Genomic DNA, 57671 nt, shown 5'->3' on the forward strand with positions numbered 1-57671 from the left:
CGAGCGCTGCGTGATGTAGTACGAGCTGTCCCTCACGCGGAACTCGAGGCGCTGCTTGACGGTGCGCCCGGCACGCAGCACGAGCGTGTAGTCGTTGGGCTTCAGGCGCCCGTCCGGCAGCGCGAGCTCGGTGCGTCCCAGGCTCACCTGGAAGGGGGGCACGCGCGACGGGGTCAGCTTGGTGCTCACGAGCTTGAACGAGTGCGGGTTGCGCCACTCGCACTCGACCGACAGGGGGTCGTCACTGTCGGAGGTCACGGTCAGCTGCGGTGGGCGCAGTGCCGAGAAACGGTCCACGTCACCGGGGATCCTCAGGCCGCCGGAGAGCGTCATGGCAGGCACCAGTCGCGGGACGAGCGCCGAGAAGTTGTCGTTCACTGTCAGGGCGGGGTCCCCGGCACGCAGCACCTGGACGTCGTCGAACAGCACCCAGCCCTCCGCCACGCCATTCTCGCCCGGGCCCACCACGCGGTAGTCCGGCGACGCGGAGTCGTCCAGGATCGCGCGGATCTGCTCCACCCATTCCGGCTCATTGCGCACCATGATCCGGCACGGCCACGCGGCGGGCACGTGGTCCACGGACAGGAAGGTGTCCGAGTAGGCGTCCTTGGCGAAGACGACGACGGGGCGTGGGTTGCGCGTGAGCGTCAGCTCCCCCGCCGTGACGGTGAGCTGCCCGGAGAGCAGCGTGTCGCTGGTCATGCGGGCGCTGTACGCGGAGATGCCGAGGAAGGCGTCTCCGATGTAGGACAGGAACATCGTGCGCGGCCCGGCGGTGGTCGCGAGGTCAACCTCGCGCCCCGGGACGAGCCGCTTGGGCACCACGAAGCCCAGCTCGTACACGGGGTTGCCCACGTAGTCCGTACCGTCCGAGAGGGACAGCTCCGGGCTGCGCGTGCCGAGGTGGCGCGTGCCGCGGGTGGCCGCCGCGGCGTCGTCGTCCGGAGCAGACTCCCACGCGGCCAGCTGGGCCAGCGCCACCTGCAGGGCGGGATCGCGCGTGAGCGGGTTGGACCAGATGCTGCGCATGCTCCTGGACACGTCCGTGTCCGCGATGTCGAGCCAGAAGTCGATGTAGATGCCCAGCTCACCCGCGCTGAGGCCCTGCGCCGTGGTCAGCTCGAGGTCCTCGAAGACCTGGTGCAGCTGGCGCAGCTCCGAGGGCCCGAACAGCGTCTGGGAGAGCGCGAGACCCACCGGGCGGTGGTTGACGGCGTACGCCGAGGGCAGGCCCAGCTGGCCGTCGAAGGCCTCGAGCCAGTAGCGCAGCGCGTCCCAGTAGGTCTCGGAGTCCTTGCGCACGGACGCCTCGAGCGCCTTGACGTTGTCCTGCCCGGCCTGCAGCAGCACCGCGAGCGGGAGGTAGAAGCTGGACACGGACTTCTTGCCCGTGCGGGCCGCGAGCGCGGACATGTGCCGGCCCGCCAGTGAGAGCAGTGCGAGCAGCGCCACGATGGGCGGAGGGCCGATCTTCGTGAGGTCCTCGAGCTGGCGCCGGGACATCCGGTACCAGACCTCGGTGAGCTTGTTGAAGGCGTCGAACACGGAGCGGCGGGAGCCGTCCGTGACGAGCAGGGGCGTCACGGAGTCTGCGAGCGCACGCAGGGTCGAGGGGCCGTCCAGCCCGAACTCCGAGCCGATCTGCTCGAGCATCTTCTCGTCCAGGTCCAGCTGGACGAGGTCCCCCGCGCGCCTGGGGCCGAAGAACGCGCGCGCCACGGCGTCGTTCCAGCGCAGGTACTCGACCTCCTGGGGTCCGGATGCAATTGCGTGGTCCCCAGTGTGGAAACCGGCAGCGTCAGCCACAAATCCTCCGTCTGCGCCGTACGGCGCTCGGTCATCGTCACAGTCGTCCCAATTATAGGTTCCCGGCGGCCACGCGCTCACGGGCCGCCCGCCCGTCCCCGGAAGGGCCGATGCCGCGGGCGCGCGCCGTGCGTGCCCGCCCGGCGTCGGGCCGGACGGTACGGTAGACGCCATGGTTGGTGCTGCGCAGTTCCCGGACGCCCCTCTGCCCGGTGCGGATCCGGACTGGCGCAGCGAGCTGTCCCTCATCGTGCCCCGCTCCGGCGGGGGCAGGGTCGTCGCGGACCCGGACTCCGGTCCCGCCGCGGCGCTCGAGCTCGACCTCGTCCGCGTGCAGAACCGGGCCCCGAAGGCGTGGCAGAAATCACCCGGGGAGATCCCTCTGACTCTCTCCGCGAGGCCCGTGGTGCGGGGACGCCGCGGCTGGGTGCGCTCCGGGATCGACTGGTCGAACCTGGGCTCCAACGCCCGTTCCGGCGTGCTCGACGACGACCAGCTGGACTGGTTCGAGGAGCTGAGGACGCTCGCTGAGTCCCACCGCGGCAGCTACGCCGCGGACCGCTACCAGCTGCGCCTGGAGCGCTACACCTCACCCCTGCTGTGGCCGCTGCTCGCGCGCGCCGAGGCCCTCGGCATCCCGCTGGTCTCCCGGGGCACGGGTGCCCCCGTGGTCCTGGACCCCGCGGGCCGCTTCGAGGTCCGCGTGGACCCGGGCGAGAACGGGGAGCTGCGCCTGCACCCGCAGGTCGTGGTGGGCGAGAAGGAGATCCCCCTGCGCTGGACGCGGATCATCGGCCACCCCGGCCACGGCCTCTTCTACCCGCAGGCGACCCCCGAGGCCCTCGATGCCGCGGAGGACCTCAACCAGTTCCCGTTGCACCTCGTGGCGCTCGGCACGCGCCTGAACCAGCAGCAGCGCTCGTTCCTGGACCGCGCCGAGACGTTGACGGTGCCGCAGGAAGGAGTGGAGGAGTTCTTCGATAGCTACTTCCCGCGCCTGCACCAGAGCATGCACGTGACCGCCGGGGAGGAGTCCCTGGTGCTGCCGCAGGTCGCGGATCCCGAGTTCGTACTCACCCTCCACCACGACGACCTCACCGAGCGTGTCGAGTGGGAGTGGGAGTACCAGAAGGGCCGCGAACGGGTGCGGCTGCCGTTCAGGCCCCTGGACCCGCTGGGGGACGAGGCCGTGGCGCGGGAGTCCGGCTGGGAGTCCTCCATGGTCCAGGCGGTGCACCGCAGGATCCCGGACCTCGACTTCCGGCGTGGCTCCTACGCCGCCGAGGACGCACTCACGCTGCTGCGCACCTGGCTCCCCCAGTTGCGCAGGATCCCGGACCTGCGCATCGAAGAGACCGGCGGGCGCCCCGCCTACGAGGAGGTCAACGAGCCCACGCAGATCACGGTCTCCACGGCGCCCACCGAGCACCACGACTGGTTCGGGCTGGGAGTGACCGTCCGCGTGGGCGAGCATTACCTGCCGTTCTCCGAGATCTTCCAGGCCCTGGACCGCGGCCAGGACGTCATGCTGCTGCCGGACGGCTCCTACTTCTCCCTGGACCGTCCTGAGTTCATCCGATTGCGGGAGCTGATCGCCGAGGCCCGGACCCTGCAGGAGGACAAGGGTGGACCCCTGAGCCTTAACCGGTACCAGAGCAGCCTGTGGGAGCAGTTCGAGGAGCTGGCCACGGACACCGAGCAGGCCGAGCAGTGGCGCACCGGCGTGCGCGCCCTCGCGCACCTTGACGAGATCCCCTCTCCGCCGGTGCCCCCGCAGCTGCAGGCCACGCTGCGCCCGTACCAGTACGAGGGGTTCCGCTGGCTGAGCTTCCTGTGGGACCACGACCTCGGCGGGATCCTCGCGGACGACATGGGCCTCGGGAAGACCGTGCAGACCATCGCGGCCGTCCTGCGCGCCGTGGAGCGGGACCCGGACCTCCCGCCGTACCTGGTGGTCGCCCCCACCTCCGTGGTGGCCAACTGGTCCGCAGAGCTGCGCCGCTTCGCCCCCTCCCTGAGCACCACGGTGCTCACGAGCACCAAGGACTCGGTGACCGACGCCGCGGCGCACTCCCACGTGGTGCTCACCTCCTACGCGCTGCTGCGCCTGGACGCCGAGGCCTACCAGGACGTGGACTGGGCCGGAGTGGTCATGGACGAGGCCCAGTTCGTGAAAAATCCGCGGACCAAGGCCTACCGCGCGGTCAAGAACCTGCGAGCCCGCACCCGCCTCGCCATCACGGGCACCCCCATGGAGAACAGCCTGTCCGAGCTGTGGTCCCTCCTCTCCCTCACCGCTGCGGGCCTGTTCCCCTCGCGCAAGCAGTTCACGGAGCACTACCAGCGGCCCATCGAGCGCGCCATGGACTCAGACGCCCTGGCCAGGCTGCGGGCCCGGCTGCGCCCGTTCATGCTGCGGCGCACCAAGGCGGACGTGGACCTGCAGCTGCCCCCCAAGCTCGAGCACGTGCTGCCGGTGGGTCTGAACCCGGAGCACCGTGCCGCCTACGACCGCAGGCTGCAGCGCGAGCGCGCCAAGATCCTGGGGCTGCTGCGGGACTTCGACCGCAACAGGTTCACCATCTTCCAGTCGCTCACCACGCTGCGGATGCTCGCGCTGGACCCAGCGCTCGTGGACCCCGAGTCCACCGCGGCGTCCTCCAAGCTGGACGTGCTCTTCGAGCAGCTTCCGCAGCTCGTCCAGGAAGGCCACCGGCCACTCGTGTTCAGCCAGTTCACCAGCTTCCTGAAGATCGTCGCGGACCGTCTGGACGAGGCCGGGATCGCATACGCCTACCTGGACGGCAGCACCCGGGACCGTGCGGGCGCCCTCGAGACGTTCCGCAGCGGCCGCGCCCCCGTGTTCCTCGTGAGCCTCAAGGCCGGCGGCTTCGGCATCAACCTCACCGAGGCGGACTACTGCTACCTCCTGGACCCGTGGTGGAACCCCGCCGCGGAGAACCAGGCGGTGGACCGCACCCACCGGATCGGGCAGACCAAGAAGGTCATGGTCTACCGGATGGTCGCGGAGAACACGATCGAGGAGAAGGTCATGGAGCTGAAGACCCGCAAGGCAGACCTCTTCAGCGCCGTGCTCGACGACGAGCGCGTGTTCTCCGCAACCCTGAACGCGGACGACATCCGCTCGCTCGTCGGAGTCTGAGCCGGCAAGTTCGGGCTCCCGAAAGCACCTCCCGCGGCCCCGCGCGTAGGATCCCCAGTCATGCCACGAACCACCACGCCGTCGTCCACGCCGCCCGAGACCCACGAGCCGACTCCCACCCAGATCCGCCGCTGGCGCCACTACCTCGCGGACGAGCTCGCGGAGGCCGCCACCTACGAGCACCTGGCCCGCCACAGCTCCGGGCGCCACGCTGAGATCCTGCACAGCGTGGCGGAGGGCGAGGGCCGCCACGCGGAGCACTGGCGCCGACTGCTCGGACCCCACGCGGAGAAGACCGTGCGCCCGGCACTGCAGGCGCAGCTGCTGATGTTCCTGGCCAAGCACGTGGGCTCCGTCTTCGTGCTCGCCCTGCTGCAGCGCGCCGAGTCCCGTTCCCCGTACCGGGAGGACCCGGACGCCACCGATGCCATGGCGGCGGACGAGGCCGTGCACGAGGAGATCATCCGGGCACTCGCCACGGACGGCCGCACCCGGCTGTCCGGGAACTTCCGCGCGGCGGTGTTCGGCGCGAACGACGGCCTGGTCTCGAACCTCGCGCTCGTGATGGGCGTGGGCGCCACGGGCACGTCGAGCTCCATGGTGCTCTTCTCCGGGGTGGCCGGCCTGCTCGCCGGCGCGCTGTCCATGGGCGCGGGCGAGTTCGTGTCCGTGCGCTCCCAGCGCGAGCTCCTGGACGCCTCGCAGCCCACGCAGGTCACGCTGGAGGTGGCACCCTCCCTGGACCTCGATGCGAACGAGCTCACCCTGATCTACCGGGCCCGTGGCATGAGCGAGGAGGCCGCCGAGCACCGCGCGGCAGAGCGTCTCGGCTACCACGACTGCGACTGCGACCCCTCGCTGTCCTTCCAGGACGAGCGGGCGCGGCTCGCGCTGGCCACGGACGAGGACGCCCCGGCCGCGGGGGAGAACCAGGCCCTCGGCACGGACCTGGGTGCGGCGGCCTCCAGCTTCTGCTTCTTCGCCTCCGGCGCCATCATCCCGATCCTCCCGTACCTGTTCGGCCTGGGCGGCTGGGTGGCGATGGCCGTGGGCATGGCACTCGTGGGCCTGGCGCTGCTGGTGACCGGCGGATTCGTGGGCCTGCTCTCCGGCGCCTCTCCGCTTAAGCGGGGACTGCGGCAACTCGGGATCGGCTACGGCGCGGCAGTGGCCACCTACCTGCTGGGGCTGGCGTTCAACACGGGGACCGCCTGAGACAGTCTCGCCGCTTCGCGCGGGCCACCACCTCCCGCTTGTCCCCTCTAGTGGCCACATTTTTATCAGTTATCCAGGACATAGGCCAGTCTTCGCCTTCGCTAATCATATCCGGCCGAAAAGATCTGATCGTTTGCCCTAGTCAGAGGCCTATTGAGTCGGAAAATGGTCGCCGCGAGCCCCCTCCGCAATATCACACTGCGAGTCGGCAGAAAGTGTATGCAAAATCACAAGCTCCGAGTAATCTGAGAAATTCGGATATTCTGAGGGCGTGGTTCTACGAACCACCGCAACGGGAGACTTCGCACAGGGAAATCGCCACACCTGCACTGGGGGGTGCACTGTGGCAGATGCTGTGCGTCGGTAGCCGCTCAGCCCACGGCTTGATCCCGTTGAGGCGTTATCGCCTGCCGGTGGCCGCTGGTTCTCTGACAGAGGCGCACCTCTCCCCGCGCCGGACGGGCTCCTACCGTCCGCTCTCGCGGCCACCGGTCGACAACGCCCCCGCGGCTCCCCGAAGGGCCGGTGTCTTGGGGCCCACAAGCATCCCGAGACACGTCATCATCCCACCGACGGGCAGAGCACCGAATCGGGCAGGTCCCGGAATGGGCAGCCGCCCGGGACGCGCGAGGCCCGGGGGACGATAGGATCAGCTGCGGCCGCGCCACCGGACGAGTGGTCTGACGAGCCGCACCGTGACCCACCCTGACCCAGGAGCATCCCCTCATGTCTGCCCAGACGGCCGCGCCCGACGAGCACATCCTGACCGCCCACTGCCCCGAGGCGTACGGCCTTGTCAGCGCCGTGGCCTCCAACCTCACCGGCCAGGGATGCGACATCTTCGACGTCAAGCACTTCTCCGACCGCCACAACAACGAGTTCTTCATCCGCTGCCACACGATCAGCGAGCCCGGGACAGTGACCACGGAGTCGCTCATCGAGGGCTTCCGCCCCGTAGCGGAGAAGCACCGGATGGACTTCCGATTGGTGGATGCGCGCAAGAAGACCAGGGTCCTCGTGATGGTCTCCAAGATCTCGCACTGCCTCGTGGACCTGCTGCACCGCGCCCACGTGGGCTCCCTGCCCGTGGAGATCGTAGCGGTGGTGTCCAACCACACGGACCTGCGCCCGCTCGTGGACCTCTACGAGGTGCCGTTCCACCACGTTCCCGTCACCCGGGACACCAAGCCCCGGGCGGAGACCCAGCTGCTCGAGTTCGTGGACGCCTACGACGCCGAGCTGGTGGTCCTCGCCCGCTACATGCAGATCCTCTCGGACGAGCTCACCCAGCAGCTCACCGGGCGTTGCATCAACATCCACCACTCGTTCCTGCCCTCGTTCAAGGGTGCCAAGCCCTATCACCAGGCGTACGAGCGCGGCGTGAAGATGGTGGGGGCCACCGCCCACTACGTCACCCCGGACCTCGACGAGGGCCCCATCATCGCCCAGCGTGTGATCCCCGTGGACCACGCCCACGCCCCGGAAGACCTTGTGGCGGTGGGCTCCGAGGCGGAGACCCAGGCCCTGTCCCGCGCAGTGAAGTGGCACACCGAAGGCCGCGTGGTGGTCTCCGGCAACCGCACCATCGTGCTCGCCTGAGCCGTTCCACAGACGACCGACGCCGCTCCCCACCGAGGTGGGCGAGCGGCGTCGTCGTGTGAGGCGTCCCGGAGAACCGGGAACCGGTCACTTGCCGTCGAAGATGTCCCGCATGAGCTGCGCGGTCTCCGAGGGGGTCTTGCCGACCTTCACCCCGGCGGCCTCGAGAGCCTCCTTCTTGGCCTGGGCCGTTCCGGAGGAGCCGGAGACGATGGCTCCGGCGTGACCCATGGTCTTGCCCTCGGGAGCGGTGAAGCCGGCCACGTAGCCCACGACGGGCTTGGAGACGTTGGCCTTGATGAAGTCCGCGGCGCGCTCCTCGGCGTCGCCGCCGATCTCGCCGATCATCACGATGGCCTCGGTCTCCGGGTCCGCCTCGAACGCCTCGAGGGCATCGATGTGGGTGGTGCCAATGACCGGGTCGCCGCCGATGCCGATGGCGGTGGTGAAGCCGAGGTCACGCAACTCGTACATCATCTGGTAGGTCAGCGTGCCGGACTTGGAGACCAGGCCCAGCTTGCCCTTGCCCGTGATGTTCGCGGGTGTGATGCCCAGCAGCGACTCCTCCGGGGAGATGATGCCGGGGCAGTTCGGGCCGATGATGCGGGTCTTGGGCTTGCCGTCCGCGCCGGTGTTGGCCTGCGAGTGGGCCCAGAACTCCGCGGAGTCCTGCACCGGGATGCCCTCGGTGATCACGACGACGAGCGGGATCTCGGCGTCGATGGCCTCGATCACGGCGTCCTTGCAGAAGGCCGGCGGCACGAAGACGATCGACGCGTTCGCACCGGTCTCCTTTATGGCCTCGCTCACGGTGCCGAAGACCGGCAGCTCGACGGCGGTGCCGTCCTGGTCCTTGTGGCTCACCGTGGTCCCGGCCTTGCGGGCGTTCACGCCACCGAGCACCTGGGTGCCGGCCGCGAGCATGCGGGCGGTGTGCTTGGTGCCCTCGCCGCCCGTGATGCCCTGAACGATGACCTTGGAGTCCTTGTTCAAAAAGATCGACATGTCTTCTTCCTGGTAGCTGTGCGCGTGGGCGATTACTTGGCGGAGTGGGCGAGCTCGGCGGCCTTGTCGGCGCCCTCGTCCATGGTGTCCGCGTTGGTGACCAGCGGGTGGTTGGCTTCGCGCAGGATCGCGCGGCCCTCGACCACGTTGTTGCCGTCCAGTCGCACCACGATGGGCTTGGTGGCGGAGTCCCCGAGGATCTCCAGAGCCTTGACGATGCCACGGGCGACCTCGTCGCACGCGGTGATCCCGCCGAAGACGTTCACGAACACGGACTTGACCTGGGGATCACCGAGGATGACGTCCAGGCCGGCGGACATGACGGCCGCGGAGGCCCCGCCGCCGATGTCCAGGAAGTTGGCGGGCTTCACGTTGCCGTGCTTCTCACCCGCGTACGCCACGACGTCCAGGGTGGACATCACCAGACCGGCGCCGTTGCCGATGATCCCGACCTCACCGTCCAGCTTGACGTAGTTGAGGTCGTTCTCCTTGGCCTTCTCCTCCAGGGGATCGGCCGTGGTCTTGTCCGCGAGCTCGGCGTGCTCGGGGTGGCGGAACTCGGCGTTGTCGTCCAGGGAGACTTTGCCGTCCAGGGCGAGGATCTCGCCATCGCCGGTCTTGACCAGCGGGTTGACCTCCACCAGGGTGGCATCCTCCTTGGTATAGACCTCACCGAGCTTCACGAGCACCGGGATGACCTTCTCGGCGGTCTCGGCGTCGAACTTGGCCTGCTCCAAGATCTCGCGCGCCTTGGCCTCGGTGATGCCGTCAGCGGGGCTGACGTCCACGCGGGCCAGGGCGTCCGGGCGCTCCACGGCGAGCTGCTCGATCTCCATGCCGCCCTCGACCGAGCACATGGCCAGGTAGGAGCGGTTGGCGCGGTCCAGCAGGACGGAGAAGTAGTACTCCTCGGCGATGTCCGCGCCCTGCGCGATCATCACGCGGTGGACGGTGTGGCCCTTGATGTCCATGCCCAGGATCTGCTGGGCGTACTCGTAGGCCTCATCCGCGGTCTTCGCGACCTTGACGCCGCCGGCCTTGCCGCGGCCGCCGACCTTGACCTGGGCCTTGACGACGGTCACGCCGCCGATCTTCTCGGCAGCTGCCTTGGCTTCTTCTGGGGTAGTGGCGACGATGCCGGCCAGCACGGGAACGCCGTGCTTCTCGAACAGGTCGCGTGCCTGGTACTCAAACAGGTCCACGGATAAGTGTCCTTCTGCGTCGAGGTGTGTCGTCCCGCGCCGGGAACCCCCGGCTGGAGCGACCTGATGTGGGGGGATGCGGCGCAACGCTGCGCTCACAGGGCCCTCGCAGCGATTTTAGTCCATGGGACCGTCACGGAGCACACAAGTCTCGGCGCCCCGCCCCACCCGAGCAGATTCCCGCGCGCGGGGGCCCGGCTGGTTGACTGGAGCCATGCGACGCATCGGACTGCCGGAGACCTGGGACGCCCGCGAGGCGGACCGCGGATTCATGGCCTCGCTCGGCACACTCGCGTTCGTCTCGCTGGGCCTCGAGCTCGTGGTGGCCGGCACGGTGCTGACGGCCACGGGCTCGCTGCCGGTGGACACCGCACTGGGCTGGCAGTGCCTCGAGTGGTTCGGCATCGGCGTCATCTGGCTGCTCGTGGCGCGGGCCCTGGTGGCGTGGTCACGACGCCGCGGCGTCGATCCCCTGCCCGGCACGGGCCCCGACGGCGGGACGGAGGCAACGCTGGACCACCGGCGGTGGCGCGGCATCCTGGTGTGCTTCGTGGCAGCCGTCGTGCTGGCGCTCGTGCTGCCCGGGATGCTCGACGGCTCCTGGGCCGTGGCGCCCGTGGAGCGCTATAGCGAGCTCTTCGCGGGCTACGGCGGTCTCGCGTGGCTCGCGATGCTCGCGTGGGTGGTCCGACTCGTGGGCCGCTGCGCGGTGGTCGCGAGCCTGCTGGCGTACTCCCACCGGGCCGTGAGCGAGCTCGTGAACCGGCGCCCCGTGGGTTGGGTGCCGTGGGGAGGTCTCGTGACGGGAGTCCTGATGGCCGCGGTGGCGCTGCTGGACCGGGGTCAGGCGGCGGCGCTGACCACGCTGCTCGTGTACCTGCTGCTGGGTGTGGTCCACGTGCGTTCGGGCGAGTCGCTGCGCATCACCGCGCTGTTCGCGGTTCCCGTGCTCGCCCTGCTCTGACGCCCGCGGCACACCACCGTCCCGGCTCCGCCGTATTCCTGTGACCCGACGAGGGCTGCGGTCCGCCCGGCCTCACTCCGCCTTGGTCATGGGGGCGTAGCGCAGCAGCAGCCGCTTCTCCTCGGCGCCGAAGCGCACCTTGGCCACGGTCTTGTCCCCGGATCCCTCCAGTGCCACCACCGAACCGCGGCCGAACGCCTTGTGCTCCACGGTGTCGCCCACACTCAGGGACGGAATCTCCTTCTGGGGCTGCACGCGGCCCGACGCCGCTGGGGACAGCCTGCGGAACGTCGCGCCCGACCCCGCGCCGGCACCCCACGACGAGCCCCGCAGCGGGTCCCTCGCCTGGGAGGCCGAGTGGATGGGTGAGCCCCACCCGCCAGCGGCGGCAGCGCCCTCGCGTTTCCAGTCAACGAGGTGGGCGGGGATCTCGTCCAGGAACGGGCTCGCGGGATTGAACTGCGACTGCCCCCACATGGAGCGCGACTCTGCCCGTGTGATGTAGAGCCGCTGCCGGGCGCGGGTGATGCCCACGTACGCGAGCCTGCGCTCCTCCTCCATGCTGGAGGGGTCCATGAAGCTGCGCTGGTGCGGGAAGATCCCGTGCTCCATGCCGGTCAGGAACACCACGGGGAACTCCAGGCCCTTGGCGGTGTGCAGGGTCATCAGGGTCACCACGCCCTGCGAGCGCGCCTCCTCGACCTCGCGCGCGATCTGCTGGGCACTCGCACCGCCTTCCTCGGTCGCGGGCTGCTGCGGGATCTGGTCTGCGTCCGCCACGAGGGCGACGTGCTCCAGGAACTCCCCAAGCCCGGCGTCCGGATGGTCTTTCTCGAACTCGCGCACCACGGCCACGAGCTCCGCGAGGTTTTCCACGCGGGACTCGTCCTGGGGGTCGTTGGAGGATCGCAGCGCCTCGAGGTAGCCAGACTGTTCCAGTACGGCTTCGAGGACTGCCGTGGTGGAGGCACCCTCGGAGAGCTCCCGCAGGTCGTCCATGAGCTGGGCGAACTTCGCCACGGCGTTCGCCGAGCGGGTGGCGAGACCCGGGGCCTCGTCGAGCCGGTGCATGGCCTCGGAGAACGAGATGTCCTCGCGCTCGGCGAGCGCGGCGATGGAGCCCTGGGCGCGGTCCCCGATCCCCCGCTTGGGCTCGTTGATGATCCGGCGCACGGTGATGTCGTCCGCGGGATTGGTGATCGCGCGCAGGTAGGACATGGCGTCCTTGATCTCCTTGCGCTCGTAGAACCGGGTGCCACCCACCACTTTGTAGGGCAGGCCCACGCGCATCAGGATCTCCTCGAGGGAGCGGGACTGGGCGTTGGTGCGGTAGAACACGGCGACGTCGCCGGGGCGGATCCCGTGCTCGTCCTGGAGCCTGTCGATCTCCTCCGCGATGAACCGCGCCTCCTCGTGCTCGTTCTCCGCGGCATAGCCGACGATCGGGGCGCCGTCCCCCTCGGCGGTCCACAACTTCTTGTCCCGACGGTCGGCGTTCTGGGAGATCACGGCGTTGGCGGCGGAGAGGATGTTCTGAGTTGAGCGGTAGTTCTGTTCCAGCATGATGGTGCGCGCCGACGGGAAGTCCCGCTCGAAGTCCGTGATGTTGCGGATGTCCGCGCCGCGGAAGGCGTAGATGGACTGGTCCGAGTCGCCCACCACGGTGAGCTCGGCCGGGGGGATCCCGGAGTCGTCCGTGTGCGTGGGCGAGTTCCCGCCCACGAGCTCCCGCACGAGTGCGTACTGCGCGTGGTTGGTGTCCTGGTACTCGTCCACGAGCACGTGCCGGAAGCGGCGGCGGTAGTACTCCAGGACCTGTGGGAACGCGCGGAACATGTGCACGGTCTCGCCGATGAGGTCGTCGAAGTCCATGGCGTTGGCCGCGCGCAGCCGCTGCGTGTACCCGCGGTAGACCTGGGCCACGGCGGACTCGAACGGATCCGTGGAACTGGCGCGGGCCAGGAAGGTCTCGTCATCCACGAGCTCGTTCTTCAGCGCCGAGATCTTGTGCTGGATGGCCTTGGGCGCGAACTTCTTGGGGTCCAGCTCGTGCTGCTTGGCCACCTGGGTGATGAGCCGCAGGGAGTCCGCGGCGTCGTAGATGGAGAAGTTCGTGTTCAGCCCCAGCGTCTTCGCCTCGCGCCGCAGGATCCGCACGCACAGCGAGTGGAACGTGGAGATCCACATGGACCGCGCGGACTCTCCCACGAGCTCCACGATCCGCTCGCGCATCTCCGCGGCGGCCTTGTTCGTGAACGTGATGGCGAGGATCTCGCCGCGCCGTGCCCGCCCCGTGGCGAGCAGGTGGGCGATGCGGTGCGTCAGCACCCTGGTCTTGCCGGAGCCCGCACCGGCCACGATGAGCAACGGGGCACCGGAGTGCTCCACGGCGGCACGCTGGGGCTCGTTGAGGCCCTCCACCAGGCGGGTGGGGGACACCGCGTCCGCAGCGGGAGCGTTGTCCCGGCTGCCCGGGCCCGTCCGGACCGACGACGCCGAGAGCAGAGGATTGTCAGAGAGGTAGTCCATGGTGGCCCCAGCCTAACCGGGCTCTCCGACGCGCCGTGCGTCCCCGCCCGGCGACCGCGCTCGCAGTTCTCCTGCCGGCTCAGACGTAGCGGGGTTCGACCAGGTGTCGGCCGTTGGCGTCCTCGACCCACAGCTGGGAGTCCGCCACGGTGACCCGCACCGGGGCCCGCAGCACGACGTCGTCGTCCAGGACGTCCTCCTCCGTGCGCGGCCCGCCGTAGATGGTGGTGACCTCCCCCTCGGAAGGGTCCAGGTGGCGAAGGGCGTCGTTGCCGGTGTCCGCAACCACCACGGATCCGTCGTAGAGGATCTGCAGGTCCTCGGGGTGCGCGAGCTTGGCGTCCTCGGCCGGGCCGTCCACGTATCCGGCCCCGTGCCGGCCCACGACCGTGACCACGTGTGGATCGCCGTCCGGGCGGTCCGTGTCGACCGTGATGTAGCGCAGCGCGGAGGAGTCGCGGTCCACGAGCCAGATCTTCCCGTCCGGCGCCTCGGTGATGGAGACCGTGGCGGCGAACTTGGCCTGGGCGATCTTCCCGTCCCTGCGCCCGGGCTCCCCTACGCCCGCGTACTCCTGGAGGAAGTCTGTGTAGGGGTCCCAGTGGAAGAGCTGGTTGGTCTCGGGGGCCGCGGCGAGCACCACGGAGAGCTTGTGCGACCAGACGATGTCCGCCAGCCGGGCGCCTTTCAGGACGCCGCAGTCGATACGCCGCCGCACGGTCGTGTGGTCCGACTCGTAGAGGGTCAGGCCGCCGTCCTCATCCGCGCTCATGAGCAGGCCGTCTGGCAGGCCGATGGAGAGTTCCATGACCGTCACCACCTTTCGCGGTGCCCGCGGGGCACCTGACCTCCACCCCGTGCAGGAGTGGCACCCGTAGTCCATTCACAGTACAACCCGGGGGATAATGGGGCCATGGGTATGACCAGAGCGCAGAAGGTCAAGAAGTACGGGGAGAGCGAGGGCTCCACGCCCACCGCGCCGAGGCGCTCACGGGACCCGGCCGTGCGTCCCGTGAGCGTGCACGAGATGCGCCCCGGCGAGCTCGCCCCGGAGCCCGGCAAGAGCTCCTCCGCGGGCATCCTCGTGGGGGTCGCGTTCTCCGTGGGCGTGGCGCTGTGGCTGTACTACCACCTGCTCGTGCTGCAAGGAGTCTCCGGCGCCCTGGCCGGAGGGGTCACGGCCCCGGAGCTGCTGGCCGGCGGCTTCTCCGCCGAGCACCTGGCGGACTTCGCCCGCGGGCTCGGCACGGACGGGCGCACCGAGTACGAGGGCGTCCATGCAACAACAGGTCTGCTCACGCCCCTGCTCACCGGACTGGGCTGGCTGCTCTTCACGGGGCTGAACACCCCGCAGCGGGCCCGCAAGTGGGTCTACTGGGTGGTCGTGCTCGCCTACGCCGTGGTCTTCCTGCTGGGCAACTGCGCGCTCGACTCCGCCGTGGCCCACCCGCAGGACACCGCGTACGCCGCGTACGCCTCGGGGCTCGTGCTCACCCGGTGGCTCCTCTTCGCCGCCCTGCTGCTCATCGCCCTGCTCGTCTGCGTCTCGGTGGTGCGCCGCAAGCTCGATGACTTCTCCCAGGGCAGGCTCCCCGGGCAGCGACCCCGGAGCTGAACTCCCCGCCGCAACCACCGGACACGAGGCCCCCGGACACGACGGTGCCCCACCCGAGAACGGGTGGGGCACTTCTCGTGCCCCCGATTGGATTCGAACCAACGACACCGGCTTTAGGAGAGCCGTGCTCTATCCCCTGAGCTACGAGGGCAACGCTGTCCCACTTTATCGGCGCGGCGGGCCACCCGCGAGTCGGGCGCACAATGGGGACATGACCGTCTACATCGACCCGCCCCGGTGGCCCGCCCACGGCACCGTCTTCTCCCACCTGGTCTCGGACGCGTCCCTCGAGGAGCTGCACGGCTTCGCCCAGGAGCTCGGGGTCTCCGTGCGCGCCTTCGACGAGGACCACTACGACGTCCCAGCACACCGGCACGCAGACGCGGTGGCCCTGGGCGCAGTGGCCGTGGACGGCAAGCAGCTCGCGCGGCTGCTGATCCGAAGCGGCCTGCGGATCCCCGCACGACGTCGCCCGGCCAAGATCACCGCCGCGCTCACCGCCCGCTGGGCTCGCCACTTCCCGGGGCACGCGGAACTCGGCGCGGCCCTGCTCGAGCGCTGGAACGAACCCCACAGGACCTACCACGACACCTCCCACCTGCTGCGCGTGCTGGAGGCCCTCGACCGGCTCACCGTCGGCCGTCCAGAGCCCGAGCTGCTGCTCGCGGCATGGTTCCACGACGCCGTCCACGAGGGCCGGGCAGGTGAGGACGAGCGGGCGTCCGCCGAGCTCGCACGCTGTGAGCTGACCGCCGCGGGCTGGACCCCGGACGCCGCGGAACGGGTTGCCGAGCTCGTGCTGGTGACGCTCGAGCACCGCCCCGGCCCCGAGGACCGCCACGCGTGCCTGCTGGTGGACGCGGACCTCAGCATCCTGGGGGCCTCGCCGCAGGAGTACGCCCGCTACTCGGAGGCCGTGCGGCGCGAGTACGCCCGGGTTCCGGAGGCGGAGTTCCGCGCGGCCCGCGCGGAGGTGATGCGGCAGCTGCTCTCGGCGCCGGCGCTGTTCCACGACCCCGTTGCGGTGGATCTGTGGGAGCACCGGGCGCGGGAGAACGTCTCGCGGGAGATCACCGAGCTCACCGCGCGGTGACGAGAGAACACACCCTGCGGGGACGCAGGACGCAGCCGCAACCCGGCGCCGCGCGAACTAGCAGCGGGGCAGCGACGTCTGCGACGCGGCGTCGTCGGCGTCAGGGGACTCCGCGTTGGGGGCCGCCGCGCCCGGCGCTGATGTCTCCTCACGGCGGGCGGCCGCGCGGCGTCTACGGAAGAGCAGGGACGCCACCACCAGACCGATGATGATGCCCACACCGCCGAAGACGGACAGCCACATGGCGACGTGGCCCGCGAAGGCCGCCACCAGGAAACCCACAATGATGCCTGGGACAGCGCCAGCCACCATGCCGATCGCGTAGTAGGTGAACTCCTGGTCCTGGGGGGTGCGAGCCGCGTGGGAGAAATCGGTGGACATGGCCCCATTCTACGGCGCCCGCCCCAACACCGGCCGGGTACGAACGCCACCCGGGTACGGGAAAGACGCAAGGACCCTGCACAGTGCAGGGTCCTTGCGTCTCGTGTCGCTCGCGCCAGGAGCGGGTACACAACCGGTCCCGACTCGATACGAGGTGTGGCACGCGGCTGGTCACCGCCATGCCGGGAGGATCCGAATCAGCCGACGCGGATGTACTCGGGGCCGGAGCCCACGTTCGCGGTGGTCTGGACGGTCTGGTTGCCGTTCCAGCCGCCGTGCACGGCCTGGCCGTTGCCGGCGTAGATCGCCACGTGGGCCACGCCTGCGCCGCCGTCAGCGTAGTAGGCGATGTCGCCAGCCTGCGCCTGGTCGGCGGAGACAGCGGTTCCCAGCGACTTGTACTCGGCCGGCCAGCCGTGGAAGTTGATACCCACGGCCTTCAGGGAGTTGCTCACCAGGGCGGTGCAGTCCTGGTTGACGCCGATCTGGTCCTGAGCTGCACCCAGGATGGCCTTGCCCTTGGCGGAGCTGGACTGGCCGGAGGTGGACTGCGTGGAGACCTTGGTGGTCGAGGCGGGCGTCTCGGCAACCGGGGTCTGGGTCTTCTCGACGTCGGCGGTGGCGTGGCCGGTCCAACCGGTGTTCTGGCTCTGGGTGCCCGTGGTGTCGGGAATGGTCGTGTTCGACACGGCGGTGTAGTTCTGTGCCGCGGCCTCGGCCTGGATGGTCTGCTGCGATGCCGGGGCGGCGTGGCGGCCCTGGGACACGGGGGCCTGCTCGGCCACCGGGGTCACGTTCTCGGAGGCGGTGGTCACCACGGGAGCCTGGGTGGCGGGTGCCTGGGCCGCGGGAGCCTGCAGCGGGGTCACATCGGCCACGGGAGCGGCCTCGACCACGGACGTCTGCACGGCGGGAGCGGCGGCCTCGGCCTTGTCGGCCTTCTTGGTCTCCGACTTGGCGGCCTTCTCGGCCTTGTCGGCCTTCGCTGCGGGCTCGGCGGAGACCGTGTTCTCGGAAGCCGGGGCCTCGGACACGGCGGCGGCGGGAGCCTGCTCGTCGGCGTTCTGCGTGGCCTGGACGGACACGGTGGTGGCGAGCGCCAGACCGGAGAAGGCGGCAACTGCGGCCACGGTGCGGGCCTTACCGGCGAAGAGGCCCTTGGCCGTGGTAGCGGTTTCGTTCGACATGCGTGAGTTTTCCTAACACGTTCGTATCCACCCAGGGCACGAGAAGTGCGGTGAGCCTTCGGCATCCGGTGTGGACACCGCGGTTCACCGTGCGGGCGGTGATGTGGTTACTTGCGATTTCAGGTGTTCCGGCCCGGTGCGCGCCGCTTCCGTGCCCGAGGGGCTCCGGGCGGCGCGCAGGACCAAGTGTCTAGCTCAGCGCGGGAGCACGGTCATCCGTGTGGACGCCCGCCTCCCGAGGGATTCAGCGGACGCTGTAGTAGCCGTCCACCTGCATGGCGTTCACAGCGTGAACCTGGGTGCCCTGCGAAGGATTGAGAGCGGAGATCATCTGGCCGTTGCCGATGTAGATCCCCACGTGCGAGCCGCCGTTCTGCGACACGAGGTCGCCGGGCTGCGGGTTGGAGGTGGGCGTGCTGGCGGCGAACTGGGCCCACGTGGTGCGCGGGAGGTTGATGCCGTTCTGGGCGTAGACCCACTGCACGAAACCGGAGCAGTCCCAGGCCTTGAAGCCGGTGCCTCCCCAGACGTAGGCGCCACCGATGCCCTCGTACGCGGTGCCGACGACGCCGGAGGCGGAGTGGTTCGACTGCGTGCTGACGCCCGAGCTGGAGGCCAGCATGCCGCTGGACTGCGTGGTGTAGGACGTCACGGAGTAGGACGTGGTTCCGAGGTCGACGACCTCACCCGCGGCCTGGGCCGGGGATGCGAAACCGGCGACGACGGCGCCGGCGGCCACGGCCGCAACGGTGGAGTTGCGGACCACGTGCGAGGACGTCTCGGCACGGTGGCGGGCAGTGCTGTGCTTCACGAAAGACATGAGTGTTCCTCCCTGCGCCTACGAGGTGAGCTGTCGGGTTCGGATGGGAGACATCCGGCCGCACGAGGTGGTGCTCCGTGCCGGCTTAACCCCGAGGATTCGTTGGGCTGCAACGAACCCGGAAAGTGGTTCCCCCGCTTCTGCCATGCGGATTTCTGTGTACGGGTCCCGGGGGCGCATGGCAGAACTCGGCGAGCGCTCGGGAGTGCCGGATCCGACCAGTGATCGGCACGGTCATGACTGTACAGGACAGATAACGAAAATGTCACGTTTTGATTACAACGGGTCACGAATTGAGCATCGCTTCTCACCAGTGGGGCTGATTGATCACCACGTACATATGAGTGGAACCCACCGGGATGGTTCTCCAGCACCGCTCCACGCCCCTGAATATGCCCTCTGACCAGGGGGAACACTGTGATCCCCGGGAGCAGCCCCGGCTTCCGAGCACCCCGAACCCGTGAGTGTCCCCACATGCGGAAGGTCACACCGGGGAACCAGAAGGTCACGGCAGCGCAACGAACCCCGGGGGTGCCCCCCGGGGTTCAAGTACCGTTCCACGGCGCTCCTCCTGCGGTCCTGCCGGCCGCGGCCACCCGGGTCAGCCGGCAGGATCAGGAGTCGAACTCCCCCACGCGGATGGCTCGCGCGGTCGCGGCGTCGAGGTCCAGGGACACGCCCGAGTCCACCCGGGTCACGAGCACCCGGTGCTCGTCCCGGGGGTTCAGCTGCGCAGTCACATGCGAACCGGTCAGGATCTCTGCGGAGCTGAGCATCTCGATGAGCTCAGGGTCCGCCTGCACGACCTCCGGCAGCAGGGTCACCACGTACTGCATGGAGCCCTCCTCGGTGGCGACGTCCAGCAGGGTACGCCCCTGGAAGATCTCGGTGGCGGTGATGGGGGCCCCCTGCGAGCCACGCGCCGGGATGGGTGTGCCGTACGGAGAGGTCTCGGGATCGCCCAGCAGGTCCACCAGCCGCTGCTCCACGCGCTCGCTCATCACGTGCTCCCAGCGACAGGCCTCCTCGTGCACGTGCGCCATGTCGAGGCCCACAACGTCCGAGAGCAGCCGTTCGGCGAGACGGTGCTTGCGCATCACGGACACGGCCATGGTGCGCCCCGCTTCCGTGAGCCGCAGCGAACGGTCCGGGGCCACGGACAGCAGGCCGTCGCGCTCCATGCGGGAGACCGTCTGGGAGACGGTGGGCCCGGAGTGGTGCAGGCGCTCCACGATGCGTGCCCGCATGGGCGTGATGCCCTCCTCCTCCAGGTCCAGCACCGTACGCAGGTACATCTCGGTGGTGTCGATCAGATCGCCGCTCATGGTTCGTCCTCAGATCTCTGCGCAGGGAGCGCGCACGTCAACCGTGTGGTGGTGGAGAATGCCGTTCGGCCTGTTCTCGAAGATTCTCCTCGATTGTATCCAGTTGCCCACGGGCCCACGGAGTCCGCGGGTGGCACCCGCCCGGTGCGGGCACAATGGGAGGTGACACCCCGTCGTCGCCCCCGAGGAGTACCCGTGACCAGCACACCCGTGATCCCCCCGTCCCTGCTGCCCGAGGACGGGCGCTTCGGGGCGGGTCCGTCCAGGGTGCGCGCCGCGCAGGTGGCCGCGCTGAAGCGCGCGGGAGCCTCGCTGCTGGGCACCTCGCACCGCCAGGCGCCCGTGAAGGACCTGGTGGCCCGCGTGCAGCGGCGCCTGGGTGAGTTCTTCTCGCTGCCGGAGGGCTACGAGATCGTGCTCGGGCTGGGCGGGTCCAGCACGTTCTGGGACGCTGCCGCCTTCAGCCTGGTCGCCTCCCGCGCCGAGCACCTGTCCTTCGGAGAGTTCGGATCCAAGTTCGCGAGCGTCACGGACAGGGCCCCGTTCCTGGAGCCCTCGGTGGTCGTGGAGGCCCCGGCAGGCTCGCGCCCGGAGGGGCCGGAGGCCGTGTCCGGCGTGGACGTCTACGCGTGGCCGCAGAACGAGACCTCCACCGGCGTGGCCATGCCGGTGCGCCGGGTGCACGCGGACGACGGCGCGCTGACCGTCGTGGACGCCACCTCCGCCGCCGGGGGCATGGCGGTGGACCTCACCGAGACGGACGTCTACTACTTCTCCCCCCAGAAGAACTTCGGCAGCGACGGCGGCATCTGGTTCGCTGCGTTCTCACCCGCCGCACTCGAGCGGGTGGAGAGCGTCGCAACCTCCGGGCGGTGGATGCCGGACGTGCTGTCGCTGCGCACCGCCGTGGAGAACTCGCGCAAGCACCAGACGTACAACACCCCGGCGCTCGCCGGGCTGGTGATGCTCGACGAGCAGCTCGGGTGGCTGCTCGAGCAGGGCGGCCTGCCCTGGGCGGCAGCCCGCACCGCGGAGACCTCCGGGCTCGTCTACGACTGGGCCGAGCTCAGCGACGTCGCCCACCCGTTCGTCGCTGAGCCCGGACACCGCTCCCCTGTGGTCTGCACCGTGGACTTCGACGACGCCGTGGACGCGGCCAGGATCGCCTCCGTCCTGCGCGCCAACGGCGTGGTGGACGTGGAGCCCTACCGCAAGCTCGGGCGCAACCAGCTGCGGATCGCCACCTTCGCCTCGGTGCCCCCGCGGGACGTTCGCGCCCTGCTGGAGTGCATCGACTGGACCGTGGCCAACGGGCTGAGCTGAGGCCTCGTGGGCGGGAAGGCGGCCCCGAGGCGTCGTCGCCCCCTGCGCTACGGGCGCAGTTCCGCCCGCTCGCCACGCACCCGCCAGGCGAACAGCAGGCCCACGGCCACGCCGACGGCGCCCGCGGCCACCGCGGAACCCATGCCCCAGCGGGGGCCCAGAGTGTCGGTCAGCCACCCCACGGCGGGGGCGCCGATCGGCGTGCCGCCCATGAAGATGGCCATGTAGAGGCTCATCACCCGACCCCGCATGCTGGGGGACGTGGTGGTCTGCACATACGCGTTCGCGGTGGTCATGATCGTCAGGGACGACACCCCGCACGGCACGAGCCACGCCGCGAACAGCCACAGGGACGGCGAGGTGGCGGCACCCAGGCACGAGACCGTGAAGGCGGCGCACCCGATGAAGATGTAGCGCAGCCGGGCGCTCGCCCGCCGTGCGGACAGCAGGGCGCCCGTGACCGTGCCCACCGCGAGCATCGAGTTGAGCACGCCGAACTCCTGGGAACCCTGTCCGAAGACCGCGCCCGCCATGGCAGCGAGGTAGACGGCAAAGTTCATGCCGAACGTGCCGATCACGAAGATCGTGCTCATCACGGCCACGAGGTCCGGGCGGTGCAGGACGTAACTGATCCCCTCCCGGATCTGCCCGCGTGCCCGCTGCGCCCGTGGGGAGTGCCGCAGGCGGGCGTCGTCGATCAGCGAGATCGCCCAGATCATGGCGCCGAACGTGAGGGTGTTGATCATGAAGACCCACCCCGTGCCCACGGCGGCGACCAGCACACCGGCCACGGCGGGCCCGATCAGCCGCGCGGAGTTGAACGAGGTGGAGTTCAGCGCCACGGCGTTGGACAGGTGGGTTTCCGGAACCATCTCGGAGACGAACGTCTGACGAACGGGGGCGTCGAACGTGGCGACGATCCCCAGAGCGAGCGCGAACACGTACACCGTGGGCAGCTCTGCAAGACCGAGCAGCAGCAGGACACCCAGGCCCGCGGCGAGCAGTGCCATGGCACCCTGGGTGACCACCAGGATCCTGCGCCGGTCGTAGCGGTCGGCCAGCACCCCGGCGTAGGGCGCCAGGACGAGCTGCGGGACGAACTGAAGGGCCATGACCACACCCATGGCGGTCGCGTCGTGGTCCGTCAGCTCGTCGAAGACCAGCCAGGACTGCGCCGTGCGCTGCATCCACGTGCCGATGTTGGAGACGAACGCCCCGAGGAACCACAACCGGTAGTTGCGAACGCTCAGGGAGCGGAACATCCCCGTGGTGCGGGGCTCGGGATCAGCGGCACCGGGCCCCTTCCGGGGCCCGCCTCCTAGGATGACGCGCCACCCTCGGAGGGCTCGCCATCCCGGCGGGAGTCCCGCCGCCCAGTGTCGGTCGACTGAGTGCCCGCCGGCTCAGTACTTTCCGTTTCGGCGCCCGTCTGCTCGTCGGCGGAGTCGAAACCCTCGGCGTCCTCCTGAGCGTTCTCCTCCTCGTCGTTCATCGCCTGCATCCGCTCCTCCCACGGCACCCAGTCCGGCGCCAGGAGGGAGTCCGGGCCGGCAACCAGTCCGGACTCGCACACGGTCACGTGCCTGGTGCGCGGCGCGCGGGCCACGGTGGCGTACCAGGTCCAGCCCGGGTAGCCGCGCAGCCGACAGTCGAAGAGGTGCGTGAGCAGCCGGTCCTCGTGCACGACCACGCCCAGGTGCTCCCCCACGGCTGCCCCGCCCTCGGGCGAGTCCACGACCGCCTCGCGTGCCAGCGCAACGGCCTCCGTGAGCACGGCGTCCTGCTTGGGTGCGCGCGTGCGGGCCGCTCGCGATCCGGTGCGGGCGCGGGGTGTGGCAGCTGCCGGTGCGGCGTCGTCGGCCGCACCGGACTCCTTCACCGGCGCGGGCCCCGCGGGGACCAGCGTCTCCTCGTGCACCGCCTCCGGCTCCGAGCCCAGGGCTTGCGTCACGGACTGCTCCCTCTCCTCGACCGACAGCGCCTCCTGGCCCTGCCCGGGGGCGGCATCTTCTCCGCCGTGCGTGGCGGTCCCGGCAGCCTCAGACATCGAGCTCGTCCGCCACGGTGCGCAGGATGGCCGCGATCTTCCTGCCGTGCGCGTGGTCCGGGTAGTGGCCGCGGCGCAGCCCGTTGGACATGCCGTCCAGCAGCCGGATGAGGTCCTCCGTGACCCCCGCCATCTCCTCGGCCGGCTTGCGCGTGTTGCGCGCCACCGACGGCGGTGTGCTCAGGACGGTCGCCGACAGCGCCTGGGCACCGCGCTTGCCGTCTGCGATCCCGAAGTCCATGCGGGTCCCGGGCTTCACCGTGGTGACTCCCCGGGGCAGCGCGGACGAGTGCAGGAACACTTCCTGGCCGTCGTCGGTGGCCAGGAAGCCGAAACCCTTGTCTGCGTCGAACCACTTGACCTTGCCCGTGGGCACGGGGATCACCTCAGTCTCTCGTCGCTGCCTCTGTGCCGGTGCGTCCGCGGGTCCCGGGACGCTGCGGCCTACAAAAGCAACAGTTTATCCTCCCCCGCGCGAGAACCCCTGCGGATTCAACCCACCGCGTAACGGGCCCCGTGCCGTGGGAGAGGTACCTTGGGGAGCATGCCTGACACCACCTCTGCCGCCGCTCCCCGCTCCACGGCCCCGGGTGCCGCCGCCCCCGGTCCCGCGGCCTCGGGCTCCCCGCGCGGCATCTCCACCCTGCTGCTCGTCGCCCTGGTCATTGCGGGCCTGTGCGCGCTGTCCATCGTCGCGGTGCTCGTAGCCTCCACCGGCGGGCACGTCCTCTGGGCGGGATTCACGCTCTTCCCGGCGGTCTTCCTCCCGGTCGCGTTCCTGCTGATGTGCGTGGAGCTGCTGCGCAACGCACGACGCCGCTCGCGGGCCTGAGCGCTCCCCGGCCGGACTTCCAGAGCTTCTTCGGTGCGGAAACAGATTCCGCACAGGAAACTTGGAGATACTGACGACCGTGAATGCGAAAAATCCCGAAGCAAAGCTGCTCGTCGTCGACGACGAGCCCAACATCCTCGAGTTGTTGGCCACCTCCCTGCGATTCGCGGGCTTCGAGGTCGTCACCGCAGCCAACGGCCGTGACGCCCTGCTCAAGGCCGAGGCGGAGGAGCCGGACCTCGCCGTCCTGGACGTCATGCTCCCGGACATCGACGGGTTCTCCGTGACCCGCAAGCTACGGGCCGCCGGGCGGCACTTTCCCATCCTGTTCCTCACGGCCAAGGACGATACCGATGACAAGGTGGCCGGCCTGACCGTGGGCGGCGACGACTACGTGACGAAGCCCTTCAGCCTCGACGAGGTCGTGGCGCGCATCCGCGCGGTACTGCGCCGGACCCAGCCACTCGAGGAGGAGGACTCCCGCCTGAAGGTGGACGATCTCGTCCTCGACGACGACGCCCACGAGGTCTTCCGCGGGAACCACGAGATCGACCTGTCCCCCACCGAGTTCAAGCTTCTGCGCTACCTCATGCTCAACCCCAACCGGGTGCTGTCCAAGGCACAGATCCTGGACCACGTGTGGGAGTACGACTTCAACGGGGATGCCTCCATCGTGGAGTCCTACATCTCCTACCTGCGGCGCAAGATCGACAACGACCCCGAGCAGCCCTCCCTGATCCACACCAAGCGCGGCGTGGGCTACCTGTTGCGCTCCTCGGACAAGCGCCACTGATCCGTTGAACTTCCTGGCCCGCCGGTTCCGCACCGCCTCCCTGCGCTCCCAGCTGATGGCGCTGACGGGGCTGCTGCTGGCCGTCAGCGTGCTGGTGACCACGCTGGTGGCGGTCTCGGTGCTGCGGGACAACCTCGTGGCAAGCATCGACGACGAGCTGGCGAGCTCCATCCCCACGGTCGCCCCCGTGCTGACGAGCGCGCTGCAAGGGGACGTGACCACGCCCGTGCCCAACTCCGGCTTCCTGCTGGACGAGGACGCCAACGTCATTGCAACCGCCCGCAGCAGCTCGAGCACCTCCCAGCAGCAGGCCACCCCGGACCTCAGCGGACTGACACTGGACTACGTGCGCTCCCACGACGGGCAGGCACAGACTGTCGGCTCCGTGGGTGCCCCCGAGCGCAAGTGGCGGGTGGTGGCCACGAAACTGACCATGTTCGACATGTCCGTGGCCGTGGCCCAGCCCCTGGACCGCACAACGGCGATCATCTCCGGGGTGGGGTTGCTGACGTTCAGCTTCGGACTCGCCACGCTGCTTGCGGCCATGACGGTGGGCTGGGTCATGGTGACCCGCGCGTTCCAGCCGCTGCGCCAGGTGGAAGCCACCGCCGCGCGGATCGCGGACGGCGACCTCTCCCAGCGCATGGAGGGCTACAACCCGCAGACGGAGATCGGTCAGCTCTCCGCCTCGCTCAACGCCATGCTGGGCCACATCGAGGACGCCTTCGACGCCCGCACCCGTTCTGAGACCAAGCTGCGCCGCTTCGTGGCGGACGCTTCCCACGAGCTGCGCACCCCGCTCGTCTCGATCCGTGGCTACTCCGAGCTCTACCGCCACGGCGCCCTGCAGACCCCGGAGGACGTGGGCAAGGCGATGGAGCGCATCGAGTCCGAGTCCAAGCGCATGACGCAGCTCGTGGAGGACCTGCTCACCCTGGCTCGGCTCGACGAGCGCCGCGTGGCCGCCAACCGCGCCGTGGATCTCCTGCACCTCGCCTATGACGCCGCCTCGGACGCCCACGCCACCGCTCCCGACCGCTCGGTGGTGGTCCGGGGGCTGCACGACTCCACGCCGGAGGAGGCGTGGGTGCACGGCGACGAGTCCAAGCTGCGGCAGGTGGTGGCGAACCTGCTCACCAACGCACTGCGCTACACCCCGGCCGGCTCGCCCCTCGAGCTGGCCGTGGGGCTGGAGTCCGCGGTGGACGGCGAGTTCACGGCGGTGCTGCAGGTCCGCGACCACGGCCCCGGCATCCACGGGCAGGACGCCGAGCGCGTCTTCGAGCGCTTCTACCGCGCCGACTCCTCCCGCACGCGCGAGACGGGTGGCACGGGGCTAGGACTGTCCATCGTCGCGGCGGTGGTCGACCAGCACGAAGGCTCCGTGAAACTCACCGAGACCGAGGGAGGCGGCGCCACCTTCACCGTGCGGATCCCCCACTCGAAACCTGTGGACAGCGCACCCGACGACGTCTGAGTCCCCAGCCCCGCCCCGGACCGGGTCGCCCACCCGGCCCCGGACCTACCGTGGCGTGACCGGCACCGCGCCGGGATCACCACCGTTTCCGGGGAGGAATACCATGGCCCACTTCGTCGTCGACAGCGACACCATCGCCGCCAAGTCTCAGCAGGCACACGGCCACATCGAGCGGCTCAGCGCCGAGGTCAACGGCATGACCGGAACGCTCGCGGACCTCGAAGCCTCCTGGACCGGCACCGCGTCCGCGAGCTTCCAGGAGGCGTTCCGCTCGTGGCGCTCTGCCCAGGCGCAGATGGAGCAGGCGGTTGCCCAGATCAACCAGGCGCTCGCCGCCGCAGGCACCCAGTACGCGGAGACGGAGGCCGCCAACGCGCGCATGTTCGCGGGGTGAACCGCGCTCAGTGCTCTGCGGTGACCTGGTGGTAGCGCAGCAGCCACGGCCCCATCTCGTTGTGCTGGTCCTCCCGGACCCACACCGAGCTGCGGCGAGTCACCGCGGAGGGCTCCTCCGAGCGGTAGCTCAGGTGGTAGGAGCCCGAGCCCAGACTCGTCACCCGGGTCTCGTCCACCGCCCCCGAACCCCGCAGGACCTCCAGGACGTCCTCCCCCGTGAGGCAGCGGCCGTGGGTGTCCACACACAGTGCCTCCCGGTGCAGGAAGTCCACAGCGCCGTGCTGCTGCGCGGTGGAACGGAGCACCGCCATCTCCCGTGACACCGCATCCACCACCAGGTGCGGGGGAAAGCCTCCGTGGCTGCCTGCGCCGGTGGATGCGTCGCCCGGAGCCGAGGACGGGTCCGCCGGATGAGTCGGGCCCGAGAGGTCCTCGCCCAGCGCGAGCTCGGAGAACAGGTCCGGCTGCTCGTCCGGGCCGCTCACGGTCGTGGCGGTCACGGTGGCGTCGTCGACGGTGACGGCGGCTGCGTCGTCGCGGAAGCCCGGGCCCACGGGCATCCGGGCTGGATCCATGCGCTTCTGGTAGGCCATGGCCATGGCGCGGGCGCGCTCGTCCGCGGCCTCGTTCAGCTCGTGGCCGGCATGACCCTTCACCCATTCGAAGCTGACGTCCCGCCCGGCCAGTTCCCTGTCCAGGGCCTTCATGACGTCCACGTTCAGCACGGGCTTCCCGTCCCGCTTCTTCCAGCCCTTCTTCTTCCACCCGGGCATCCACTTGGTGACGGAGTTGATCACATACTGGCTGTCGCACAGCACGCGCAGGGGCTCGTCCCGGCGGTGCCGGGTCGCCTCCAGGAGGTTCAGCACCGCCGTCAGCTCACCCTGGTTGTTGGTGCCGTGCGCCCATCCCCCCGCCTGCCACGAGGTGGGGTCGATGTACCAAGCCCAGCCCGCGGGGCCTGGGTTGCCGAGCGCGGAGCCGTCCGCGGAAGCGATGATCGTCATGGACACATCCTTCCAAAGCACCCCGACACGCAGAAGGACCCCGGGCGCGCGCACTGCGTACCCGGGGTCCTTCCGGTTCTCCTCCCGACCAGTGAACCGGCCGGGGAGGATCCCTCATTGAGGGCAGATCACATCATGCCGCCCATGCCACCCATGGGATCGGCGCCCGCACCCGCACTGGCGGCCTCGGGCTCGGGCTTGTCCGCCACCACGGCCTCCGTGGTGAGGAACAGCCCGGCGATGGACGCCGCGTTCTGCAGAGCAGAGCGGGTCACCTTGACGGGGTCGTTGATGCCCGCGGCCATGAGGTCCTCGTACTCGCCGGTGGCGGCATTGAGGCCCCATCCGGTCTCGAGCCCGCGCACCTTGTCGACCACCACGCCCGGCTCCAGACCGGCGTTCAGCGCGATCTGCTTGAGCGGCGCGTCGATGGCGACCTTCACGATGTTCGCGCCCGTGGCCTCGTCACCCGAGAGGTCGAGGGCCTCGAACACCTTGGCACCGGCCTGGATGAGGGCCACACCGCCACCGGCGACGATGCCCTCCTCCACGGCTGCCTTGGCGTTGCGCACGGCATCCTCAATACGGTGCTTGCGCTCCTTGAGCTCCACCTCGGTGGCCGCACCGGCCTTGAGCACTGCCACGCCACCGGCCAGCTTGGCCAGGCGCTCCTGCAGCTTCTCGCGGTCGTAGTCGGAGTCGGAGTTGTTGATCTCCGCGCGGATCTGAGCCACACGGCCCTCGATCTCCTCCTGCGTGCCGGCACCGTCCACGATGGTGGTCTCGTCCTTGGTCACAACGACCTTGCGGGCCTGGCCCAGCAGGTCGATCGTGGCGGACTCGAGCGAGAGACCGACCTCTTCGGTGATGACCTGGCCGCCGGTGAGGATCGCGATGTCCGCGAGCTGCGCCTTGCGGCGGTCGCCGAAGCCGGGGGCCTTGACTGCCACGGACTTCACGGCACCGCGCATCTTGTTCAGCACCAGCATGGCCAGCGCCTCGCCGTCCACGTCCTCGGCGATGATCAGCAGCGGCTTGCCTGCCTGCATGACCTTCTCGAGCACGGGGACGAGGTCCTTCACGGCCGAGATCTTGGAGTTCACGATGAGGATGTAGGGATCCTCGAGGACGGCCTCCTGGCGGTCCGCGTCCGTGACGAAGTAGCCGGAGAGGTAGCCCTTGTCGAAGCGCATGCCCTCGGTCAGCTCGAGGTCCAGCCCGAAGGTGTTGGACTCCTCGACGGTGATGACGCCTTCCTTGCCGACCTTCTCCATCGCCTCGGCGATGAGCTTGCCGATCTCGGGATCGGCGGCGGAGATGGACGCGGTGGCGGCGATCTCCTCCTCGGTCTCGATCTCCTTGGCAGAGGACAGCAGCTGCTCGGTCACGGCGGCGACGGCCTTCTCGATGCCGCGCTTCAGGGACAGCGGGTCCGCTCCCGCGGCCACGTTGCGCAGGCCTTCCTTCACGAGGGCCTGGGCGAGCACGGTGGCCGTGGTGGTGCCGTCACCGGCGACGTCGTCGGTCTTCTTGGCGACCTCCTTGACGAGCTCGGCGCCGATCTTCTCGTACGGCTCCTCGAGCTCGATCTCCTTGGCGATGGAGACACCGTCGTTGGTGATGGTGGGCGCGCCCCAGGACTTCTCCAGGACCACGTTGCGCCCGCGGGGGCCGAGCGTGACCTTCACGGCGTCCGCAAGGGTGTTCAGGCCCTTCTCCAGACCGCGGCGTGCTTCTTCGTCGAATGCGATCATCTTTGCCATGTGTTTCGTCCCTCCTGGACGGTTGACAAACAAGACGTGTTATCACGGTGCCCGCGACGGACGGGAACGCAGCACGATCCTCACCGCGCCGCGTCCACCTCACCGTGATGTGGTTTCACCCGGATGCCGAGAACCGCCACCGGACCCGGTTAGCAGTCCACTCGACTGAGTGCTAAAACAATAGTGGCACCGGCGCGCGAGGAACCGCAACCGAGAGGGCACCACGGGGCGCCGGTTTCATCATTGGCTGAACGCGGTGCCTCAGAGCGCGGCCACCTGACCCAGGAGGGCCACGGGCGACGTCGTCGTCCCCGCCTGCGCCAGCCGGTTCCCCGGCACGGAGGCGACCGCGGACGCCGCGCCCGCCGGCGCGGAGGCCGACATGTCCTGCTCCGTGCGCGGAGCATTGACGAAGCACACGGCACCGAGGGCGAGCGCAAGCAGCCCGGTCACGAGGATCGCACGGAACTCTCGTCGGGAGCCGGTGCGGGCGGCGGGGTTGTGGCCCCGGTGCGCGCCCTGGCGGGCGCCGTCCTCGGGGACGTCGTCGAACTCGTCGCGGGGGTACTCGCTCATGGTCTGGCTCTCCTGGACAGTGTGCAGCGCGCTCCACGGGGCGGCTCGCGGACTGGCGCCGAGTATGGCACGGCCCGCAGGGAAACCGCTCAGCGCGAGCGGGCGCGGCGCAGCCTCGAGATCAGCATGGGCGAGTGCCGGGCGGCGGCCTCGGAGGAAATCAGTGCGTTGAGCCGCTGGTAGTAGTGCACAGGGCTCAGCCCCAGCCGCGAGCGGATCGCCGACTCCTTGGCTCCCCGGTACTTCCAGTGCTGGGACTCCAGCTCCAGGATCGCGCGGTCCAGTTCGTCGAGCTCCTCCCCCGTGGTAGACATGGTCCCCACCCTAACGCGCACGCCAGCACTCCGTGCGCGCCGCACCCGACACAGGGAGGCCCCGTGAACGCCCAGCGTCCGCTGCACGAGATCATGCACGAGGAGTGGGCGCAAGCCCTGCAACCGGTCGAGGGTCAGATCCGCGCGATGGGCGAGTTCCTGCGGGCCGAGCACGCCCAGGGCCGCCACACGCTGCCGGCCGGGGAGAACATCTTCCGCGCGTTCCGCGAGCCGCTGTCCGACATCAAGGTGCTGATCGTGGGGCAGGACCCCTACCCCACTCCGGGCCACGCGATGGGGCTCTCCTTCTCCGTGGCCCCGGACGTGCGTCCCGTGCCGCGCTCACTGAAGAACATCTACGCGGAGCTGCAGTCGGACCTCGGTATCGCCCCGCCGGACCACGGGGACCTCTCCCCGTGGTCCGGGCAGGGGGTCATGCTCCTCAACAGGGTGCTCACCGTCCAGGCCGGTGCCCCGGCCTCGCACCGGGGCAAGGGCTGGGAGGCGGTCACGGAGTGCGCGATCCGATCCCTGGGCGCACGCGAGCAGCCCCTCGTGGGAATCCTGTGGGGCCGCGACGCGCGCGGCACCGCGGCCTGGCTGGGCGGCGCGCCCACGGTGGAGTCCGCCCACCCCTCGCCGCTCTCCGCGTCCCGCGGCTTCTTCGGCTCCCGCCCTTTCTCCCGCACCAACGCCCTGCTGCAGGAGCAGGGCGCGGACCCCGTCTCGTGGGAGCTACCAGGTTAGGATCACCTAAGCTGAAGGCATGACAACCGCTCCAGCACGTCCCCGCAAGCCCCAGCTCGAGCTCACCGTCGCCGAGCGCCTGCAGCTCTCCCCGGCCATGGTCCGGCTGGTCTGCCACGTCGACAACGCGCAGGACTTCCAGGACATCGAGGCCCCGGAGAAGTACGTCAAGCTGATCTTCTTTTCGGAGACCACGCTCGCGGCCACCGCCCCGGGCGCCCTGCCGGACTACTGGGAGGTCCGGGACACCTCCGCCCCCGAGGACCAGCCGGTCTCCCGCCATATGACCCTGCGCCGCACGGATCCCGCCGCCGGTGAGGTGTGGATCGACGTCGCCCTGCACGGCTCCGAGGGCTACGCCGGGCCGTGGGCGGACGCCGCCGCGCCCGGCGACCGCCTGGTGGCGCTCGGCCCCGGAGGCAAGTGGATGCCGGACCCGGACGCCACGTGGAGCCTCTTCGCGGGCGACGACGCCGCCGTGCCCGCCGTGCTCGCGAATCTCGAGGCCCTGCCCGTCTCCGCACGGGGCGAGGTGGTCCTGGAGGTCCAGGACGCCGCCCACGAGCTCGACCTCTCGGTCGTGGCCGTCCCGGAGGGGATCACGGTGCGGTGGGTGCACCGCGCGGATGAGGCACCCGGTGAGCGTGCGCTCGTGCAGGGCATCGCGGACGCCGCGTGGCCCGAGGACGTCAGCGGTGTGCAGGCCTTCGTGCACGGCGAGCGCGAGGCCATGAAGGCTGCGCGTGCGGTGCTCTTCGACCAGCGCGGCCTGGACCGCTCCAGGGTGTCTCTGTCGGGGTACTGGGCCGGCGGGCGCACCGAGGACGTCTTCCAGGCGGAGAAGAAGCTGCCCGTGGGGAAGATCCTCTAGCAGCCCGGGCGCTGAGACATCAGAGGGCTGCGGCTACCCGTCAGCTCCTCAGCGGCGGCGGTTGCGCCGCTGGGAGAGGTGCTGCATCTGCTCGATGAACGGGCGCATGAGGTACTTGGCGAGCACCACGCCGGCGGCCAGCAGCACGATCGAGGCCATGGCGTTGAGCAGCTCGGTGATCCCCTGCCCCGCGGTCTCGTTCTCCACCGTGATGGCGTACATGCCGCGGAAGAGTGTGAGCCCGGGCAGCAGGAACGTCATGGCGGGGATGGCCAGCACGGCCTGGGGGATGCGCGCGCGGGCCGCCAGCAGAGCCGCCACGCAGCCGCTGACCACCGCGGCCGCGCCTGTGGCCAGCCGCGCCCCGGGATCCACGAGACCGATCCCGTGGTAGACGAGCAGCCCGGCGAAGGCCGCGAGCAGTGCCGGCGGGATGTGCCGGGGCTTGGCCTGCATCAGCACCGCGACGAGCGCCGTGGAGACCAGCATGAAGACCACGTTGCGCAGTGCCCCCGCGGGAGTGAAGCTCGACTGTGAGATGTCGATGCCCGGCACGTCCGCCAGTCGGACGGTCAGCGAGACGCCGATCGCGATCCCCGCCACGATGGCGAGGAATGCCATCGCGGTGGAGAGCAGCCGGCCCGCTGCGGTCACGGGGAAGCCGTTGATCGCGTCCTGCATGGTGGAGACCATGCGGGTGGTGGGCAGCAACATGATGAGCCCACCGGCGATGACTTTCGGTGGGTACAGCTCCACCCCCAGTGCGGAGATCACCATGGCGATCAGGGTGATCACCAGCGCGTTGGCGCCCAGGGAGAAGAACTCGGGGATCCGCCACGCGCCCAGCTTGGCCGTGACGAGCTGCACCACGGTGGCCGAGCCCATGGCCACCACCGCGCCCACGATCGTGCCGCCCAGCGCGAGGGTCAGGGTGCCCGCGGCGATGATCGTCGCGGCCAGTACCATCCACCGGGGGTACGGCTTGGGGCGGGCGTTGATCTCCTTGAGCTCCCGCTCGGCCTCCCGCAGGGGCATCTCACCCTCGATGATGCGGGTCACGAGCTGGTGGGAGTCGGCGAGACCGGCGTAGTTGTCCGTCCACGAGCGCACCACGCGCATCACGGTGTGGCTCGAGGTGGTGGAGTCCCCCCACGGGTCGTGCTCGTCCCGGTCCTGGGGGGACTCCTGGGACGGCGCGGCCCGGCGGTGCTCCGCCGTGGTGCCCGGGACCCCGTCGAAGGAGGTGGTCGGGTGGGCGCTCGAGCCGCCCTCGCCGCGGGCGTCCTTCGAGGTCGACGCTGCGCGGCCCAGCTTGCCCGTAGTGGTGCTCTCCGCCACGTAGTTGATCGTCACAGACTGGTTGGTGATGTCCACGTCCAGGTTCTCCACCCCGTACGTGGCGCACACCGCGATGATCGCGTTCTCCACGTCCAGGGCGTCCGCACCGTAGTGGAACATGGTCTCGGCCAGGCGCAGGGCGAAGTTCAGGGTGCGCCGGGCCTGGCGCTCCGTGCTGTCGCCGAACTTGCGCAGGTGCTGGAACGGAGTGGCGGTGAGCCGGTCCACGACCCGCATGGGGGCGGTGGGCGCGGTGTCCCCCTGCACGAGCGAGCGCAGCAGGGAACGGGGCGCCCGGCTCGGCTTGACCCTCGTGGCCGGGTAGGTGGCGCGAGGAATGGCGGTGGTGGCCGGTGCGATCTCGTGCGCGACCGTCTCGGGCCGCTCGACCGGGGACGTCGAGGCCGCCGCGCTGCGCCGCGAGACGCTGCCGATCGGCTCGGCCCGCGCTGCGGGGACCCCGCTGCGGTGGCCGCTGTCCGCCCGGTGCTCCGCGATCTGGCGCGGGGTGAGCACCGGCAGGGCGGTGGCCTTCGGCGACGCCGTGGCCGGAGTGTGCGTACCCGGGGCGTGCTTGTCAGGGAGGCGGGGCGTCGTCGTCGTGCCGGGAGCCGTGTGCGCGGCCACGCTGCGCCGCTGCGCCTGTGCCGCCTGCTCCTCGGTGGGACGGGTGGTAGGCGCGATCCGGCGCCGCGGTGCCGTGCCCCGCACCGCGGCGTGCAGAGCGGTGTCCCCGCCAGGGCCGAAAGGCTCGCCGTTGACTCCCCCGGAGTCCCCAGATTCGCCCGAGGACGGGTACCCCTGGTGCGCCAGACGCGTCAGCTGATCGGTCACGCTCACGTCGGATGAACCTCCCCTGCCGCCGCAGGTCCTACTCGTCTGTCATGTGGTGGCGCGCCCGCGGGTGAGCCGCGAGCGCGCCGTGGTGGCGGGGTGTCCGCTCAGGTGGGTGGCCGGCTCAGTAGAACGGCTGACCGGTGCGGCGCACCCAGAGCTGGCGCTGGACCTTCTCCGCCACGCTGGTCCACACAGCGTATTTCGCCCGGCTGAGCGGCTGGTCCCAAACTCCTACGTAGTCCACGACAGTCTTCGTGAAGCTCGTCTTGAACAGCCCGAGCCCGTAGTAGTGGTGCTCCTTGTTCTTGAGCTGGTCCGAGGGCGGAGTGCCGCAGAAGTCGTACTGCACGATCCCGTGGTCCCGCTTCAGGTCCGTGATGGCGCTCCACTGCACCAGGTGGGAGTCGCCGTACTGCTTCCGGCGGGGCTTGGAGCCGCCGTCCTTGTACGTGCCCTTGTTCCCGTAGGCGATCACGTACGCGCCCACGGAGGGCCTGCCGTCCTCGTACGTGAAGTAGAGCCGGCCCTGGCCGCGGCGCTCGAAGCCGGTCCAGAACGCCCTGTAGTAGTCGTAGGATCGCAGGTTCACCTTGGCGTTGCCCTGGCCCACGGAGTCCATGAGGGCGTACATGGCCCGCATGTTCTCCTCGGTCAGCGGCACCTGCCCCACCTCGCAGCCCTCACGGGTGGCGCGGCGCACGGCGTTGCGCCCGCGCGAGTGCAGGGACTTCAGCAGGGCCTTCTCGTCCATGTCCGTGTCGAGCACGGCGGTGGAGTCGTTGGGCTGGATCTCGAAGGACTTCACGAGTCCGCTGCGCGCCAAGACCCCGGCGGCGTAGTCCGAGGCGAGGATCTCGGGCTCGTACTTGATGGCGAACACGCCGTGGGCGGCACCGGCCACGAAGCGCTCGTTGGCCGCGACGATGCCGGGGATGTCGTCCACGCTCGCCACGTCCGGGCCCTTGATCATGTACCAGAGCTTGCCGAGCACAGGAACGGACTTCTCCAGCACCAGGTTGTAGCTGGGCTGCGAGCCGTCCGTGGGTTCGTACACCACGTGCACCGGCTTCCAGCCGTGGTCCTTCTTGACCTCGGCGAACGCCTCGGACTGGAGCAGGTTGCCGCCCGAGGGGTTGGCGGTGACGTGGGAGTCCCACTCGGCTACTTCCTGGCCGGTCGCAAAACGTGCCGTGAATTCTCGCAAGGGTCTCTCACTCCTGTACCGCGGACGTGCTCTGACGTTGTCGGGCGGGCACCGTTGGGGCGCCGCCGCCTCACATGGTATCCCCCGGACTCAGGCGAGCCCCGGGTCCCGGGTGCGGGAGTCCTCCGCCGGGTCCACGTGCTCCGCGTCCGGCGACGGGTCCCGCGTGGTGTGCTGCGCACCAGCCTCGGTGCCGGGCTGGCCCTCCGGGCGTCTGCTCGTGCCGGTCGTGGTGTCCTCGTCGCCCTGTCCCGCGCCCGACGCCGGTGTCGCCGCCCGTGTGCCTGTGCTCGCGGCGTCGTCGTGGTGGCTTTCGGCACCGACCGCCGCGCCACCCGCCGTGACCCGCTCGGGAGCATGGTCCACCGCGGGGATCACGCCACCGGGAACCAGGGGGCTGCGGTCGTTGAACACGTACTTGCCGGGGTGACCCGCGGTGAAGCGGTCCGGGTCCGCGTAGCGCCAGTCCTCGCCCCAGCCACCCTCCACGCCGTCGAAGAGCTCGCCCGGCTGCAGCCAGCGGTAGAGCGACTCGTAGGAGATGCTCTGGGTTGCGGTGACCTTGCGGCGCAGCATCTCGCGGGTGAGCTCCTCCGGGTGCTCGCAGCCCATGGTGGAGATGATCTGCCCCGCCTCCTGCACCGTGAGGCGGTGGTAGCGCTCCACGCGGTCACCCTTGTCCTCGACGTCCAGCGCCTTGTAGAGCTGCGGGTTCTGCGTGGTGACGCCCACCGGGCACTTGTTGGTGTGGCACGCCTGCGCTTGGATGCAGCCCACGGCCATCATCATGGCGCGGGCACTCATGCAGAAGTCCGCGCCCTGGATGATGTGGCGCACGATGTCGTGCCCTGAGGTGATCTTCCCCGCGCAGCCGAGCTTGATGCGCTCGCGCAGCCCCGAGCCCACGAGCGCGTTGTGCATCAGGATGAGCCCCTCAACGAGCGGGGTGCCCACGTGGTCCTGGTACTCCAGCGGCGCCGCACCGGTCCCGCCCTCGGAGCCGTCCACGACGATGAAGTCCGGGGTCACGCCCTCCTCGATCATGGCCTTGCACATGGCCAGCACCTCCACGCGCGAGCCCACGCACAGCTTGAAGCCGATCGGCTTGCCGCCCGAGAGCTCCCGCAGCCGGGCGATGAAACGGATGAGCTCCCGCGGGGTGGTGAACGCCGAGTGGCTCGCCGGGGAGATGCACGTCTGTCCCACGGGCACCCCGCGCGCCTCGGCGATCTCCTCGGTCACCTTGGCCCCGGGCAGCACACCGCCCAGCCCCGGCTTGGCGCCCTGGGAGAGCTTGATGTTGATGGCCTTGACCTGCGGCAGGGTGGCCTTGCGGCGGAAGATCTCCGGGTCGAAGTTGCCGTCTGCGTCCCGCGTGCCGAAGTACCCGGAGCCGAACTCCCAGAAGATGTCGGCGTCGTGCGCCAGGTGGTACCCGGTCAGCCCGCCCTCGCCCGTCTCCTGCGCGAACCTGCCCTTCGCGGCGCCCTTGTTCATGGCGAGCACCGCGTTCTTGGACAGGGAGCCGAAGCTCATGGAGGAGATGTTGAGCAGGGAGGCATCGTAGGGCTGGCGGCAGTCCGGCCCGCCCAGTCGCACGCGGTGCTCGTCCTCCGGCGCGGGCTTGGGGGCGATGGACTGCACGAAGTACTCGTAGCCCGGGGCGTTGACGTCAAGCTCCGTGCCGAACGCCTTGTCCCCCTTGAAGCCCTTGGCGCGGGAGTAGACGAGGGAGCGCTGGTCCCGGTCGAACGGCCTGCCGTCGTAGTTGCGCTCGATGAAGTACTGCTGGATCTCGGGGCGGATCTTCTCGAGGAAGAACCGCATGTGCCCCAGCACGGGGAAGTTGCGCAGGATCGAGTGCCGGCGCTGCGTGGCGTCGCGGACCCCCACGAGCAGCAGCGCGAGGCACACGACGGCGGGGATCCACCACCCCCAGGGACCGAGGACGGCCGCGAGGACCGTGACGAGGGTGGCGGCTGCCAGACCGACCAGAATCAGAGAACGAACCATGCTGGTCAGGCTACCCGCAGACGGCGGACACCGGGCCCTCCGTGAAGGAGACCCGGCGTCCGCACCGCGGGACGGCTCACTCGGCGTCGAGGTCCGTCTCGATGATTCCGGCGAGGTGCTCGAGGGCCGCCTCGGCGCCGTCGCCCTCGGCGGCGAGCACGACCTTGTCCCCGTGGGACGCGCCCAGGGACATCAGGGACAGCACGGACGCGGCGTCCATGCCTTCTTCGGCGTCCTCGCCCTCGGCGCGGATGGTGATCTCGAGGTTCTCGTACTCGCCTGCGGCCTCGGCGAAGATCGCGGCGGGGCGCGCGTGCAGGCCCACTCGGGAGGCCACGGTGGCGGTGCGTTCGGTCATTGTCGTACTCCTTGTTCTTCGGTGTTCTTCGGTGGTCGGGGTGGCGCGGCGGCGCTGCCCGGCTGTGGGCGAGGGCCGCCGCGCGGGTTCACAGTCCCAGGTCCGCGAGCACGGGCAGCTCGGCCCGCACCGCCTCCTTCGCCTCCTGGGCACTCGTCGCGTGCAGCGCAAGCTCCGCGAGCCGCCGGGCCTCAGCGGCGTCCACGCGGGCGAGGACGGCGGAGACCGCGGCAAGGGACCGCGGGCTCATGGACAGCGTGTCCACCCCCAGTCCCACGAGGACCACGGCCAGCGCCGGGTCTGCGGCAGCCTCGCCGCACACGCCCACGTTCTTGTGCTCCCCGCCGCGCTCGGAGGCCTGTGCAGCCCCTCGCGCGGTGGCCTGGATCATCCGCAGCACGGCAGGCTGCCACGGGGAGTTCAGATCGGCCAGGGAGCCGAGCATGCGGTCCGCGGCCATCGTGTACTGCGTGAGGTCGTTGGTCCCCAGCGACACGAAGTCCACGCGCTCCAGGATCTGTTCCGCGGTGATCGCGGCGGCGGGAGTCTCCACCATGACGCCGCTGACCTTCAGACCCGCCGCGACCACGAGGTCGTGGAAGCGGGCTGCCTCCCCCACGGTCGCGATCATGGGAGCCATGACCCACACGTCCGCGGTGCTGCGCTGCTTGGCGACGGCGATCGCCTCGAGCTGGCGCTCCAGCACGCCCGGGGTGGTCCAGTCCGTGCGGTAGCCGCGCACGCCCAGCGCGGGGTTGGGCTCGGTGGCGTCCGTGAGGAACGGCAGGGGCTTGTCCGCGCCTGCGTCGAGCGTGCGCACGACCACCTTGCGCCCCGGGAACGCCTCGAAGACCTCGGTGTACGCATCCGCCTGCTCCTCCACGGTGGGCTCGCTGTCCCGGCCCAGGAAGCAGAACTCGGTGCGCAGCAGGCCCACGCCCTCCGCACCGGCCTCCGCGGCGGCCCGGGCGTCGTCGCCCGTGCCCACGTTGGCGAGCAGCGGGACCACCGTGGCGTCCGAGAGCGCGCCGCGCCCGGCGAAGGACGCCAGCTGCTCGGACGCGCGCTGCCACGCCCGCACGGCCTCCTGCTCGGTCTCCCCGGGGGCCACGACAACGGTCCCTGCGGCGCCGTCCACGAAGACGGGCGCTTCCCCGGCGACGTCGAGCACACCCTCGACCGCCACCACGGCCGGCAGTCCCAGGTTGCGGGCCAGGATGGCGGTGTGCGACTGCGGGCCGCCGGACGCGGTGACGAGCGCGACGACGACGTCCGGGTCCAGCACCGCGGTGTCCGCGGGTGCGAGGTCCTCGGCGGTGAGCACGAACGGCTCACGGCGTTGCGGCACCCCCGGGGCATCCTCACCGCGCAGCTCGGCGACGATGCGCGCCCGCACGTCCTCGATGTCCGCGGCACGCTCAGCCATGTAGCCGCCCATGGCGCGCATCTGGTCCGCGTACGCGGTCGCGGCCTGCCACAGCGCGCGCTCCGGGCTCAGCCGCTGCTCCGTGACGAGCTTGCTCGCGTTCTTCACGAGCGCCTTGTCCCCTGCCATCAGCGCAGTGGCCTTGAGCACCTCCGCGGCGGACTCGGAACGGGCCCGCGCGGCGCGCTCCTTCAGCCCCGCCTTCACGGCGAGCGCTGCGGCCTTGAGACGGTCAGTCGCGGTCTCTGCGTCCCCCTCCAGCGCCTCGTCCTCCGGCGGCTCGCTCACGGCGGGCGCCATGTGCACCAGGGGCGCGATGACGCGTCCCGGGCTGACGCCCACGCCGTGCAGCGTGTCCCGCCGCGGCTGCTCGTTCATCATGTCCTGCTCGCTCATGGTTCTCACACCTCCACTGTCTGTTTGGTCTGCGGGACGCCCGGGACCTCACCCACGCTCTTCTCCACGTGACCGAAACGCTTGAGGACGGTCACCACCACGCCGGTGATCACGGTGCCCACCAGGATGGACGCCACGAACGCGAGGCGGCCGTCGATCACGGGCAGGATCCAGATGCCGCCGTGCGGGGCTGCCGAGGTGACTCCGAACGCCATGGTCATGGCACCGGTGACCACACCGCCGAGCATGGATGCCGGGATCACGCGCAGCGGGTCCGCCGCGGCGAACGGGATCGCACCCTCGGAGATGAAGGACGCGCCGAGCAGCCACGACGTCTTGCCGTTCTCGCGCTCGGCCGCCGTGAAGTACTTGCGGCCCAGCACGGTCGAGGCCAGGGCCAGGCCCAGCGGGGGCACCATGCCGGAGGCGATCACGGTGGCCATGATCTCCTGCGGGGCGGTGTTGGTCGCAGTCGCGGCACCGAGGCCGGCCACGGCGAAGGAGTAGGCGACCTTGTTGATGGGACCGCCCAGGTCGGAGCACATCATCAGGCCCAGGACGGCACCCAGCGTCACGGCGGACGCGCCGCTCATCCCGGCGAGCACGGAGGTCAGCCAGGTCATGAACATCGCGATGGGCCCGCCGATCACCAGGAACAGCAGTCCGCCCGCGAACAGCGAGGCCAGCAGCGGGATGATCACCACGGGCATCAGCGAGCCGAGCCAGCGCGGGAGCTTGGGCAGGGTCAGCCAGTACGCGCACAGGCCCGCGAGCAGACCGCCCACGATGCCGCCGATGAAGCCCGCGCCCATGAAGTTCGCCACGAGACCGGCGGCGAAGCCCGGAGCGATGCCCGGACGGTCCGCGAGCCCGTAGGCGATGTAGCCCGCGAGCGCGGGAACCAGAAGACTGATCGCCAGGTTGCCGATCTTGAACAGCACGGCGCCGAGGTACATGCCCAGCGACACGTCGCCGAGATTGCCCAGCGTCGCGGTCCCCAGGATGTCGTCCGCCTGCTGGGCCACCAGCACGGGGTCCGCGATCATGAACGCGATGGCCATGAGCAGACCGCCCGCGGCCACGAACGGGATCATGTAGCTCACGCCCGTCATCACGGCCTTGCGGATGCGGGAGCCCCAGCCCTCGCTGCCCGTCACGGCCGCGGCGGCGTCGGTCCCGTCACCGGTGACCTTCGGTGCGCGGGGGTCGTCCGCGGCCGCGAGGGCCTCCTCGATCATCTCCCGCGGCTCGTCGATCCCCCGCTTCACGGCGGAGGCGATGTACGGCAGCCCCGCGAAACGGGTGCGCTCGCGGACGTCCACGTCCGTGGCGAAGATGACGGCCTCGGCGGAGGCGATCACCGCGGGGTTCAGGCGCGTGGCGCCCGAGGAGCCCTGGGTCTCGACCTGCAGGTCCACCCCCATCTCCTCGGCGGTGTTGCTCAGCGCATCCGCGGCCATGTAGGTGTGCGCGATGCCGGTGGGGCACGCGGTCACGGCCACGATGTGGCGCGGTCCGGCCGGCGCCGTCCCGGTTTCCGCGGCGGCCGCCCCGGTGCCGGCCGCGGCGGTTCCAGCTGCCGAGGTTCCTGCTCCGCTGGTCCCGGCGGCGTTGCTGCCGACCGCACTGGTGCCGGCCGCTCCGGTGGCGGGAGTCCCCGCAGCTGCGGCGGCGGTCGAGCCGGCGGCGGCCGGTGCCCCCGTGCCCTGTGCGGCCGCGGCCCCCTCACCGGAGGTGCCCGCGGCGGTGGCCGGGGCGGCGTCGTCGGCCGGGGGTGCCAGGCCGAGGGCCCGGTCCACGATGTCCACGACCTCCTGCGGCGACTGCGCTGCCCGCAGCGACGCCACGAAGGGCTTTTTCATGAGCGAGCGGGCCAGCTTGGAGAGCAGCTTCAGGTGCTCCTGGTCCGCACCGGCCGGGGCCGCGATGAAGAAGACGATGTCCGCGGGGCCGTCCTTCGCGCCGAAGTCCACGGCGGGGGCGAGCCGCGCCATGACGAGGGTCGCCTGGGTGACCGCCTCCGAGCGGCAGTGCGGGATGCCGATGCCGCCCGGGATGCCCGTGGCGTTCTTGGCCTCCCGCGCGAGCGCGTCCGCGGCGAGGGAGTCGGTGTCCTTCGCCCGCCCCTCGGCGTGCACGGTGGCGGCCAGTGCGCGGATCACGCTGTCCGTGGATCCGCCCAGGTCCCGGTCCAGCAGGACCAGTCCGGTGTTGATGAGATCTGACATGTCGGGCTCCTTGGGTGCGTCCCGTGGGGCGCGCTGGGGTGGTCAGGACCGGGGCTCGGCGCGGCGTGCGCCGCTGGTCCCGTCCGAAAGGCCGAGGACGGCGTCGGGCCCCGCGGGGGTCTGGTCGGTGCGCGACGGCGACGCCGCGGCGTCGTCGGCTGCTCCCGGGTGCGTGCTGCCGCGCTCCACGGGGGGCAGGCCGAGATCCGTGACCTGCACGGCGTCGGGCCTGGTCTGCGCCATGGTGGGCATCTGGGTCCCGGGCAGCGACGCCGCCGCGGAGCCGTGGGCCACGGCCTGTCGCAGGCACTCGCTGGGGACGTCACCGCGCTGGGCGGCCACGAGGTACCCCGTCAGCGCGCTGTCTCCCGCGCCCACGGTGGATCGCACGGTCACGGGTTCGTGCACGGCGTGCCAGGCGCCCTCGGGCGTCACCAGCACGGCGCCGTTTCCGCCCAGGGTGCACAGCACGGCGCCCACGCCACGGGCCACGAGTTCCTGCGCCGCCTCGGCGGCAGCCCGGGGATCGCTCTCGAAGACCGCCCCGTCGGTGCGGCCGAGCGACTCGGCGAGCTCGAAGCCGTTGGGCTTGATGACGTCGGGCAGCACGGGCAGCCCCGGCGTGAGGGCCTCGTAGAGGGGCTGGCCGGAGGTGTCCAGGGCCAGCAGCGGAGCCGCGGCTCCCAGCGCACCCTTCACCCGGGCGGCGAGAACCGCGTAGATGTCCGGCGCCGGGCCCGGGGGCACCGACCCCGCGCACACGAGCCAGGAGGCGCCCGCACCCCGGGCCACGATGCGCTCGACGATCCGCTCCACGGTGTCCTGGTCGACCGGGGGCCCGGGCTCGTTGATCTTGGTGGTGGTCCCGTCCGGCTCGGTGATCGTGATGTTGGAGCGCAGGGGCGCGCCGAGGGGGACGTTCTCGTAGCGCACACCGGCGGCGTCGAGCCCCGTGAACAGGGGGTCCGCAGCGTCCCCCGGTGCGAGTGCGACCGTCTGCTCGCCACTCGCAGTGAGCGCGCGGGAGATGTTCACGCCCTTGCCACCGGGGTCCTGGCGGGTGCCGCTGGCGCGCTGCACCTCCCCGCGCCGCAGCGGCTGCGAGAGGTCCACCGTGCGGTCCACGGAGGGGTTGAGGGTCACGGTGATGATCATGCGAGGACCACTTCCACATCGGCGTCTTCGAGGGCTTGGGCCAGGTCCCCCACCGGGGCCCGGTCCGTGATGAACGTGTCGATCTCTTCGAGTGAGCAGAACCGGGTGAGCGTCTCCTGGTCCTGCTTGCTGGCGTCGCACAGCACCACCACGCGGCGGGCGGCCTGGACGATCGCGGACTTGACCACCGCCTCGATGGGGTCCGGGGTCGAGAGTCCGAACTGGGCGTGGGCGCCGTTGCAGCCCACGAAGGCGAGGTCCGGGCGCAGCTGGTCGTAGTGCTGGGCGGCCCGGGATCCGGTGGCGGCCCACGTGAGCTTGCGGATCCGACCACCCACGAGTTCGAGTCCCACCCCCGGGGCATCCGCGAGCTTGGCGGCGATGTGCAGGGCGTGGGTGATGACCAGCTGCTCCTGGCCGCCGGGCAGGTGGTTGTCGCGGGCGAGCAGCAGCTCCGCGAGCGCCTCCACGGTGGTTCCCGCGTCCAGCACCACGGCCCCGGCCTCGGCCCGTTCGAGAACCTCCAGCGCCCTGTGGGCAATGCTGCGCTTCTCCGCGGCGGCCTGGCGCTGCCGGGAGTCCATCCCCTGTTCCCCGCTCGTGGACTGGTCCACTGACACCGCTCCGCCGTGCACGCGGCGCAGCCGACCCTGGGACTCGAGCACGGCGAGGTCGCGGCGCACGGTCTCCATGGTGACCTCGAACCGTCTGGCCAGCTCGGCACCGTTGACACGGCGCTCCCGGGCCACGGTGCGGGCGATCTCCTCGTGGCGTTCTGCAGCGAACATCTTCACCTCACGGACGGGGAGTGACGGCGGTGACACCCCCTGTGGATGTGAGCTTATGTCTGTTTATGTGGTTTTACTACCCCCCATCCCACATTTCCGCATTGTTGCAAGGGAGATGGTGGCCAAGGTTTCTGGAAGCAGGGGTCACGGCGCGGGCACGGGCCCGGGAGCGCGGTGGTGCCGGCCCCAGCGGGGCGGTCCGAGCGCGTCGGCGACCCCGCGTATATTGGCCGCACCAGTCACCGCGCCCCTCGGCGCCCAGCGTCAGGACCGTCCGCCATGCAGCTGCTGCGTCTTCTGCGCACCTCCACCCGCCCTTACCTCCCGTGGATCGTGGGCGTCCTGGTCTTCCAGCTGCTCTCCACCATGGCCACCCTCTTCCTGCCGAGCCTCAACGCCCGAATCATCGACGACGGCGTCACCCGCGGTGACACGGACTTCATCTGGCGCACCGGTGCCCTCATGCTGGCCGTGGCCCTGGGCCAGATCGTCAGCGCCGTGATCGCGGTGTGGTGCGGTGCGCGCACCGCCATGGCAGTGGGCCGGGACCTGCGCCGCGACGTCTACCGCCGGGTGGGGCAGTTCAGCGCCCGCGAGGTCGGCCAGTTCGGGGCGCCCTCGCTGATCACCCGCAACACCAACGACGTCCAGCAGATCCAGATGCTCACCCTGATGTCGCTGAACTTCATGATCATGGCGCCCATCATGTGCATCGGCGGGATCGTCATGGCCCTGCGCGAGGACGCCGGGCTGTCATGGCTCGTGTGGGTCTCCATCCCCGTGATGGGTGTGATGCTCGGGTTGCTGATGGCCAAGCTCATGCCGTGGTTCCGCACCATGCAGGAACGCCTGGACGGCATCAACGGGGTGCTGCGGGAGCAGATCACCGGCATCCGGGTGGTCCGCGCGTTCGTGAAGGAGCCGTTCGAGACCGAGCGCTTCCGCCGCGCGAACCAGGACCTCACGGAGATCTCGCTGCGCATCGGGGCGCTGTTCGTTCTGATGTTCCCCGTGGTCAACATGATCATGCACCTCGCCACCGCCGCCGTGCTGTGGTTCGGCGGGCACCGGGTAGACCAGGGCGAGATCCAGGTGGGCGCGCTCACCGCCTTCCTGCAGTACATGCTGCAGATCCTGATGTCCGTCATGATGGCCACCTTCATGTTCATGATGGTTCCCCGCGCCATCGTGTGCGCGGAGCGCATCTGCGAGGTGCTCGACACCGAGCCGAGCATCCATCCGCCCCTGCACCCGGCCGTCGCACCGCCCACCCAGGGCAGGGTGCGCTTCGAGGGCGTCTGCTTCCGCTACCCGGGAGCCGAGGCTCCGGTGCTCGAGGACATCGACTTCGCGGCGGAGCCCGGCACCACCGTGGCCGTGGTGGGTGCCACGGGCTCGGGCAAGACCACCCTCGTGAGTCTGATCCCCCGGCTGCTCGACCCCGTGGCCGGGCGCGTGCTGCTGGACGGCGTCCCCCTGCCGGACTACGCCCCGCAGGACCTCGCCGGGAGGATCGGGCTGGTGCCCCAGAAGCCTTTCCTGTTCTCGGGAACCGTCGCGCAGAACCTGCGCTTCGGTCGGGAGGACGCGTCGGACGATGAGCTGTGGGAGGCGCTGGGGGTTGCCCAGGCGGAGGACTTCGTCCGGGCGATGCCCCACGGGCTGGACTCCTCCGTCTCCCAGGGCGGCACCAACGTCTCCGGCGGCCAGCGGCAGCGGCTGAGCATCGCCCGCGCGCTCGTGGCCCGCCCCCGCGTGTACGTCTTCGACGACTCCTTCTCCGCCCTGGACGTCTCCACCGACGCCGCCCTGCGCGCCGCGCTGCGCCCCGTCACCCGGGACGCCACCGTGGTCACCGTGGCCCAGCGGGTCTCCACCATCGCGGACGCGGACCTCATCCTGGTGCTCGAGCACGGCCGCATCACGGCTCGCGGCAGCCACGCGGAGCTCCTCGAGCACAGCCCCACCTACCGGGAGATCGTCACGTCCCAGCTCTCGGCCGAACAGACCACCGGAGGCGCGCAGTGAGCCACAACCCCCAGCCGGCCGCCAAGCCGCAGAACTTCTGGTCCTCGGCCCGCCGCCTGCTCGGGCTGCTCTCGCCGCACCGCGCCGCCCTGAGCGTGGTGGTGGCTGCGGTGCTCGGCTCCGTGCTCCTCGGAGTCTTCGCCCCGCGGGTGCTCGGCCGCGCCATGGACGTGATCTTCGCCGGCGTCGTCGCCCGTTCCCTGCCCGCGGGCGCGGACCAGCAGCAGGTGGAGGCCGGGCTGCGCGCCCAGGGGCACGACACCTACGCGGTCATGGTCTCCGCCATGGAGCTGATCCCCGGCCAGGGCGTGGACTTCGGACGGCTGGGCGCCCTGATCCTGCTGGTGCTCGCCATGTACACCGTGGCCTCCGCGCTGATGTGGCTGCAGGGCTACGTGCTCAACCGGGTGGTGATGCGCGTGGTCTACGACCTGCGCGCGGAGATCGAGCGCAAGCTCAACGCCCTGCCCCTGAGCTACTTCGACACGCGCCAGCGCGGGGACGTCATGTCCCGCGTGACCAACGACATCGACAACATCCAGACCGCCCTGCAGCAGACCTTCGCGCAGCTCGTCCAGAACGTTCTGACCGTGCTGGGCATCGTGATCATGATGTTCGCCGTCTCCTGGCAGCTCGCGCTCGTGGCCCTGCTCGCGCTGCCGCTGTCCGCGGTGGCCGCCGGGGTGATCGGCTCCCGCTCCCAGAAGCTCTTCGCCGGGCAGTGGAAGGCAACGGGCGTGCTCAACGGGCACATCGAGGAGTCCTTCTCGGGCCACGAGCTCGTGCACGCCTACGGCCGGCAGCGCCAGATGCAGGCGCAGTTCGACGAGCGCAACGAGGACCTCTACCGGGCGGCGTTCGGTGCCCAGTTCCTCTCCGGCACGATCATGCCCGTCATGCAGTTCATCTCCTACCTGTCCTACGTGGGCATCGCCGTGCTGGGCGGGCTGCGCGTGGCCTCCGGCCAGCTGACGCTCGGGGACGCCACCGCCTTCATCCAGTACTCGCGCGAGTTCACCCAGCCCCTCTCCCAGATCGCCGGCATGGCCACCCAGCTGCAGTCCGGGATCGCGTCCGCCGAGCGCACGTTCGAGCTGCTGGACGCGCCGGAGCAGGAGCCGGAGACCCCCACCGCCAGGCTGCCGGAGCGGCTGCGCGGAGAGGTGCGCTTCGAGCACGTGGACTTCTCCTACGACAAGGACGCCGCCACCGCGGGCGAGCCGCCCATGATCGAGGACCTCTCCCTGCACGTGGAGCCCGGGCGCACCGTGGCCATCGTGGGCCCCACCGGGGCGGGCAAGACCACGCTCGTGAACCTGGTGCTGCGCTTCTACGAGATCGACGGTGGGCGCATCCTGCTGGACGGGATCGACATCCGGGACCTCGCGCGGGAGGACCTGCGCCGCCAGGTGGGCATGGTCCTGCAGGACGCCTGGCTGTTCACGGGGACCATCATGGAGAACATCCGCTTCGGCAGGCAGGACGCCACGGACGAGGAGGTCGTGGCCGCCGCCAGGGCCACCTACGTGGACCGCTTCGTGCGGGCGCTGCCCGAGGGCTACGACACCGTCCTCACCGAGGACGAGACCTCCGTCTCCGCCGGGGAGAAGCAGCTCATCACGATCGCGCGGGCGTTCCTGTCCCAGCCCTCGCTGCTCATCCTGGACGAGGCCACCTCCGCCGTGGACACCCGGACCGAGCTGCTCGTGCAGAAGGCCATGGCCGCGCTGCGGGAGAACCGCACATCGTTCGTGATCGCCCACCGCCTCTCGACCATCCGGGACGCGGACACCATCGTGGTCATGGAGTCCGGGCGGATCGTGGAGCAGGGTTCGCACGCGGATCTGGTCGCGGCCGACGGCGCCTACGCGCAGCTCTACCGGGCCCAGTTCGCGCAGGCGACCCAGGATTCCGAGGAGCCGCCGACGACAACGGACCCCGACTCCGCCGAGACACCCGCCCCGTCGGCGCCGGCCGCCTCGGCCACCGGCCCCGCGATGTCGTCGTCCTCGGACGACGCCGGCCGAGTCACCTCCCCGGGCCCCGGGACCGAGCCCCCGGCCTGAGCCCGACACACCGACCCGCCCGTTGCGGCGCTGGGCCAGTGACAACCCCCGCCGAGCGCGTCTACCGTTGACGTGATCGTTCACCCACAGTAGATCGGATGCTCCCGTGACCAACTTTGCCAACGTCGAACGCCGTCACCTCGCGGCACTGCTGCGACGCGTGGGCCCCGACGCCCCCACCCTGTGCCAGGGCTGGCACACGCGGGACCTCGCGGTGCACCTGGCCATTCGCGACGCCCGTCCGGACGCCGTCCCGGGGATGTTCTCGCCCAGGCTGCCGGTGCTCGGCAAGCACGCGGAGACCGTGGACGCCGAGTACCGCCAGATGCCGTGGGAGGACCTCGTGAACCTCGTGGAGCGGCCCCCGCTGCACTCGCCGGGGCGCTGGTCCCCGATCGACAAGCGGATGAACACCGGCGAGTTCTTCATCCACCACGAGGACGTCCGCCGCGCCCAGCCCCAGTGGCACGCCCGGCAGCTGCTCAACGACGAGCAGAAGGCCCTGTGGAGCATGCTGAAGCTGGCCGGCCCCGCGCTGCTGCGCAAGGAGCCCGAGTCGGTGGTGCTGATCGCCGCCGGGTTCGGTGCCGTGCGAGGGGGCAAGAAGTCCGCGCGCCGGGTGCAGATCGTGCGCGGCGAACCCGCCGAGCTGCTGCTGTGGGCCTTCGGGCGCCGGGAGCAGGCGGACGTGGAGATCACCCAGGAGTAGCGCCCCTCCCCGCACCCCGTGCCGGACAAGGCCCAGAGGGACACCGGTGACAGACGACCGGCCCCGCTCCTCAGGAGCAGGGCCGGTCGTTCGTCACGCGGGGAGCTCAGTCGCTCTCGACCTCGCGGGACCCCAGCTCGGCGTCGAGACGCAGCAGGCCGGGCCCGTCGTTGTGCACCAGGCGGGCCTGGTCCACGATCTCCTCCACGCTGGCCTCCTCCTCGAGCTGCTCGCTGATGAACCAGTGCAGCAGGGGCATGGCGTCGATGTCGCCCTCCTCCTGCGCCAACCGGTACAGGTTGCGGATGGACTCGGAGACCTCGCGCTCGTGGGCGAGGGCCGCCTGGAAGCAGCCCAGCGGAGAGGTGTCCTCGAGGGTCGGCCCGTTCATGCTGCCGATCTTCGGGTCACCGCCGCGGTCCACCACGTGGTCGATGAACTTCTCCGCGTGGGTGACCTCCTCGGCCGCCTGCGCACGGAACCACTGCGAGAACCCGGGCAGGCTCGCCACGTCCATCTCGATGGACAGCTGTCGGTAGACCACGCTCGCCTGGAGCTCCATGGTGATCTGCTCGGTGATCGCTTCTGCCATTCTTCCCTTGATTTCCATGTGGCCCATGGAAGCACCTTTCGCCCGGCCTGGATAGTGAGTGAGGCCTGGCTCAGTCACACCTGCCACCCGTGCACCCGGCAGAGTGCCCTGCGGATCCGGGGTGCGCGGGCGCCCGCGACTTGTCCAGTATCATGGAGCGGTCCCGTGCGGGCGCGGCAGGCGGTGCTGGTGCACCCCGGCCGGCCGTGGCGGGAGCGCAGCGCCCCCTTAGCTCAGATGGCCAGAGCATCTGTCTTGTAAACAGAGGGTCGCCGGTTCGAATCCGGCAGGGGGCTCCCGTGGAACGCGAAGAACCCCGGTCGTCCTGGACGGCCGGGGTTCTTCACATTGGTTCCGGGCATGGGCGCCACGGCTACTTCTTGGCCTTGACCGCCTTGTCCAGCACGTCCGAGAAGGTGCCCTGCTCGAAACGATTGCCGTCCACGTAGATCGTGGGCGTCCCGGCCACGCCATTGTTCACGGCCTCGCGGGCAACAACGTTCACGAGCGGGCGGTAGGTGTTCTCGTCGAGGTCGTCCGCGGAGATGTTCGCGCCGTGCTTGTTGGCGATCTCCGCGATCTCGGCGTTGCTCAGCCCGCCGCTGCCCTGGTGGGTGAAGATCTCCTGGGCGTAGTCCATGTACTGGTCGGTGCTCACCTGCTCCGCCACGAGGTAGGCGGCGTTGGCGGAGCGTGAGGAGTACTGGTCCGGTGTGGCCTTGTCGAGGAAGTTGAGGTTGCGGTACTCCACCTCCACCTTCCCGGAGTCCACGGCCTTCTTGATGGTGTCCGCGTTCTCCTTCTCGAAATCTGCGCAGTGCACGCACTCGAAGTCCTGGAAGATCACGAGCTGCACGGGCTTTCCGTTGCTGGCCGCCTTGTCCTTGTCCACGATCCCCAGGGGGGTCTTGGTGGTGTCCGGGCTCTCCTCCGCCGCGGGCAGCTGGGAGAGGTCCCGCTCCTGGACGTCCGAGGTGTTCTTGGCGATCCCGTCCTTGGTGAGCGTGATGCCGCCGTACTGGTTGGAGCTCGCGGGAACGGGCCCCGCGTCCGGGATCGTGGCCTTGTTGTTCTGCCACACGACCAGCCCGATGATCAGCGCGATGACAACCACGAGCGCCACGATGCCGATGATCAGACCGGTGGGCCTGCCGCTGGAGCGACGGGACTGCTGGTCCGCGATCCGACGGGCCCGCTCCCGGGCGTCGTCCGACGCCGACGAGCCGGAGGTCTTCTTCTGTGCAGCCATGGGGGTCCGGGTTTCCTTCCGAGGGGGTGGACACGTGTGGATACTGCCCCTCAGAGTACCCGGCCCGCCTCGGCGCCGGTGGCGGCAGGTGACGCACGACGACGCCGCGCGCACGGCCACGCGGCGTCGTCGTCCCCCTGGGCGGCGGTAGTACGCCCACTTAGAATGGGGTGACCAGCAGTCCCCGGGGAAGGAACCCAGCGTGTCCGCAGAGCAGTCTCTTCAAGAAGTGAACGTCCCGCGTGACGGTTACGACTTCGTGGTGGTCTCCAACCGGCTCCCCGTGGACCGGGACGTCGCGGAGGACGGCAGCAGCACGTGGCGCCGCTCCCCCGGCGGCCTGGTGAGCGCCCTTGCCCCGGTGATGGCGCAGCGCGACGGCGCGTGGGTCGGCTGGTCCGGGGCGCCGGACGAGGACTTGGAGCCGTTCGACCACGACGTCTTCCACCTCGTCCCGGTAGCGCTGTCCGAGCTGGAGGTGCGCAGGTACTACGAGGGCTTCTCCAACGCGACCCTGTGGCCCCTCTACCACGACGTGATTGCGTCCCCGGAGTTCCACCGCACGTGGTGGTACGCCTACCGCAGGGTCAACGAGCGCTTCGCCCGCCAGGCCGCGGAGACCGCCGCGCCGGGCGCCACGGTGTGGGTGCAGGACTACCAGCTGCAGCTCGTGCCCCGCATGCTGCGGAGGCTGCGTCCGGACGTGACCATCGGCTTCTTCAACCACATCCCTTTCCCGCCCACTGAGATCTTCTCGCAGCTGCCGTGGCGCAGGGCGGTGCTGGACGGACTCACGGGCGCGGACCTGATCGGCTTCCAGCGCCCCGGGGACGCCCAGAACTTCCAGCGCTGCGTGCGCAAGTACCTGGGCGTGCAGTTCATCAAGGGGACCGCGCAGTTCAGCGAGAGCACCGCGGACGGCGAGGAGACCTCCTGGACGGTCAACGCGGGGTCGTACCCGATCTCGATCGACGTGGAGTCCATCAAGGAGCTCACCGCGGATCCCTCGGTGCGGGCGCGGGCGAAGGAGATCCGCGAGGAGCTCGGCAACCCGGAGACCGTCTACCTGGGCGTGGACCGCCTGGACTACACCAAGGGCATCCGCCACCGCATCAAGGCGTACGGGGAGCTGCTGCACGACGGCGAGCTCTCCGTCGAGGACTCGGTGCTCATCCAGGTGGCCAGCCCCTCCCGCGAGCGGGTGGACTCGTACCGCCAGCTGCGGGAGCTCGTGGAGGGCATGGTGGGGCGCATCAACGGCCAGCACGACACCATCTCCCACACGGCCATCCGCTACCTGCACCACGGCTACCCGTTCGAGGAGATGGTGGCCCTCTATCTCGCGGCGGACGTCATGCTCGTCACGGCGCTGCGGGACGGGATGAACCTCGTGGCCAAGGAGTACGTGGCCGCGCGGCAGGACAACTCGGGCGTTCTGGTGCTCTCGGAGTTCACGGGGGCCGCCGAGCAGCTCAGGCAGGCGGTGCTCGTGAACCCGCACGACATCGACGGTCTGAAGGAGGCCATGCTCCACGCCCGTGACATGCCCCGCACGGAGGCTCGCAAGCGCATGGTGGCGATGCGCCGGCAGGTGCTCACGCACGACGTCGTGGACTGGTCCCAGCGCTTCCTGGACGACCTCGCACAGCACGCCGCCGCCCACGCACCTGGCGGGGACGACGACGCCACGGCCGCGGGTGCCCGGGCGGGCGGCAGTCATGAGTGACGACCTCCAGGACGCCCTGGACCGCGCGGCCGCGGCGCCGCGGCTGCTCGTGGCGCTGGACTTCGACGGAACGCTGGCCCCGTTCACCGAGGACCCCGCCGACTCCCGGCCGTTGCCGGCCGCGCGCGAGGCCCTTGATGCTCTCGCACAGCTGCCGCACACCACCGTGGCCGTGATCTCCGGGCGCCCCCTGGAGTTCCTGCGCACGGTGGTGGACCCGGACTCGCGGATGGTGCTCTCCGGCTCCCACGGCGCGGAGGTGGACCTCTCCGCAGCCCCGGGCGCGGGCTCAGGGACGAGGATCGAGCTGAGCGCGCAGCAGTCCGACCTGCTCGAGCGCGCCGTGGCGGCCACCTTAGCGCTCGTGGCCCGTTACCCCGGTGCCCGCGCCGAGCCGAAGCCCGCGGGCGTGGCCTTCCACGCACGCCCCATCGCGGATCCCGGGGAGGCGCAGCAAGCCCTCGAGGAGATGACCGCGGTCTACGAGGCCATGCCCGGGCTGCGGCTGACACCGGGGCAGCTGGTGGTCGAGTGCTCCGTGCTCGGCGCCACCAAGGGGGACGGCCTCGCCACCATCGCCGCCGCGGTCCACCCGGACGTCACCGTCTTCGCGGGGGACGACGTCACGGACGAGGACGCCCTGGCCGTCCTCGGGCCCGGGGACGTGGGGATCAAGGTGGGCGAGAAGGACTCCATGGCACGCTGGCGGGTCGCGGATCCCCCGGCGCTGGCGGCGTGCCTGAGCCTGCTCGCGCACCGCAGGACCCGCGCCATGACTAGCATGAAGTGACATGACGGTCCCCTCATCCTCCGACTCCCCGGCAGCGGGAGCACCCCGGCCCCTGCGGGGTGTATCCATCAGCACGGCCTTCCCGGACCCGGCGCTGCTCGAGCTGCCCTGGGAGCTGCCGCTGGAGCAGTGGCCCCCCGAGGTCCTCGCGGCCTACCCCAGGGGTCTCTCCCGCCACGTGGTGCGCTTCGCGCACGTGGGGCGCAAGGTCGTGGCGGTCAAAGAGACCACAGCCCACTACGCCCAGCGGGAGTACGGTCTGCTGCGCAAGCTGCAGACCATGTCCATCCCGTCCGTGGTCCCGGACTCCGTGGTCACCGACCGCTACACACCGGACGGCGAGCCCCTGCCCGCGGCGCTCGTGACCGACCACCTGAGCTTCTCACTGCCCTATCGCACCATCTTCGAGCAGGTCCCAGCCCCGGAGACCATCGAGCGGCTCGTGGACGCCCTGGCCTCCCTCATCGTCCAGCTGCACCTCTCCGGCTTCTACTGGGGGGACGTCTCGCTGTCCAACACCCTGTTCCGCCGGGACGCCGAGGCCTTTGCCGCGTACCTCGTGGACGCGGAGACCGGTGAGCTGCACCCCTCCCTCACCCGGGGGCAGCGGGGGTACGACATCGACCTCGCCCGCACCAACGTGGCCGGGGAGGTCATGGACCTGTTGGCCGGTGAGGACATGCAGCAGCGGCTGCGGGACGCGGGCGTGGATCCCGCGTCCGTGGACCCGTTCGAGATCTCCCAGCGCCTCGTGGACACCTACGAAGGGCTGTGGGAGGAGCTCACGGCCACGGAGACCTTCCCCGTGGGCGATCGCTGGCGCGTCCAGGCGAGGGTCGAGCGGCTCAACGAGCTCGGCTTCGACGTCGAGGAGGCCTCCCTGGACTCGGACGAGACCGGGCAGGTCCGCCTGCGCCCGCGCGTGGTCGAGCCCGGGCACCACTCCCGCAAGCTGCTGCACCTCACGGGGCTCAACACGCAGGAGAACCAGGCGCGGCGCATCCTCACGGACATCCACCAGTTCGGCCAGGCCCTGTACCCGGGTCTGCCGGAGGACCTCACCGCGCAGCTGTGGATGCGCGAGGTGTTCGTGCCGATCATGGAGGCGATCCCCGCCGAGCTGCGCCGCAAGCGGGAACCCGCCCAGATCATCCACGAGGTGCTCGAGCACCGCTGGTTCATGTCCGAGAGCGCCGGCGAGGACATCCCCACCCCGGTCGCCGTGCAGGACTACGTGAAGCACTACCTCGCCACGCGACCGGACGAGATCAACGTGTTCTAGTTGCCCGGAGTGCTCTGCGGACGTGCGGCCATCAGATCGAACAGCGCCCGGTGCATCCGCTCGGTCCACCTCTCGTCGAGCGAGCCGTAGCGCGCCACGTGCGCATATGCCGCTCCCAGGACGAAGTCCACCACCATGTCGATGTCCACCGAGGCGCGGATCAGCCCCCGCTGAACGTCCCGTTCGAGCAGCGCGCGCAGCGCGTCCATGCGCGGTCGCACCACGGAGGCGCGCAGCACCCTGGAGGTCTCGGAGTGCGGCTCCTGCAACAGGGCGATGACCACGCCCATGCCCAAGTCCCGCAGCAGCATGTCGACGGCCGCCTGCAGCGCCCGCTCCCACGTGGCATCCTGCGCCACGGGTGGCTCGGCAGCCGCCGTGTGCTGCAGCGCGGCCTCGAGCATCTGGGCACTGTTGTCGTAGCGGCGGTAGATCGAGGTCTTCGCCACGCCCGTGCTGGCGGACACGGCTTCGATCGTCACCTTCTGCGGACCGCCCTCGCGCAGCAGACGCAGCGCGCCCGCCACGATCTTGTGGTCCGTGCGGGCCGTACGTGGATCCACGGATGACGACGCCACCCGCTCACCCGGGTGCGCGGCGCCGTCGTCCTGCCGCACCGCCTCACCGCCCTTCGCCACGCCGTCGCGCGTCGCCGCGCGGTCGTCCGCGCGTCCATCACCCGCGCGCCCGTCGCCCGGGTGACCGCCCTCCGGCGGCGCTTCCGTCACCACGGCTCAGGCCCTCCGCCAGTCTTCGACCGGCCAGTGCGCCTTGCGCGCGCGGCGGTATAGAGACAGGTCCGGGTTCACGGCGAACGGGTGGCCCAGCAGTGACAGCCAGCTCGCATCCGCCACGGAGTCCCCGTACCCGTAGGAACGGCTCAGGTCGAGCCCGTGGTCCTGCGCGTAGCGCTTGAGCCACTGGGCCCGGGCCTCGTCTACGAGCGGCGGGGTGGCCAAATAGCCCGTGAGCACACCATCCACCTGGTCCATGCGCCCGGCGACCACCTCGTCGAACAGCTCCGCGATGGGACTCACCAGCAGGTCCAGGGAACCGGTGACCAGTACCGTGCGGTGGCCCGCGGCCCGGTGCTCACGGATCCGCTCCAGGGCGCCGGGGCGCACGCTCTGTGCCACAGCCTGGCCGAGAGGACCGGCTACCAGTTCCTCGACACGCGCCACCGAGACGCCCTCATAGCGGCGCAGGAACGCGCGTATGAACTCCCCGCGGTCCCGCCGTTCGGCCTTGACGTATGTGGGAGCGTTGCCCACGAGCTCGCCGAGCTCCGCGGGCCACTGCAACGGGCTCAGCTCGAGTCGGCGCAGCAGCGCGTACTGCGTGATGATGTTGCCCCCGGCCACAGTGCCCTCGAGGTCGAACACAGCCACGACGTCCGCGCCCTGCGTCAGGCCGCGGCTGCGCCCGGTTCGCTTGCGGGACGCCGCCCTGGCCCGGGTGTAGGCGCGGGTCATCTCGGTCAGCGCGGGCAGGTGGACCTCCTGCCAGTACTCGGGCCACGAGATCGCGCGGACGTCGAAGTGCTGATCCTCCGGTGTCACATCCGGCAGGGAGGCGTCCAGGCGCCGCAGGTGGGTGTCGTCGAAGATCATCTCGGTGCGTGTGTAGTTCTGGTAGAGGTCCACGTAGGTGCGCAGGGAGCCCAGACCGGTCTGCATCCGGTGCAGGGAGTTGGTCCACTCCCGGGTGGTGGCCGTGGCCGGGAGCACCGAGCTCAGGCGAACACCCACCGCGGCGAGCTTCTCCTTGACCGCCAGTCCGCGCTCCATGGAGTTGTTCGCCGGGAACCTCCACTCGGGCACCACGACCGGGTTGCCGTGGCCGTCCTGCAGCGGGTGCTCCAGGAAGTAGGAACGCACGCTGCGGTACATCTGGTGGAACGGCAGCGGGTTCGAGGCCCCGGAACACACTTGGTAGTAGGCGGCACTCGGACCGGGCGACGACGCCGCCGGCGTCAGAGGCACCCGCGCGGCCTCCGCCTCACGGTGCCCGCCCCGCGCCAGGGCCACGATGGCGTTGACCACGAAGTCCACGGGGATCACGTCCAGCACCGAGTCCGGCAGACCCGGGAACTCGGGCAGCGCGCCCTTCGCATAGGCCATGATGAGCGGGTCCGCGACCTTGTAGCCGTCGATCCACCCCGGGAAGGGGTGGCGCAGCGCGGACTCGATGATCGAGGGGCGCACGATGGACAGCCGGTGCCCGTGCCCCGCCCACTTCTGCTCGGCCACGCGCTCGCCCAGCGCCTTGGTGAAGGTGTAGATGTCGGTCCAGCCGAGTGACTGGGCGCGGGTGCGGCCGTGGTCCACCAGCCGCGAGCGCACCCACTCCTGCCGGGCCGCCTCCGCGGCACGTGCCACGGTCTTTGGGCCCTCCTTGCCGTGGGTGCGCGTGGCCTCGCGGATGAAGGACTCGAGTCGTTCGGGGCTGCGGGACTCCACCTGGGCCGTGTCCGCGGCGCGCACGGCGGCGTCGAACTCCACCTGCCAGTCGACGTCGTGGTCCACGGAGGCCTCGGGGCGCAGGCCCTTGGCGATCCCGCCCACGTAGCACGTGGACACGTGGATCACGTGGGGGTCCTGCCCGGCCGCGCGCAGCGCGTCGTAGAGGCCCACAGCGCCGCCCACGTTGGTGCGGAACGCCTCGTCGATGGGCGGGTCGAAGGAGACCGTGGACGCGGAGTGGACCACCACGTCGAAGGGCTCCCCGATCTCTGAGAGCCCCGTGAGGTCCCCCTCGAGAACGCTCGTGCGCTCGGCGAAGACCTCTTCCGCGCGCTCCTCCCCCACGGCCTCGCGCCAGGTCCTGAAGGAGGGCTTGTGCAGCAGCTGGCGCAGCCGCGAGCTGCCGGACTGCGAGCCCTTGGGGCGCACGACCGCCGTGACGTGGACGTCTTCGCAGCTCGAGAGCAGCCGCTCCAGGACAGCCTGGCCCAGGAAGCCCGTGGCTCCCGTGAGGAGCACGCGGGTGGGGGTCTCGGTCAAGGGGTTCCTCCGTGGTCGGTCCGTGGTGGGCTGGCCCTTGGACGGGCCACTGCGCTACGCCCACCGTAGTGTATCTTAGGGGCATGCTTACCGCTCTCGTGACCGGTGGAACGTCAGGCATCGGTGCCGCGTTCGCACGCTCGCTCGCCCGCAGGGGCTTCAACCTCGTCCTGGTTGCCCGGGACGCGCAACGACTCGAGGACACGAGTCGGGATCTCACCGCCGAGTACGGCGTCCATGTGGAGACGATCACGGCGGACCTGGCCGTGCGCGAGGACCTCTGGCGCGTGGCCCGTCGCCTCGAGGACCCTCAGAAGCCGGTGGACATGCTCGTCAACAACGCCGGTTTCTCGGTGAAGGCGCCCTACACTGCCGAGGACTTCCACCAGCACGAGGCGGGGTTCGAGGTCATGTGCGCGGCCGTGGCGCGGCTC

The 57671-nt window shown here is 70.3% G+C and carries 48 protein-coding genes, 2 tRNA genes and 1 riboswitch (2 of these 51 cut by a window edge); of the genes, 21 read left to right on the forward strand and 29 right to left on the reverse strand.

All coding sequences use genetic code 11. From position 1 onward, the window contains the following. Positions 1-1806: the 5' portion of a hypothetical protein gene (locus B3G12_RS01360; protein ID WP_144942404.1), read on the reverse strand. 1320 nt of this gene lie to the left of the window's left edge; the window shows 1806 of its 3126 coding nt (coding positions 1-1806); it begins with the start codon at positions 1804-1806; its stop codon lies off the left edge, out of view. A 172-nt stretch (positions 1807-1978) separates the two neighbouring features. On the opposite strand from B3G12_RS01360, the gene B3G12_RS01365 reads away from it, so the two are divergent. The 3 genes from B3G12_RS01365 to purU all read left to right on the forward strand — a co-directional run bounded on the left by B3G12_RS01365 (position 1979) and on the right by purU (position 7783). Next, on the forward strand, positions 1979-4969 hold the full coding sequence (locus B3G12_RS01365; protein ID WP_145010629.1) for a DEAD/DEAH box helicase: 2991 nt from the start codon (positions 1979-1981) through the stop codon (positions 4967-4969). 60 nt (positions 4970-5029) lie between these two features. Then, entirely contained in the window at positions 5030-6184 is a 1155-nt protein-coding gene (locus B3G12_RS01370) for a VIT1/CCC1 transporter family protein (protein ID WP_144942406.1), read from the forward strand. A gap of 726 nt (positions 6185-6910) precedes the next feature. Next, positions 6911-7783, forward strand: a complete 873-nt coding sequence (gene purU, locus B3G12_RS01375) for a formyltetrahydrofolate deformylase (RefSeq protein ID WP_055083448.1) — start codon at positions 6911-6913, stop codon at positions 7781-7783. 87 nt (positions 7784-7870) lie between these two features. Here purU and sucD read toward each other — a convergent pair whose 3' ends face one another. Both sucD and sucC read right to left on the reverse strand, forming a co-directional pair. After that, on the reverse strand, positions 7871-8788 hold the full coding sequence (sucD, locus tag B3G12_RS01380; protein WP_144942407.1) for a succinate--CoA ligase subunit alpha: 918 nt from the start codon (positions 8786-8788) through the stop codon (positions 7871-7873). A gap of 32 nt (positions 8789-8820) precedes the next feature. Further along, positions 8821-9990, reverse strand: coding sequence for an ADP-forming succinate--CoA ligase subunit beta (sucC, locus tag B3G12_RS01385; RefSeq protein WP_290498718.1), 1170 nt, complete (start codon positions 9988-9990; stop codon positions 8821-8823). 214 nt (positions 9991-10204) lie between these two features. Between sucC and B3G12_RS01390 the strand changes: the two genes are divergently transcribed. Then, positions 10205-10954, forward strand: a complete 750-nt coding sequence (locus B3G12_RS01390) for a hypothetical protein (RefSeq protein ID WP_144942408.1) — start codon at positions 10205-10207, stop codon at positions 10952-10954. A 72-nt stretch (positions 10955-11026) separates the two neighbouring features. Here B3G12_RS01390 and pcrA read toward each other — a convergent pair whose 3' ends face one another. Together pcrA and B3G12_RS01400 are read right to left on the reverse strand one after the other, a co-directional pair. Continuing rightward, the gene (gene pcrA, locus B3G12_RS01395; protein ID WP_145010632.1) at positions 11027-13483 is read right to left on the reverse strand and encodes a DNA helicase PcrA; all 2457 of its coding nucleotides are present in this window, start codon (positions 13481-13483) and stop codon (positions 11027-11029) included. A 79-nt stretch (positions 13484-13562) separates the two neighbouring features. Then, on the reverse strand, positions 13563-14291 hold the full coding sequence (locus tag B3G12_RS01400) for an integrase (RefSeq protein ID WP_290498720.1): 729 nt from the start codon (positions 14289-14291) through the stop codon (positions 13563-13565). 105 nt (positions 14292-14396) lie between these two features. Here B3G12_RS01400 and B3G12_RS01405 point away from each other — a divergent pair, with 105 nt between their 5' ends. Then, entirely contained in the window at positions 14397-15098 is a 702-nt protein-coding gene (locus tag B3G12_RS01405; RefSeq protein WP_144942411.1) for a hypothetical protein, read from the forward strand. Between the two features lie 78 nt (positions 15099-15176). Here the strand turns inward: B3G12_RS01405 and B3G12_RS01410 are convergent. Then, positions 15177-15249, reverse strand: a tRNA-Arg gene (locus tag B3G12_RS01410). Positions 15250-15309: 60 nt separating this feature from the next. Here B3G12_RS01410 and B3G12_RS01415 point away from each other — a divergent pair. Beyond that, positions 15310-16191: a DUF4031 domain-containing protein gene (locus tag B3G12_RS01415; RefSeq protein WP_144942412.1), complete on the forward strand. Its 882-nt coding sequence runs from the start codon at positions 15310-15312 to the stop codon at positions 16189-16191. Positions 16192-16248: 57 nt separating this feature from the next. On the opposite strand, the gene B3G12_RS01420 is transcribed toward B3G12_RS01415, so the two are convergent. From B3G12_RS01420 to B3G12_RS01435, 4 genes are all read right to left on the reverse strand, one after another. Next, positions 16249-16572 (reverse strand): hypothetical protein, encoded by a 324-nt coding sequence (locus tag B3G12_RS01420; RefSeq protein WP_144942413.1) that lies wholly within the window; start codon positions 16570-16572, stop codon positions 16249-16251. 197 nt (positions 16573-16769) lie between these two features. After that, complete coding sequence (locus B3G12_RS01425; RefSeq protein WP_144942414.1) at positions 16770-17759, reverse strand: C40 family peptidase; 990 nt, start codon at positions 17757-17759, stop codon at positions 16770-16772. 244 nt (positions 17760-18003) lie between these two features. Beyond that, positions 18004-18579 (reverse strand): C40 family peptidase, encoded by a 576-nt coding sequence (locus B3G12_RS01430; RefSeq protein ID WP_145010639.1) that lies wholly within the window; start codon positions 18577-18579, stop codon positions 18004-18006. Between the two features lie 3 nt (positions 18580-18582). Further along, positions 18583-18749: riboswitch (cyclic di-AMP (ydaO/yuaA leader) on the reverse strand. A gap of 444 nt (positions 18750-19193) precedes the next feature. Then, a complete protein-coding gene (locus B3G12_RS01435; RefSeq protein WP_144942416.1) occupies positions 19194-19904 on the reverse strand; it encodes a metal-dependent transcriptional regulator in 711 nt (236 codons plus the stop codon). A gap of 195 nt (positions 19905-20099) precedes the next feature. Here B3G12_RS01435 and serC point away from each other — a divergent pair, with 195 nt between their 5' ends. Then, a complete protein-coding gene (gene serC / locus B3G12_RS01440; protein WP_144942417.1) occupies positions 20100-21227 on the forward strand; it encodes a phosphoserine transaminase in 1128 nt (375 codons plus the stop codon). A 47-nt stretch (positions 21228-21274) separates the two neighbouring features. Here the strand turns inward: serC and B3G12_RS01445 are convergent, their stop codons facing one another. Genes B3G12_RS01445 through B3G12_RS01455 form a run of 3 tightly spaced genes read right to left on the reverse strand, consistent with a single transcriptional unit; the run spans position 21275 to position 23650 of the window. Further along, positions 21275-22489 carry an MFS transporter gene (locus tag B3G12_RS01445; protein ID WP_144942418.1) on the reverse strand — a complete coding sequence of 405 codons (1215 nt, stop codon included), beginning with the start codon at positions 22487-22489 and terminating at the stop codon, positions 21275-21277. Positions 22490-22545: 56 nt separating this feature from the next. Beyond that, complete coding sequence (locus B3G12_RS01450; RefSeq protein ID WP_144942419.1) at positions 22546-23274, reverse strand: DUF3027 domain-containing protein; 729 nt, start codon at positions 23272-23274, stop codon at positions 22546-22548. After that, the gene (locus B3G12_RS01455) at positions 23267-23650 is read right to left on the reverse strand and encodes a cold-shock protein (protein ID WP_144942420.1); all 384 of its coding nucleotides are present in this window, start codon (positions 23648-23650) and stop codon (positions 23267-23269) included. The genes B3G12_RS01450 and B3G12_RS01455 overlap by 8 nt, the downstream gene beginning before the upstream one ends. 168 nt (positions 23651-23818) lie before the next feature. Here B3G12_RS01455 and B3G12_RS01460 point away from each other — a divergent pair, with 168 nt between their 5' ends. From B3G12_RS01460 to B3G12_RS01475, 4 genes are all read left to right on the forward strand, one after another. Next, positions 23819-24106 (forward strand): hypothetical protein, encoded by a 288-nt coding sequence (locus B3G12_RS01460; RefSeq protein WP_144942421.1) that lies wholly within the window; start codon positions 23819-23821, stop codon positions 24104-24106. Positions 24107-24185: 79 nt separating this feature from the next. Continuing rightward, positions 24186-24899: a response regulator transcription factor gene (locus B3G12_RS01465; protein WP_144942422.1), complete on the forward strand. Its 714-nt coding sequence runs from the start codon at positions 24186-24188 to the stop codon at positions 24897-24899. Between the two features lie 4 nt (positions 24900-24903). Then, positions 24904-26376 carry a sensor histidine kinase gene (locus B3G12_RS01470; protein ID WP_186366711.1) on the forward strand — a complete coding sequence of 491 codons (1473 nt, stop codon included), beginning with the start codon at positions 24904-24906 and terminating at the stop codon, positions 26374-26376. A 103-nt stretch (positions 26377-26479) separates the two neighbouring features. After that, positions 26480-26770 (forward strand): WXG100 family type VII secretion target, encoded by a 291-nt coding sequence (locus B3G12_RS01475; protein WP_144942423.1) that lies wholly within the window; start codon positions 26480-26482, stop codon positions 26768-26770. 7 nt (positions 26771-26777) lie between these two features. Here the strand turns inward: B3G12_RS01475 and B3G12_RS01480 are convergent, their stop codons facing one another. The 4 genes from B3G12_RS01480 to B3G12_RS01495 form a co-directional block, all read right to left on the reverse strand. Beyond that, positions 26778-27779, reverse strand: a complete 1002-nt coding sequence (locus B3G12_RS01480) for an RNase H family protein (RefSeq protein WP_144942424.1) — start codon at positions 27777-27779, stop codon at positions 26778-26780. Between the two features lie 128 nt (positions 27780-27907). Next, complete coding sequence (gene groL, locus B3G12_RS01485) at positions 27908-29542, reverse strand: chaperonin GroEL (protein WP_144942425.1); 1635 nt, start codon at positions 29540-29542, stop codon at positions 27908-27910. Between the two features lie 261 nt (positions 29543-29803). Further along, positions 29804-30118, reverse strand: coding sequence for a hypothetical protein (locus tag B3G12_RS01490; RefSeq protein ID WP_244944782.1), 315 nt, complete (start codon positions 30116-30118; stop codon positions 29804-29806). A gap of 89 nt (positions 30119-30207) precedes the next feature. Next, a complete protein-coding gene (locus tag B3G12_RS01495) occupies positions 30208-30432 on the reverse strand; it encodes a DUF3263 domain-containing protein (protein WP_144942426.1) in 225 nt (74 codons plus the stop codon). Between the two features lie 63 nt (positions 30433-30495). Between B3G12_RS01495 and B3G12_RS01500 the strand changes: the two genes are divergently transcribed. Together B3G12_RS01500 and B3G12_RS01505 are read left to right on the forward strand one after the other, a co-directional pair. After that, positions 30496-31179, forward strand: coding sequence for a uracil-DNA glycosylase (locus tag B3G12_RS01500; RefSeq protein ID WP_144942427.1), 684 nt, complete (start codon positions 30496-30498; stop codon positions 31177-31179). A gap of 19 nt (positions 31180-31198) precedes the next feature. After that, on the forward strand, positions 31199-32050 hold the full coding sequence (locus tag B3G12_RS01505) for a siderophore-interacting protein (RefSeq protein ID WP_144942428.1): 852 nt from the start codon (positions 31199-31201) through the stop codon (positions 32048-32050). 48 nt (positions 32051-32098) lie between these two features. Here B3G12_RS01505 and B3G12_RS01510 read toward each other — a convergent pair whose 3' ends face one another. The 8 genes from B3G12_RS01510 to B3G12_RS01545 all read right to left on the reverse strand — a co-directional run bounded on the left by B3G12_RS01510 (position 32099) and on the right by B3G12_RS01545 (position 43793). Further along, positions 32099-34228: a threonine/serine ThrE exporter family protein gene (locus B3G12_RS01510; protein ID WP_144942429.1), complete on the reverse strand. Its 2130-nt coding sequence runs from the start codon at positions 34226-34228 to the stop codon at positions 32099-32101. Positions 34229-34346: 118 nt separating this feature from the next. Beyond that, complete coding sequence (locus B3G12_RS01515; protein ID WP_144942430.1) at positions 34347-35429, reverse strand: lipid II:glycine glycyltransferase FemX; 1083 nt, start codon at positions 35427-35429, stop codon at positions 34347-34349. 90 nt (positions 35430-35519) lie between these two features. Next, positions 35520-37442 (reverse strand): FMN-binding glutamate synthase family protein, encoded by a 1923-nt coding sequence (locus tag B3G12_RS01520; protein WP_144942431.1) that lies wholly within the window; start codon positions 37440-37442, stop codon positions 35520-35522. A 76-nt stretch (positions 37443-37518) separates the two neighbouring features. Next, complete coding sequence (locus tag B3G12_RS01525; protein ID WP_055085040.1) at positions 37519-37800, reverse strand: HPr family phosphocarrier protein; 282 nt, start codon at positions 37798-37800, stop codon at positions 37519-37521. Between the two features lie 88 nt (positions 37801-37888). After that, the gene (gene ptsP / locus B3G12_RS01530; protein ID WP_258924251.1) at positions 37889-39622 is read right to left on the reverse strand and encodes a phosphoenolpyruvate--protein phosphotransferase; all 1734 of its coding nucleotides are present in this window, start codon (positions 39620-39622) and stop codon (positions 37889-37891) included. A gap of 5 nt (positions 39623-39627) precedes the next feature. After that, complete coding sequence (locus tag B3G12_RS01535; RefSeq protein ID WP_144942432.1) at positions 39628-41850, reverse strand: PTS fructose transporter subunit IIABC; 2223 nt, start codon at positions 41848-41850, stop codon at positions 39628-39630. Between the two features lie 42 nt (positions 41851-41892). Then, positions 41893-43005, reverse strand: coding sequence for a 1-phosphofructokinase family hexose kinase (locus tag B3G12_RS01540; protein WP_144942433.1), 1113 nt, complete (start codon positions 43003-43005; stop codon positions 41893-41895). Next, on the reverse strand, positions 43002-43793 hold the full coding sequence (locus B3G12_RS01545; RefSeq protein ID WP_144942434.1) for a DeoR/GlpR family DNA-binding transcription regulator: 792 nt from the start codon (positions 43791-43793) through the stop codon (positions 43002-43004). Before B3G12_RS01545 ends, B3G12_RS01540 begins: the two co-directional genes overlap by 4 nt. Positions 43794-44072: 279 nt before the next feature. Between B3G12_RS01545 and B3G12_RS01550 the strand changes: the two genes are divergently transcribed. The 3 genes from B3G12_RS01550 (at position 44073) to B3G12_RS01560 (ending at position 48596) form a co-directional block, all read left to right on the forward strand. After that, on the forward strand, positions 44073-45821 hold the full coding sequence (locus B3G12_RS01550) for an ABC transporter ATP-binding protein (RefSeq protein ID WP_144942435.1): 1749 nt from the start codon (positions 44073-44075) through the stop codon (positions 45819-45821). Next, the gene (locus tag B3G12_RS01555; RefSeq protein WP_290498733.1) at positions 45818-47887 is read left to right on the forward strand and encodes an ABC transporter ATP-binding protein; all 2070 of its coding nucleotides are present in this window, start codon (positions 45818-45820) and stop codon (positions 47885-47887) included. Before B3G12_RS01550 ends, B3G12_RS01555 begins: the two co-directional genes overlap by 4 nt. Before the next feature lie 106 nt (positions 47888-47993). Next, positions 47994-48596, forward strand: a complete 603-nt coding sequence (locus B3G12_RS01560; RefSeq protein WP_144942436.1) for a TIGR03085 family metal-binding protein — start codon at positions 47994-47996, stop codon at positions 48594-48596. A gap of 106 nt (positions 48597-48702) precedes the next feature. Here the strand turns inward: B3G12_RS01560 and B3G12_RS01565 are convergent, their stop codons facing one another. After that, positions 48703-49206 carry a ferritin gene (locus tag B3G12_RS01565; protein ID WP_055085070.1) on the reverse strand — a complete coding sequence of 168 codons (504 nt, stop codon included), beginning with the start codon at positions 49204-49206 and terminating at the stop codon, positions 48703-48705. 204 nt (positions 49207-49410) lie between these two features. Between B3G12_RS01565 and B3G12_RS01570 the strand changes: the two genes are divergently transcribed. Then, positions 49411-49484, forward strand: a tRNA-Thr gene (locus tag B3G12_RS01570). Positions 49485-49561: 77 nt separating this feature from the next. Here the strand turns inward: B3G12_RS01570 and B3G12_RS01575 are convergent. Continuing rightward, on the reverse strand, positions 49562-50437 hold the full coding sequence (locus tag B3G12_RS01575) for a DsbA family protein (RefSeq protein ID WP_094393534.1): 876 nt from the start codon (positions 50435-50437) through the stop codon (positions 49562-49564). Between the two features lie 202 nt (positions 50438-50639). Here B3G12_RS01575 and B3G12_RS01580 point away from each other — a divergent pair, with 202 nt between their 5' ends. From B3G12_RS01580 to B3G12_RS01590, 3 genes are read left to right on the forward strand one after another with little or no spacing between them, the layout of a single operon-like run. Next, positions 50640-52163: an alpha,alpha-trehalose-phosphate synthase (UDP-forming) gene (locus B3G12_RS01580; protein WP_290498735.1), complete on the forward strand. Its 1524-nt coding sequence runs from the start codon at positions 50640-50642 to the stop codon at positions 52161-52163. Continuing rightward, positions 52156-52953, forward strand: coding sequence for a trehalose-phosphatase (gene otsB, locus B3G12_RS01585; protein ID WP_055085068.1), 798 nt, complete (start codon positions 52156-52158; stop codon positions 52951-52953). The genes B3G12_RS01580 and otsB overlap by 8 nt, the downstream gene beginning before the upstream one ends. A gap of 1 nt (position 52954) precedes the next feature. Continuing rightward, positions 52955-54235 (forward strand): DUF4032 domain-containing protein, encoded by a 1281-nt coding sequence (locus tag B3G12_RS01590; RefSeq protein ID WP_094393533.1) that lies wholly within the window; start codon positions 52955-52957, stop codon positions 54233-54235. On the opposite strand, the gene B3G12_RS01595 is transcribed toward B3G12_RS01590, so the two are convergent. Further along, positions 54232-54963, reverse strand: a complete 732-nt coding sequence (locus B3G12_RS01595; RefSeq protein WP_238694060.1) for a TetR/AcrR family transcriptional regulator — start codon at positions 54961-54963, stop codon at positions 54232-54234. The genes B3G12_RS01590 and B3G12_RS01595 overlap by 4 nt on opposite strands. Before the next feature lie 6 nt (positions 54964-54969). Continuing rightward, positions 54970-57237 (reverse strand): HAD-IB family phosphatase, encoded by a 2268-nt coding sequence (locus tag B3G12_RS01600; RefSeq protein WP_145010663.1) that lies wholly within the window; start codon positions 57235-57237, stop codon positions 54970-54972. A gap of 83 nt (positions 57238-57320) precedes the next feature. Here B3G12_RS01600 and B3G12_RS01605 point away from each other — a divergent pair, with 83 nt between their 5' ends. After that, positions 57321-57671, forward strand: the 5' portion of a protein-coding gene (locus B3G12_RS01605; RefSeq protein WP_055085016.1) for an SDR family NAD(P)-dependent oxidoreductase. Its footprint extends 432 nt past the window's final position; the window shows 351 of its 783 coding nt (coding positions 1-351); its start codon is at positions 57321-57323; its stop codon lies off the right edge, out of view.

The organism is Kocuria sp. UBA5001, from assembly GCF_002398425.1.
Classification (GTDB): domain Bacteria; phylum Actinomycetota; class Actinomycetes; order Actinomycetales; family Micrococcaceae; genus Kocuria; species Kocuria salsicia.

Bases quoted from the DNA above. Each gene is read 5' to 3' on its own strand.
- B3G12_RS01365 (WP_145010629.1), top strand. From the start codon at position 1,979: ATGGTTGGTGCTGCGCAGTTCCCGGACGCCCCTCTGCCCGGTGCGGAT.
- B3G12_RS01370 (WP_144942406.1), top strand. From the start codon at position 5,030: ATGCCACGAACCACCACGCCGTCGTCCACGCCGCCCGAGACCCACGAG.
- purU (WP_055083448.1), top strand. From the start codon at position 6,911: ATGTCTGCCCAGACGGCCGCGCCCGACGAGCACATCCTGACCGCCCAC.
- sucD (WP_144942407.1), bottom strand. From the start codon at position 8,788: ATGTCGATCTTTTTGAACAAGGACTCCAAGGTCATCGTTCAGGGCATC.
- B3G12_RS01390 (WP_144942408.1), top strand. From the start codon at position 10,205: ATGCGACGCATCGGACTGCCGGAGACCTGGGACGCCCGCGAGGCGGAC.
- pcrA (WP_145010632.1), bottom strand. From the start codon at position 13,483: ATGGACTACCTCTCTGACAATCCTCTGCTCTCGGCGTCGTCGGTCCGG.
- B3G12_RS01400 (WP_290498720.1), bottom strand. From the start codon at position 14,291: ATGGAACTCTCCATCGGCCTGCCAGACGGCCTGCTCATGAGCGCGGAT.
- B3G12_RS01405 (WP_144942411.1), top strand. From the start codon at position 14,397: ATGGGTATGACCAGAGCGCAGAAGGTCAAGAAGTACGGGGAGAGCGAG.
- B3G12_RS01415 (WP_144942412.1), top strand. From the start codon at position 15,310: ATGACCGTCTACATCGACCCGCCCCGGTGGCCCGCCCACGGCACCGTC.
- B3G12_RS01420 (WP_144942413.1), bottom strand. From the start codon at position 16,572: ATGTCCACCGATTTCTCCCACGCGGCTCGCACCCCCCAGGACCAGGAG.
- B3G12_RS01425 (WP_144942414.1), bottom strand. From the start codon at position 17,759: ATGTCGAACGAAACCGCTACCACGGCCAAGGGCCTCTTCGCCGGTAAG.
- B3G12_RS01430 (WP_145010639.1), bottom strand. From the start codon at position 18,579: ATGTCTTTCGTGAAGCACAGCACTGCCCGCCACCGTGCCGAGACGTCC.
- B3G12_RS01435 (WP_144942416.1), bottom strand. From the start codon at position 19,904: ATGAGCGGCGATCTGATCGACACCACCGAGATGTACCTGCGTACGGTG.
- B3G12_RS01445 (WP_144942418.1), bottom strand. From the start codon at position 22,489: ATGTTCCGCTCCCTGAGCGTTCGCAACTACCGGTTGTGGTTCCTCGGG.
- B3G12_RS01450 (WP_144942419.1), bottom strand. From the start codon at position 23,274: ATGTCTGAGGCTGCCGGGACCGCCACGCACGGCGGAGAAGATGCCGCC.
- B3G12_RS01460 (WP_144942421.1), top strand. From the start codon at position 23,819: ATGCCTGACACCACCTCTGCCGCCGCTCCCCGCTCCACGGCCCCGGGT.
- B3G12_RS01475 (WP_144942423.1), top strand. From the start codon at position 26,480: ATGGCCCACTTCGTCGTCGACAGCGACACCATCGCCGCCAAGTCTCAG.
- B3G12_RS01480 (WP_144942424.1), bottom strand. From the start codon at position 27,779: ATGACGATCATCGCTTCCGCGGACGGCTCCGCGCTCGGCAACCCAGGC.
- groL (WP_144942425.1), bottom strand. From the start codon at position 29,542: ATGGCAAAGATGATCGCATTCGACGAAGAAGCACGCCGCGGTCTGGAG.
- B3G12_RS01490 (WP_244944782.1), bottom strand. From the start codon at position 30,118: ATGAGCGAGTACCCCCGCGACGAGTTCGACGACGTCCCCGAGGACGGC.
- B3G12_RS01495 (WP_144942426.1), bottom strand. From the start codon at position 30,432: ATGTCTACCACGGGGGAGGAGCTCGACGAACTGGACCGCGCGATCCTG.
- B3G12_RS01505 (WP_144942428.1), top strand. From the start codon at position 31,199: ATGACAACCGCTCCAGCACGTCCCCGCAAGCCCCAGCTCGAGCTCACC.
- B3G12_RS01520 (WP_144942431.1), bottom strand. From the start codon at position 37,442: ATGGTTCGTTCTCTGATTCTGGTCGGTCTGGCAGCCGCCACCCTCGTC.
- B3G12_RS01525 (WP_055085040.1), bottom strand. From the start codon at position 37,800: ATGACCGAACGCACCGCCACCGTGGCCTCCCGAGTGGGCCTGCACGCG.
- ptsP (WP_258924251.1), bottom strand. From the start codon at position 39,622: ATGAGCGAGCAGGACATGATGAACGAGCAGCCGCGGCGGGACACGCTG.
- B3G12_RS01535 (WP_144942432.1), bottom strand. From the start codon at position 41,850: ATGTCAGATCTCATCAACACCGGACTGGTCCTGCTGGACCGGGACCTG.
- B3G12_RS01540 (WP_144942433.1), bottom strand. From the start codon at position 43,005: ATGATCATCACCGTGACCCTCAACCCCTCCGTGGACCGCACGGTGGAC.
- B3G12_RS01545 (WP_144942434.1), bottom strand. From the start codon at position 43,793: ATGTTCGCTGCAGAACGCCACGAGGAGATCGCCCGCACCGTGGCCCGG.
- B3G12_RS01550 (WP_144942435.1), top strand. From the start codon at position 44,073: ATGCAGCTGCTGCGTCTTCTGCGCACCTCCACCCGCCCTTACCTCCCG.
- B3G12_RS01565 (WP_055085070.1), bottom strand. From the start codon at position 49,206: ATGGAAATCAAGGGAAGAATGGCAGAAGCGATCACCGAGCAGATCACC.
- B3G12_RS01575 (WP_094393534.1), bottom strand. From the start codon at position 50,437: ATGGCTGCACAGAAGAAGACCTCCGGCTCGTCGGCGTCGGACGACGCC.
- otsB (WP_055085068.1), top strand. From the start codon at position 52,156: ATGAGTGACGACCTCCAGGACGCCCTGGACCGCGCGGCCGCGGCGCCG.
- B3G12_RS01590 (WP_094393533.1), top strand. From the start codon at position 52,955: ATGACGGTCCCCTCATCCTCCGACTCCCCGGCAGCGGGAGCACCCCGG.